This window comes from Streptomyces sp. NPDC057623 (assembly GCF_042800355.1).
Lineage (GTDB): Bacteria > Actinomycetota > Actinomycetes > Streptomycetales > Streptomycetaceae > Streptomyces.
The window spans coordinates 56,799-109,099 of record NZ_JBHVGZ010000030.1 but is presented as its reverse complement, the minus strand read 5'-3'; the positions used below and the strand labels follow the sequence as shown (position 1 = coordinate 109,099).

Below are 52,301 nucleotides of genomic sequence, written 5' to 3'. Positions count from 1 at the left end.
ACCAGCGAGACCGACCTACCCACCGAACTCACCGCATAGCCTCAAAACGAGATCACCGAGTGGCCGTCAATACACCACTCCCGCGGACGTGACCCCAAGATCATGGAACTCGCGGTACAGAAACCGCGCCCCTTCGATCTGGTCTGTGTCTACGAGACCCGCGCCATCGGCCGACAGAACCGTGTGTTCTGGGAATGGGTCTGGCGGCTTCAGGATCTCGGAATCTTCGTGGCGATTGTCGATGAGGACATTGACAACACCACCGAAGAGGGTGAGTCGCGCATGCGCGACAAGGCGAACGAAGCGTTCAAGGAACTCGCCAAGATCCGAAAGCGAACTCAGGGCGGAATCCAGGAGAAGGCGGAGCTGGGGGGCTTCCCTGGCGGGCAGGCCCGGTATGGCTACCGCATCGCCAACAAGGGGATCAAGGGCGAGCAAGAGCTTGTGCTTGACGTCTGCGACGGGGGAGAGGCATGCACCCGCACTGACCCTTGCGAGACCGTGCATGAGGCTGACGTACTCCGCTTTGCTCGTCGTGTCGCCGTTCGCGTCAAGAAGAACTGGGACCGGGTCGCTCTGCTCCTGAACGCAGAGGGGTTCTTCACTCGCTCAGGTACGCCGTGGACCGGCCCCAACATCAGGGGGCGCCTCACGGACGAAAATCTCCTGAACGCTCAGTTCGTCTTCCGTAACGAGAAAAACGGCGCACAGATCGGTCCGGACGGTAACCCGGTCTGGGGCGAGTCGATCACGATGGCGCTGCCGCCCATGTTCACTCCGGATGAGGCGGCTGAGTTCCGGGCTACCAAGCCAGCTCGTACCTATACGTATCCCGTCAACACTCGGGTCTACCCGATGTCTGGGGTGCTGATCAGCCCTTGCGGCAAGCACTACGTAGGCTCCACCCCGGTGGAGAGCGAGAGTTCCCACTACGTGTGCAGCGGCAAGCAGCCGGATTACGCCGGGGCTGGGCGGTGTTCCTGCTCGCAGGTCTGGGCTGAAGGCGTTGAAGAGTGGGCATGGGGCAATGTCTGTGCACTGCTTGGTAACCGTGATCGGCTGTTGGCCCTGGCCCATGAATGGGTTGGTACAGCCGCTAATCAGCAGGTTGACTACTCCACTCGTCTTGCGTCCCTGGACCAGAAGATTGCCGAGCAGAACGACACCATCGACCTCATGACGGGCGTCACTGCGAAGCAGGTAACCCGAAAAGGCCTCACTGGGAAGGCCGCTGAGGCTGCTGTGGAAAGGAAGCTTCTGCCTTTCTACTCAGAGCTTGAGCAACTTCAGAGTGAAAGGGCTGATGTCCAACTGTGGCAGTCGGAGGCTCAGGAAACCGATCAGCGGGCGAAGGATCTACACGCGCTCGCGCAGTCTGCGCGTGGACGCCTGGAGAAGTTCACCAAAGACCAGCAAGCAGAGTGGCTTGCCCTGCTCGACATCAAGGTGAAGGTGTTGGAGAACCCGCCCGCCATGCGGCGCGGACTGGCGTGCCCGGTCGGTGATTGGTTCCGGGAGCACGACCGGTGGGTGCCGACTCTGTCTGAGGAAGTCTGGCTACAGATCGTTGAAGCTGAGGGCTTCCCTGATGGGGGGCTCGTGCCTCGCCAGGCGGGCGGCGTAGCCCCGAGGACCGTTCTTGAGGTCTTCCTCAAGAAGGCGCTGACCGGAGTGTCTTGGCCCGCTCTGGAGGCTGAGACCGGCTCTAAGGGCCTGATCGGTCATTGGAAGCGGTGGGGCAAGCAAGGTCGCTGGGAGCGCGTCATGGAGGCCATGAAGCACTGTGACGGGGCACCTGTGGCACCCCGTCACCAGCTTCCCAATATGGAGATGACAGGCAAGGTACGACCTGGGGTCATCCTTGCCGCGACTAGCGACCGCGAGGCGGGCGGCCAGGAAGGCCACGCCCGGGAACCGGGCCCTTGGGCAACGGCATGTTGCTCATCAGGTCGCCCATGGCCTTCAGCCGGTCGTTGGTGGCGGTCACCTGGGGGCCGGTCAGCACGCGGGGCAGCTTCAGCATGGTGGTGCGCAGCTTCTTCAGCCCGACCTGGCCGTCGCCCGTGCCCACGATCAGGTCGTGCACCGGTACGTCCGCGACGATGCGGTTCATCTTCTTCTTCTCCGCGGCCAGCAGGCTCTTCACCCGGTTCGGGTTGCCCTCGGCGACCAGCACGATGCCGGCCTTGCCGACGGCCCGGTGCACCACGTCCTGGCTGCGGTTCATCGCCACCGCGGGCGTCGTCGTCCAGCCCCGGCCGATGTTGTCCAGTACGGCCGCTGCGGCGCCCGGCTGGCCCTCCATCTGCCCGAAGGCCGCTCGCTCGGCCCGGCGCCCGAACACGATCGCCGACGCGAGGAAGGCGAGCAGCAGGCCCAGGATGCCGAGATAGATGGGGTGACCGATCAAGAAACCGATCGCGAGGAAGACACCGAAGGTGACGATTCCGACAGCCGCGAGTACAAGACCGATCTTCTTGTCGGCCTTGCGGGTCATCTTGTAGGTCAGAGCGATCTGCTTGAGTCGCCCCGGGTTCGCAGCGTCCGCTGCCGTGTCCTTCCTCGCCATGCCACGCAGTCTACGTGGCCCGGGAAGTGCCGACGACGGCAGTGCCGTCGCGGGACGGGGAGGGGTCAGGAGCGGACGACGGTGACCTGGTCCAGGACGCGCTGTGCCTCGACGCGGTCCTTGGCGCGACGGCGGTCCTCCAGCACGGACGTCCAGGCGTTGCGGCGGGCGGTGCGCTGGCCGCTGCTCAAGAGCAGCGACTCGACGGCACGCAGTGCAGTGGCGAACGACGGGATGGCGGTGGCGCGAACGGGCGCGGCCTGCATGGTGGAGGTCCCCCCTCGGGATCGGCGGCTTTGGTGAGCGGTGTACGGGGTGTGCAACCAGCGTCACTGATTGGTGTTACCAGGGCGTGACCGACCGGTCAAACACCAATGAAGCCTTGATGTGTGGCCCGAAATGCTTGACGCGGCCCTGATGGCCCCCCTATCTGCGGGGACGTCCAGGACCGCGTCAATCGGCGGCTACCAAGGGGTAGTTGCTTGTGCGCAGATTCACACGCGCTTGGTGGCACTCCGTGCCATCAGACGGCCTGCGAGGCGACGTAGGAACCCCGCTTCTCGATGGCCATCTGGTACAGCCGTCCGGCGCGGTACGAGGAGCGCACCAGGGGACCGGACATCACGCCGGAGAAGCCGATCTGGTCGGCCTCGTCCTTCAGTTCCACGAACTCCTGCGGCTTCACCCAGCGCTCCACGGGGTGGTGGCGCACGGACGGGCGCAGGTACTGCGTGATGGTCACCAGCTCGCAGCCCGCGTCGTGCAGCTGGCGGAGCGCCTCGCTGATCTCCTCGCGGGTCTCGCCCATGCCGAGGATGAGGTTGGACTTGGTGACCAGGCCGTAGTCGCGGGCCTCGGTGATGACCTTCAGGGAGCGCTCGTAGCGGAAGCCGGGGCGGATGCGCTTGAAGATCCGGGGCACCGTCTCGACGTTGTGCGCGAAGACCTCGGGGCGGGAGGCGAAGACCTCCTGGAGCAGCTCCGGTACGGCGTTGAAGTCCGGGGCGAGGAGCTCGACCTTGGTGCGGCCGGCCTCGCGCTGTGCCGTCTGCTGGTGGATCTGGCGCACCGTCTCGGCGTACAGCCAGGCGCCGCCGTCGGGGAGGTCGTCGCGGGCGACGCCGGTGATGGTGGCGTAGTTCAGGTCCATGGTGACCACGGACTCGCCGACGCGGCGCGGCTCGTCGCGGTCGAGCGCCTCGGGCTTGCCGGTGTCGATCTGGCAGAAGTCGCAGCGCCGGGTGCACTGGTCGCCGCCGATGAGGAAGGTCGCCTCGCGGTCCTCCCAGCACTCGTAGATGTTCGGGCAGCCGGCTTCCTGGCAGACCGTGTGCAGGCCCTCGCTCTTCACGAGGCTCTGCATCTTCGTGTACTCGGGGCCCATTTTCGCCCGGGTCTTGATCCACTCGGGCTTGCGCTCGATGGGGGTCTGGGCGTTCCTGACCTCCAGGCGCAGCATCTTGCGTCCGTCGGGTGAGACTGCGGACACGTCGGCTCCCTGTAGCTTCGATTCTTCGGCGTACACCAGGGTACGCCCGTGCGTTTTGCGACTCCGGGCTGGGCAACCTTGCGGAACGTCGGTGCATTCCTGCGGGACCCGCGGTTCCCCGCCCCCGCCGCCCCTACCCGTCCCGTCCTTCTGGGGCTCCGCCCCGGACCCCGCTCCTCAAACGCCGGAGGGGCTGGATGAGCCGGCCCAGCGTTCGAGGACAAGGCCCGGAAAGCCGACAGTGGGCGAGGAACCGCGGGCGCCGAGTCACGCGGCCGGGGTCTTCTCGATCTCCCGGGGCTTCAGGTCCGCGTGTTCCAGTACGTCCTTCAGGTGCCGCTCGACGACCGGCAGCACCTCGTCGATCGTGACGTCTCGGCCGAGCTCGCTCGCCAGGGAGGTGACGCCCGCGTCCCGGATCCCGCACGGGATGATCCGGTCGAACCACTTGTTGTCCGGGTTCACGTTCAGCGCGAAGCCGTGCATGGTCACGCCCTTGGCGACCCGGATCCCGATCGCCGCGATCTTGCGGTCCTCGCGCCGCTGGCCCGCGTTGGACGGGGCGTACTCGGGGCCGTTCAGCCGGGGGTCGAACTCCTCGTCGGTGAGGCGGGGGTCGAAGTCCAGGGCCAGTCCGCCGAGGGCCGGACGCTTCTCGACGGGGTCGCCGAGGACCCATACGCCACTGCGCCCCTCGACCCGGGAGGTCTCCAGGCCGAACTCCGCGCAGGTGCGGATCAGGGCCTCCTCCAGCCGCCGTACGTGCGCCACGACGTCCACGGGGCGGGGCAGCTTCTGGATCGGGTAGCCGACCAGCTGGCCCGGGCCGTGCCAGGTGATCTTGCCGCCGCGGTCCACGTCGACGACCGGCGTGCCGTCCAGGGGTCGCTCGTTGGCCGCCGTGCGCCGGCCCGCCGTGTAGACCGGGGGGTGTTCGAGCAGCAGGACCGTGTCGGGGAGCTCGTCCTCGAACCGCGCCGCGTGCACCCGGCGCTGCTCGTCCCACGCCTCCTGGTACTCGACGGCGTCCGCGCCGAACCCCATACGGACGAACCGCAACTCACTCACGGCAAGCGCCTCCCTAGAAGCACCGGAAAGTCGTAAGGCACAAAGCGTGCCTACGCCACTGTACGACCGGCTTGTTCGGGTGACGTCTCACGGTCCGCGTCAGCTCGGTGGGGCAATCCTCACACGATCGGATGAATGGGTGGCGAAATGTGCGATCGGCTGCTTACTCTCCGCTACATTCGCGCCGTTCGAGAGGCCAAAATGGCTGCTCACCGGCAATCCGGGCACTCAGCGGCCACAAGGGCACGCGCGAGGTCCGAAGGCAGGAGACCGCACCGCAGATGACGGAACGACCCGCGCAGCGCACTCCCAACCGCCAGCTCGCCGCGCTCATCGCAGAAGCGGGATTCTCCAACGCGGGTCTCGCCCGCCGGGTGGACCAGCTCGGCCTCGAACACGGGCTTGATCTCAGATACGACAAGACCTCGGTCACACGCTGGCTGCGCGGCCAGCAGCCACGCGGTACGACGCCCGCCCTCATCGCCGAGGTCTTCACCCGTCGCCTCGGCCGCCGGCTCTCCGCCCAGGACCTCGGCCTCGACGCCTGCGCCCCCGTGTACGCGGGCCTGGAGTTCGCCGCCACCCCCGAGGAGGCCGTCGACATCGTCAGCGGCCTGTGGCGCAAGGACTCCGGCAGCCACGCCGAGCTGCGCAAGATCGCCTTCACCCCGGCCGGTCTCGTCGTGCCCAGCCGGGACTGGCTGATCGGCCGCGCCGACGAGAAGGTCGCCCGGGGCGAGCCGATCGCCCGCATCCCGGTCCAGGGCCGCCCCACGGCCGTACCCCGCCAGCGCAGCCAGGGCGAGCGCGGCCCCGGCCAGAAGGTCACCGGCGGCGACATCGCGGCGCTGCGGTCGGTCGGCGAGCTGTTCCGCTCCCTCGACGACATGTACGGCGGCGGCCACGCCCGCCAGGCCCTCGTGCGCTACCTGGAGCACGAGTGCGAGCCGATGCTGCGCGGCACCTACGGCGAGCAGACCGGCCGGCGCCTGTTCGCGGCCGCCGCGGACCTCACCCGGCTCGCGGGCTGGACGTCGTACGACATCGCGGCGCACGGGCTCGCCCAGCGCTACTTCGTGCAGTCGCTGCGGCTCGCGCAAGCGGCCGGGGACCGGGCGTTCGGCTCCTATGTCCTGGTCACGATGAGCCGCCAGGCCGTCTACCTCGCGCACGGCCGCGAGGCCGTCCAGCTCGCGCGCGTGGCCCAGCAGGGCGTGGGCACCAGCGCGCCGCCGGTCGTGCAGGCCCTGCTGCACGCGTGCGAGGCGCGCGGGCACGGCGTACTGGGCGAGGTGCGCGCCTGTACGGCCTCCCTGGTCCGGGCCGAACGCGCCCTCGAAGCGGCTCGCTCCGGCGACGACGTGCCGCACTGGGCACGGTTCTTCGACGAGGGGCAGCTCGCCGACGAGTTCGGGCACTGCCACCGGGACCTGCAACAGTTCCGTGCGGCGGCCCAGCACGCCGAGCGGTCGCTGCAACTGCGCGCGCCCGCGTACGCCCGCAGCAGGCTGTTCTGCCGCGTCGTCCTCGCCTCCGCCCGGCTGGGGCTCGGTGAGCTCGACCAGGCATGTGCGCTGGGGGCGGAGGCCGCGGGTGCTGCCGCGGAGATGCGGTCGGTGCGGGCCATCGAGTATGTCCGGGACTTCGAGCGCCGGTTGGAGCCGTATCGGGACGCGGCGCCGGTGCGGGGGTATCGCGACAAGGTCGCGGCGTACGGGTAGGGGCTCGCCGTAACTCCGACCGGTCGTGTGCCTGCTCGCGGCCCCGTTGTGGCTGGTCGCGCCCACGCGGCGGAGCCGCATGTCGACACAGCCCCGCGCCCCTGAAGGGGCGCGGGTGCTCTGCGTCCTTCAGTAGCCGCCTTAGGCCGCCGCCCTCAACGGCTCCGCCCGGTGCAGCGAGCCCGCCGCTCCCAGGTCCGTAAGGATCGCCGCCGCGGCCCGGTGGGCCGAGTGCAGGGCGCCCTGGACCGTGCTGGTGTCCCGGTGGTCGCCGCACACGTACAGGCCCGCCAGCAGGCGCACCGGGCGGCGCAGGTCATGGGGCGGGCGCATCGCGGGGACGGCCTCCGGGGTGTGGTGCACGGCGAGGGTCTCCCAGCGTGCCGTGGAGATGCCGTAGAGCCGGGACAGGTGCATCCGTACGGCCGTGTCGAGGTCGGGCGGCGCCGTGCCGAGCACCGTCGACGAGACGAGTGCCCGGCCCGCCGGCGCGCGGCTGGGGTCGACCTGGCTCATCACCGCCGTGTGCGCGACCGGGCCGCCCCGGTCGGCGTCCAGCAGCAGCGAGGCGCCGGTCGTCGGCGGCTCGTCGGTCGTGTGGTGGACGACGGTGACCGGGTGGAAGTCCGGTACGCGCAGGCCCGGCAGCAGCTCGGCGGCGGTCCGTGCGTCCGTCGCCAGCAGGACGGCCCGGCACGGTATTTCGCCGTGCTCCGCGGTGGTCACCGAGGTCGTGGCGACCGAGGTGACCCGCACGCCGGTGTGTACGGTGCCCGGCGGCAACGTCCGGGCGAGCAGCTCCGGCAGCGCCTCGGCGCCGCCCTCGGGCACGCACAGGCGCCCGCTCGCGAAGGCGCGCAGCGCGAGATCCGCGCACCGGCTGGACGTCGTCAGCTCCGGGTCGCACAACAGCGCGGCGAGCAGCGGGCGCAGGAAGCCGTCGATCGTCCGCGCGGGGACGCCCCGCTCCGCGAGGGCCTGCGCGGCCGGCGACTCCGGGCGGGCCAGCAGCCGTTCGACGGGCGCGGTGGCCAGGCGGGCGAGCGCGGCGCCGAGCCGGGCCTGGTCGACGGCGGTACCCAGCGGGGCGCTCGCGCGCACCCTCGGCAGGGTCGTCTGCCCGGGGAGGCCGCGCACGGACGCAGCCCGCGGGGCGCTCGCCAGGGCGCGCACCGCGTGGAGTGCGCCCCTCGCGCTCCGTGGCTTGACGAACGCGCCCGCGCGCTGTCGGCGCCCGTCGCTGTGCAGCAGTACACCCGGCGCGAAGGGGCGCAGGGCCAGCGCGTCGAGGCCGGGTGTCAGACGTAGTTCCGGATACGACGTCGACAGCAGCTGTCCGATCCGGTCGAGCCGGAACCCGTCGATCTTCTCGGTCGACATGCGGCCGCCCGTGCAAGGGGCGGCCTCCAGGACTGCGGTCCTCACTCCTGCGCTGGTCAGTCGATGCGCCGCGGAGAGTCCGGCGACCCCGGCTCCCACGATGACGACGTCCGCCTGGTACGCGGGCTCAAGCACGTGCCCCTCCTCGAGGTTGCGCGGCCGGTGGAGACGTCATGCCCCCAACAGGCTTAGGGGATACCCGAGTTCGGGACGAGGTTAGGGCTGTGATCGGTCAGAAACAGTCGCGCATGGGCAGAGCACGGTCGCACGGTGGTCGCATACGGACGCCGCGTCTGCTCGACCGTGCTGTGCCCGGACTACTCGACCGCCGCTCGGATCGCCCCCTCGATCTCCGGGAACGCGAAGGTGAACCCCGACTCCAGCAGCCGCTTCGGCAGCACCCGTTGGCTGCCCAGCACATCCCCGGCCATCTCGCCGAGCACGGTCCGCAGCACGGGCGCCGGGACCGCGAAGAGCGTCGGCCGGTGCAGCACGCGCCCCATGACCTCGGTGATCTCACGGTTCGTCAGCGGCTGGGGCGCCGTCACATTGAACGGCCCCGACAGGCCGTCGGTGTCGATGAGATGCCGGATGGCGGCCACCTCGTCGTGCAGCGAGACGAACGACCAGTACTGCCGCCCGTCGCCCATCCGCCCGCCCAGCCCGGCCTTGAACAGCGGGAACAGCCGTCCCCAGGCCCCGCCCTGCCGGGCCACCACCAGCCCCGTGCGCGGGAACACCGTCCGGATGCCCGCCTCCCGCGCGGGCGCCGCCGCACCTTCCCACTCCACGACCAGCGAGGGCAGGAAGCCCTCCCCGGGCGGGGCGCTCTCGTCGACGGTCCGCTCGCCGGTCTCGCCGTAGTAGCCGATCGCGCTGCCGTTCACGAAGACCCGCGGCGGCTCGTCCAGCGTGGCGATCGCCTCCGCCAGTGCCGCCGTACCCAGCACCCGGCCGCTGCGGAGCTTCGCCTTGTACGCCTCCGTCCAGCGCCGCGAGCCCACGTTGGCCCCGGCCAGGTTGATCACGACGTCGCACCCCGCGAGCCCGGCCGCGTCCACGTACTCACGCTCGGGATCCCATCGGACCTCGTCCGCCGAGCGGGGCGCGCGCCGCACCAGTCGCACCACCTCGTGCCCGTCCGCGACCAGGGACCGCACCAGCGCGCCGCCGATCAGTCCGGAGGAGCCGGCCACCGCGATTCTTGAAAGTTCCATAACCTCATCCTGCCTGTGCCCGGACAAAACCCCGGTCGGCTCCCCGGGGGCGGGTCGTAGGGTGACGCCCATGTCCGAGTCGTACGTACCCCGTATACGCGCTGCCCTGCCCGACGACGAGGAGGAGTTGTCCCTCCTCGACCGTGTCACCTGGTCACCGCTGCACGCGGTCATGCCGAAACCGCAGCCGCCCTACCGGCCGTTCTTCGACGACCGCCACGTCCCCGAGGACTATCTGGTGGCCGAGCTGGACCGGCGCATCGTCGGCTATGTCCGCCTGGCGCTGCCCACCCCGCTGGCCTGCAACGCGCACGTCCGGCAGATCCAGGGGCTGGCCGTCGCCGACGAGGCCCGCGGCCATGGCGTCGGCCGGGCGCTGATCCGCGCGGCCGTCGAGGAGACCCGCCGCCGGGGCGCCCGCCGGCTCACCCTGCGCGTCCTCGGCCACAACACACCGGCCCGCAAGCTGTACGAGTCCGAGGGGTTCGTGGTGGAGGGGGTGCTGTCCGAGGAGTTCTTCCTGGACGGGGCGTATGTGGACGACGTGTTCATGGGGCGAGCCGTCTGACCTGGTAGGCCGGATTCCGGCTCGCCTCAGGACGTGACGAGGCTCCCCGTGTCCACCGGCGCCGTGGCGTTCGCCGCGCGCTTCGCGTCGGAGGCGACCTCCGCCGCCGTCAGGACGTAGCCCGTCTCGGCGTCGGACGTGGAGCGGGCGAAGACGACGCCGAACACCTTGCCGTCGGTGGTCAGCAGGGGGCCGCCGGAGTTGCCGGGGCGGACGGTGGAGCGGATCGAGTAGATCTCGCGGGTGACGGTCGCGTCGTTGTAGATGTTCTGCCCGGTCGCCCGCACCCGGTTCGCGACCGTCGCCGCCTGGAGGTTGAGATCGCCGTCCTCCGGATATCCGGCCACGACCGCCGAGTCGCCGCGCGTGGCGTCGTCGTCGAACCGGAGGACGGGGGCGCGCAGATCGGGGACGTAGAGCACGGCCACGTCCCGCTCCGGGTCGAAGAGCACCACCCGTGCCTCGTACGACGGCCCGACGCCGCCGACCCGGACGCCGGGGTCGTCGATGCCGGCCACGACGTGGGCGTTGGTCATCACATGCCGGGGGGAGTAGACGAAGCCGCTGCCCTCGCGGCCCTGGGTGCCCGAGACGCCCTCGATCTTGACGGTGCTGAGCTTGGCGGCGTTCGTCGCGGCGGCCGTGACGCTGTCGCCGGTGGGCTTGGCGACCTCGGCGGTCGACTCGTTCTCGAACGGGTTGAAGACCTGGGGGAAGCCCGCCTCGGTGAGTGCGGTGGTGGCCCGCGAGAACCAGGCCGGTGTCGTGTCCGGCATGGCGTCCTGCACGGTCCCGAGCAGCCGGGAGTCCCGGATCGCGGAGGTCAGCATGGGCGAGGAGGACGCGGCGAGGACACTCGCGGCCACCCAGGCCACGATCAGCACGGCCACCGAGTTGGCCACGGCCCCGCCGACCCCGTCGGCCACCCTGAGCGGGCCCCGGTCCAGCTCCCGGCGCAGCCGCAGGGCGAGCCGCCCCGCCAGCTCGTGGACCACCACGGCCGGGACCAGCACCGTGAGCACCGCGGTCACGGTCGCCGACGTCGTCCCCGGCGTGACCAGGTCCATCATCCACGGCAGGATCCATACGCCGATCACCGCGCCGCCCACGAAGCCGGCCAGCGAGACACAGCCGGCCACCAGCCCGCGCCGGTAGCCGGACGCCGCGTAGGCCAGGATGACCAGCAACAGCAGGATGTCGAGCAGGTCCACAGAGCCGCCTTTCTCTCGGACCCCTTAGTACGCGCGGAAGCCGCCTGTTGATCAGCGCGCGCACACGCGCCGCCGGGAACCGGCCACGCTGCGTTCACCTGGAGAAACGCCCCGGACCGGGACGATGGTTCCACTGCGTGTCACACCACACATCGCGGGCGGACAGGATCCGTCGGACAGTAGGACCATGCGTGCCTTCCGACGGGTCACCCGAAGGGTCTTCCGGCGAACGCGGGGCAGACGAAGACCTTGTGCCGTACGAATACCGTGGGCTGCGGGGACGGCGTGGGATGCGCGCAGGGGGGACGAGGCCGCGCGTCCGGTGGACGCGTCCGCGGGGCGGGGGGCGGACGGGGGGTCGGATGGGGCCGATGAGCCCGTCCTGCCAGGTGAGCCGGGTGTGGGTGATCGGCCTGAGCGGTCGGCTGGGTCGGATGAGCCGGCCGCCCTTCGGGAGCACTCGGCCGAGGGCGGGCAGTCGGCGCACCTGGAGGAGTCGGCCCGGCGGGAGGAACCGGGCGGGCAAGCGTGGCAGGCCGGGGTGGATCCGTGGGCCAGGGGGGTGCCCGGTGCTGGGCAGCGGCCTCGGAACCGGCATCGGCGACGCCGGACCCGCCGTCGGCAGCTGCCTCGGGCCCGGTGGCACGCTCGGGCCCGGCTGTCGTCCCGCGCGCAGGTGCCGGCCGGGGAGCGGCCTCCCGCGGGGTGGCGCGTTCCGCCCGTACTGCTCGTGCTGCTCGGCTGTCTGCCCGGCCTCGCCGCCGTCCTCGCGCTGGCGTTGTGCGCGAGCGGGGTCGAACGCGTCGTCGCGGCGGCCGCGCGGCCGGTCGCGGCGCGGCCCGCAGACTCGCACCAGGTGGCCCGACCGCCCATTGTCCCCAGGTCGGCCTGGCTGGACGACGACACCCGCCGTGCCCAGCCGCCACCGCGCTACGACGACCGGGTCGTCGCCGTCTTCGTCCACCACACCGACTCGCCCAACGGCTACGACTGTGCCGACGTGCCCCGCATCATCCGGTACGTGTACGCGGGCCAGACCGGCTCCCGCGACTGGGACGACATCGGCTACAACTTCCTCGTCGACCGCTGCGGCACCATCTACGAGGGCCGCGCGGGCGGCATCGAGCGTCCTGTCACCGGCGCCCACACCCAGGGCTTCAACCACCGCACCACCGGCATCGCCGCCATCGGCACCTTCACGGCCGGGGTACCGGTGCCCGAGGCGATGGCCGACTCGATCGCCGCGCTGGCCGCGTGGAAGCTGGGGAAGACCGACACGGACCCGCGTGCGAAGGTCCGGCTGACCTCCAGCAACAGCGAGAGCCGCTACTCCTCCGGCACCACCACCACGCTTCCGGCCGTCGCCGGTCACAACGAGGGCTACATGACGAGCTGCCCGGGTGCGGCCCTGACCGCCCGCCTCCCCGAGATCAGGGCCACGGCGGCCCTCCTCCAGGGCAGACGCTGACGCGGCGGGCACGCCCCGTGTGCGGCGAGCGCGACGGCGGACGCGTCGACCCCGGCCGTGGCGAAGGCCGGATCGGGCACCGGTGGCTCACGTGAGCCCAGGCGCGTCCTGCCCGGATCCGTCGCGCCGAAGACCGGCGAACACCGCCGGCGTCGCCCAGCCGCGCAGCGTGGCGCGGATCGCCGACCGGAACGCGTCCTCTGCCGTGGCGGCGTCGAAGGCCCCGGCGAGTTCGAGCGTCACCAGACCGTGCAGGGTCACCCAGAGTGAGACGGCGATCGACGTCGCCGGGCCGTCGAGGACGGACCCTGTCACGGCCCGGTCGATCGCCGCGAGGAGCGGGCGAACGGGGTCACTCGTACCGACCGTTCCCGACGGCCTGAAGGACTGCACCCCACCGAACAGCACCGAGTACAGGTGGCTGTGTTCGCGCCCCCATCGCCGGTACGCGGCGCACAGCGCGTAGACGTCGGCGAGGGGGTCCTCGGAGGTCGGCACCGCCGTCACGGTCTGGAACAGGCTGGCGACGGCCTTGTCACGGACCGCCGCGATCAGTCCGTCCTTGCCGCCGAACAGCGAGTACACCGCCGCCGTGGAGGTCGCGGCGGCCGTGGCCACGGCCCGGACCGTGACCGACTCCTGCGGACGGGTGGCGAGCAACTCGGTCGCGCACTCCACGAGCCGCTCTTTGACGGTCTCGTCGTTCGTCCTCGGCCTACCCATGACGAGAAGCCTACCGTCTTTGATAACGTCGTTTTGAAACGCCGTTACAGAACGGCGTTCAGAAACAGGTTCCGAAGTGCTGGAGGTCCTCCACCGTGCCCACGTTCGCCATCCGCCTCGCCCGCCTCACCGGCCGCTTACTCCTGGCCCTGGCGGCCGTCACGACGCTGGTCGTCGTCTTTCTCGGGTCGATCGTCCTCACGGACGGGGCGGGCTCGGGAATCGCCGCATGGTTCACGGCCGCCGGGGTCGGGACGCTCGCCGCGCTGTGGCGGGCCCGGCGCCGTACCCGGGCGGCACGGCTGGTGCCGTTCCTGCCGGTGGCCGTCGCGGCGGCGCTGACGGCCTCGGTCTGCATACCGACCGTGCCCACGGCCCGGCAGCACCCGCCCGCCCTGCCCTTCGTGGCCACGCAGCACTGGAGCCTGGTCACCGGCAGCCGGGTCGCGGTGTACCACTACCCGCCCGCGAAGCACAGCACCAGGCAGCCCGTGCCGTTCGTCTACATCAACGGCGGACCGGTCCGGGGCATTTCTTTGCTCGACCACCGCTTCCTGCGACTCCTGGCGCGGCAGGGCTACGACGTCTACACCTACGAGCAGGCGGGCGGAGGCCGCAGCGACCTGCTCGCCATGGACCAGTACACGATCTCCAGGTCGGTCCGCGACCTCGCCGCCTTCATCGACCGTCTGGACCGGGGCAGGGTCGACGTCCTCGGCTTCTCGGCAGGCGGGGTGACCCTGACGCGGGCCCTGGCCGACCCCGGCGTCGCCGCCCGCGTGCACCGGGCGGTCATCGCCGAGCCCGGCCCGATGGACGGCCCCACGGCGCGGATCACCGGACACAAGGGCCAGGAGTCCGCGCGTGACCTCGCACCGGCCATGACCGGACCGCGATCCACGCACGTCCCCCGGTACGCCGTGGCGTTCGGCCTCATGCGACTGGGCCTGCTCACCCCCGAGAGCGGGCTGGTCGGACAGGCCGAGGGCGACAACGCGTTCACCGCCGCCGACCTCGGCAGCGACACCGCGTCCGCCTACTGCGCGCGTGACGCCCACCGCATCCCGACCGAGGACACCGCCGAGAACTTCTCCTTCAGCCCTGCCGCCAGCCTCCGCGTCCAGGAGACGGTGAAGGACTCCCCGTCCATCGCCTCGCGCCTGAGGCGCTCCCGGACTCCCGCGATGCTGATGATCGCCGAGTGCTCTTCCCAGACACGTCAGTGGGCGACCTCCGTCCTCGCCAACGACCCCGCCGTCGAGCGCACGCAGTACATGCCCGGAGTCGGGCACCGCCTCTGGAACGGCCTCGACGACAACGACGACCGAGCCGCCGCCGTCATCACCGCGTTCCTCCAGGACAGGCCGGCCCCCCTGCCGGACTACCCGACCCGCGACGGGATCCCGGCCTTCCTGCGCGACCACAGGTGACCGCGTCGATGACGAGCAAGGCGCATGACGGGCAAGCGGATATCGGGAGGACGCCCGGCGGGGTGGCCGGACACAATGCGGCCATGGCTGATCACGTGCGAAGCGCCCCGCGCCCGGACTTCCTCGACAAGCCCACCCTGACCGGGGAACGGGTGCTGCTCCGGGCGGTCACCGTGGACGACGTGCCCGCGCTGCTGCCGATGTTCCGGGACGCGGAGGCATCGCGGCTGACCGGCAGCCATGACGACGGCGAGCCCGACGAGGAGCGGATCCGCACCTGGTACGACACCCGTCGGGACCAGGACGACCGGCTGGACCTCGCCGTGGTGGAGCGGGCGACGGGGAACGTCGTCGGCGAGGCGGTTCTCAACGAGTGGGATCCGGACAACGAGAGCTGCGGGTTCCGCATCTCCCTCGTACCGGGGACCTTCGGGCGCGGCCTGGGCACGGAGGCGACCCGGCTGACGGTCGGACACGGCTTCGAGAAGCTGGGTCTGCACCGCGTCTCGCTGGAGGTCTACGCCTTCAACCCGCGGGCGCGCCGCGTCTACGAGAAGGTGGGGTTCGTCGCCGAGGGCGTACTGCGCGCTGCGCTGCTCTGGGAGGGTGAGCGGGTCGACGCCACCGTGATGTCGATCCTGGCGCCGGAGTGGTTCCGGCACCGCGGCCGGCCGGAAGCTGCCGGCCACCCCATGCCGGTCTGACCCTCCCCGGCCCTCACCGCCGCCCGAGATAGACCCCCAACGCCCGCTGGAGCACCTTCCCCTGGCTCCCCACCGGCAGCTCCCACTCCCCGAGGTGCTCCACCGTCCGGCCGCCCGCCCCCGTCTTGAACAGGAGCCGGCCGCGCAGACGGTCCCCGTTCAGGGCGGGGGTGACGGAGCGCAGGTCGTAGGTCTGGGCGCCCGCGGCTCGCGCGTCGCCCAGCATCCGCCACAACAGCGCGCTGCTGGGCCGCAGTTCACGCCCCCGGCGGCCGGACGCGGCATACGAGTGCCAGACCCGGGAGCCGACGCTGATCATGAGGGCCGCGGAGAGCACCTCGCCGTCGTACTCGGCGACGTAGAGGCGCAGCCGGTCGTCGTCCTCGGCGTTCAGGGCCGCCCACATGCGCCGGAAGTAGTCCAGCGGGCGGGCCTTGAAGCCGTCGTGGGCGGCGGTCGCGGCGTACAGGCGGTGGAACTCGGGCAGGTCGGCGGCCGAGCCCCAGGAGACCCGGACGCCGGCCGCCTCCGCCGTGCGCAGGGACTGTTCCCAGTGCGGTGCGAGGGCACCGCGCAGCTCGTCCACCGAGCGCCCCGCCAACGGGATCTCACAGCCGTAGCGCGGCTGCCCCAGGCCGAAACCGCGCCCCTCGTCCTCCGCGCACCGCCGCCACCCGAGCCGCCGCAGCCGCTCCGCAGCGTCGAGCGCGTACCCGTCGATGCCGTCCGGGGGCAGCTCGCGCAGATGACGTACGTCGGGGTCGGCGATGCCCGCCGCCACGGTGGCCGCGTCCCAGTGGCGTACGACGAGGGGCGGGCCGATCCGGACCGAGAACGCACCGATCCGCTTCAGGTGGGCGACGAGCGGATCCAGCCACCGCTCCAGCCGCGGAGCACGCCAGTCGATCGCCGGACCGTCCGGCAGGTAGGCCAGAAAGCGCCTGGTCCCGGGCAGCGGCCGGTACAGGACGAGCGCCGTCGCGACCAACTCCCCGTCGTCGAACCAGCCCACGCTCTCCGGCAGCCAGTCGGGCTTCACGTCGCCCCACTCGGGGATCTGGAGATGGCTCGCGTCGGGATGCCGCCGCAGCTGGGCGAGGTGCTCCGCGCGCGGTATCTCCCGCACGAACAGGCTGGTCATGGGCAGGGTGCTCCTGGTCGGGGGCGGCCACCCTAAGCCGGAGCTCACGGAACGGGTCAAGAGACGGGGTGTGAACGTTGTGAACGTTCCCGGCCCACCTCACAGGTTTCTCGTAGCCGACTCAAGGATCACCCCGAGGCAGCCTCCCTATCGTCCTTCCTGTCGTCGTGCACACGCACTGACCGGAGGTGGGGATCATGAGCAGCCGCAACAGCGACAGCAGCAAGCGTGTCTGGACCGTCGTCTGCGCGGTCGTGACCGTCGTCCTGGGACCGGCCGCCGTCACGGCGTCCGCGCTCGACCAGGCCAACAAGGCGCCGATGCACCACGCCGTCAAGGCCGAGCAGACGCAGGGCTACATCCAGTCGGACCTGAGCCGCAGGAGGGCCGCCGCCTGAGACCGGCGATTCAGCCCTTGAACCGTTCCCACAGCTTGGGATACCGCTCCGCCAGCGCCCGTTCGTTCTCGAAGTCGACCGGGGTGCCCTCCGGTTCCGCGGGCGCGGGCGGGATGCCGAGGTCGGGGGCCACGGTGCCGGTGAGCTGTTCGTACGCCTCGTCCGCGGCATAGCCGAGTTCCTCGGCGTCGCCGTCGAACTCCTCGTCGAAGTCGTCCAGCAGGTCGGCGAGCGAGTCGGGGTCGTGCACCCCGCCCTCGTACACCTCGCGGCCCTGGCCGATCAGCCAGCACCGGAAGAAGTCGAACGCGTCGTCACTGGCGCCGTCGAGCAGAACCCACGCGGCGCCCCACAGGTCCCAGGTGTACGCGCGGTTGTAGCGGGCCTCGAAATGACGGGCGAAGTCGAGGACCGCGTCCGGGTCCTGCTGGAGCAGCCGGTCCACGAGCAGGTCGGCCTGCTCCTCGGGGTCGCCCTCGGCGGCCTCACGGGCACCGTCCACCAGCTCCCAGAACTGCGTCTCGTCCATCACGGGTCAAGCATCGGCCCTGCGCGGGTGCGACGCACGTGGAGTGCGGCGGATTGTTATGGGCATGCGGCCCTTGGGCGGCACGGCACCTCGCAGACTCACGGCCCCCGGCCGCCGTACCGCTCATGCCCCGTACAGCGCGGCCAGCCGTATCGCGTCCGCCGCGAAACGCTCCCGCAGCTCCGCCGGGGCCAGCACCTCGACCTCCGGGCCGAGCGCCGCGAGCTGGCTGTGGGCGACCTCCTCGGACTCCACCGGGAGCGTCAGCGTCACCCAGCCGTCCCCGTCCGGGGCGGCCGCCGTCCGGAGCGCCTCCCGGGCGGACCCCGGCTCGACCGTGTACGGCAACCGCCGCACCCCGCCCGGCGACACCCGCACCACGACCTCGGCCCGCAGCAGGGACCGCGCGAACTGCTCGGCCCGCTCGTCCCAGAAGCCCGGCAGATCGAACTCCTCGTCCCGCTCGAACCGGCCGTCCCGCTCGTCACCGGGCTCCACCGCGGTGAAGCGGTCGATGCGGTACACCCGGTACGAGCCGTGGCCCGCGACCCGGGCGCACAGGTACCAGACCCCCGCCTTCAGCACGAGCCCGTACGGCTCCAGCTCCCGCTCGACCTCGCGCTCCCCGCGCCGGTACCGGGCCACGATCCGCCGGTCGTCCCACACCGCGTCCGCGACGGCCGGCAGCAGCTCGGGGGCCTTGGGCTCGTTGAACCAGTTCGGCGCGTCCAGATGGAACCGCTGGGCGGCGGAACGGGAGGCGTCGCGCACGGAGGGCACGAGGGCCGCCGACACCTTCAGCCGGGCGGCGGAGGCGACGTCCTCCAGCCCCATCTCCCGCAGCGCTCCCGGCACCCCGGACAGGAACAGCGCCTCGGCCTCGCTGCGCGCGAGCCCCGTCAGCCGGGTCCGGTACCCCCCGACGAGCCGGTACCCCCCGGCCCGTCCCCGGTCGGCGTACACCGGAACCCCCGCCTCCGACAACGCCTGCGCGTCCCGCGTGACCGTCCGCTCGGACACCTCCAGCTCGCGCGCCAGCTCGGCCGCGGTCATGGAGGGCCGGGACTGGAGCAACAGCACCATCTTGATCAGCCGGGCAGCACGCATACGGCCATCATGCCGGGGCCCACTGACAACGCCGTCGACGAACGGGGACAACGAGAACGGAGGGGCACGGCAGTCGCCGTACCCCTCCGCCGAGGACCAGGAGGATCAGCCCTTACAGGCCGTACTTCTCCCGGGCTTCCTTCACCGCCGTCGCCTTGACCTCGCCCCGCTTCGCGAGCTGGGCCAGGGCCGCCACGACGATCGACTCGGCGTCGACGCCGAAGTGGCGGCGGGCCGCCTCGCGGGTGTCGGAGAGGCCGAAACCGTCCGCGCCCAGGGAGGAGTAGTCCTGCTCCACCCACTGCGCGATCTGGTCGGGGACCTGGCGCATGTAGTCGGAGACCGCCAGCACCGGGCCCTCGGCGCCGTGCAGCGCCTGCTGGACGTACGGCACGCGCTCCTCGCCGCGGAGCAGGGCCGCGTCCGCCTCCAGGGCGTCCCGGCGCAGCTCCGTCCAGGACGTCGCCGACCAGACGTCGGCCGCCACGCCCCACTCCTGCGCGAGCAGCTTCTGCGCCTGAAGAGCCCAGTGGATCGCCGTGCCGGAGCTCAGCAGCTGGATGCGCGGGGCGTTCGCGGCCGGGGACAGGTCCGCCGACTCCGCCGTGTTGAAGCGGTACAGGCCCTTGACGATGCCCTCGTCGATGCCGAGGCCCTGCGGCTTCGCGGGCTGGGGCATCGGCTCGTTGTAGACGGTGAGGTAGTAGAAGACGTTCGGGTCCTCACCCGGCGCCGCCTCGCCGTACATCCGGCGCAGACCGTCCTTGACGATCGCCGCGACCTCGTACGCGAACGCCGGGTCGTACGTCAGCGACGCGGGGTTCGTCGCCGCGATCACCGGCGAGTGCCCGTCGGCGTGCTGCAGGCCCTCGCCCGTCAGCGTCGTACGGCCCGCCGTCGCGCCGACCAGGAAGCCGCGGCCGAGCTGGTCGCCGAGCTGCCACATCTGGTCGGCCGTGCGCTGCCAGCCGAACATCGAGTAGAAGATGTAGAACGGGATCATCGCCTCACCGTGCGTGGAGTACGCGGTGGACGCGGCGATGAAGTCGGCCATCGAACCGGCCTCGGTGATCCCCTCGTTGAGGATCTGGCCGTTCTTGGCCTCCTTGTAGTACATCAGCTGGTCGCGGTCGACCGGCTCGTACGTCTGGCCCTTGGGGGAGTAGATCCCGAGGGACGGGAAGAGGCTCTCCATGCCGAAGGTGCGCGCCTCGTCGGGGACGATCGGCACCCAGCGCTTGCCGGTCTCCTTGTCGCGGACCAGGTCCTTGATCAGACGGACGAAGGCCATCGTGGTCGCCACGTTCTGCGAACCCGAGCCCTTGTCGAAGGACGCGAAGACCTTCTCGGCGGGGGCCGGCAGCGGGGCCACCGGGTGCACGCGGCGGGCCGGGGCCGGGCCGCCGAGGGCCGCGCGGCGCTCCTGGAGGTAGCGGACCTCGGGGGAGTCGGCGCCGGGGTGGCCGTAGGGGACGACCCCGTCGACGAACTGGCTGTCGGAGATCGGCAGCTCCAGCAGGTCACGCATGTTCTTGAACTCGTCCACCGTCAGCTTCTTCATCTGGTGGTTGGCGTTCTTCGACGCGAAGCCCTCGCCCAGGGTGTAGCCCTTGACCGTCTGGGCCAGGACCACGGTCGGCGCGCCCTTGAACTCGAGAGCGGCCTTGTACGCGGCGAAGACCTTGCGGGCCTCGTGGCCACCGCGGGAGAGGTGGAAGCACTCCAGGATCTTGTCGTCGCTCAGCAGCTTCGCCAGCTCGACGAGCGCCGGGTCCTTGCCGAAGAAGTCCTGGCGGATGTAGGCCGCGTCGCGGGTCTGGTACGTCTGCACCTGCGCGTCGGGTACCTCGCGCAGGCGGCGTACGAGCGCGCCGGTGGTGTCGAGCTGGAACAGCTCGTCCCACGCGGTGCCCCACAGCGACTTCACGACGTTCCAGCCGGCGCCGCGGAACTGGGCCTCCAGCTCCTGCACGATCTTGAAGTTGGCGCGGACCGGGCCGTCGAGGCGCTGCAGGTTGCAGTTGATGACGAAGGTCAGGTTGTCCAGACCCTCACGGGAGGCCAGGGCGAGTGCCGCCGTGGACTCCGGCTCGTCCATCTCGCCGTCGCCGAGGAACGCCCAGACATGGGAGTTCGAGACGTCCTTGATGCCGCGCGCCGTCAGATAGCGGTTGAAGCGGGCCTGGTAGATCGCCGACAGCGGGCCGAGGCCCATGGAGACGGTCGGGAACTCCCACAGCCAGGGCAGCCGGCGGGGGTGCGGGTAGGACGGCAGGCCGTTGCCGCCGGCCTCCTGACGGAACCTGTCGAGGTGGTCCTCGTTCAGCCGGCCGTCGAGGAAGGCGCGGGCGTAGATGCCGGGGGAGGCGTGGCCCTGGATGTAGAGCTGGTCACCCGAGCCGTCGGCCTCCTTGCCCTGGAAGAAGTGGTTGAAGCCGGTCTCGTAGAGCCAGGCCGCGGAGGCGAAGGTGGCGATGTGGCCGCCGACGCCGTGTTTGCTGCCCCGGGTCACCATGGCGGCCGCGTTCCAGCGGTTCCACGCGGTGATACGGGACTCCATCGCCTCGTCACCGGGCACGGCCGGCTCGGCGGAGGTCGGGATGGAGTTGACGTAGTCGGTCTCGAGGAGCTTGGGCAGCGCGATGCCGGTGCCCTCGGCCCTCTCCAGCGTGCGGCGCATCAGGTACGCCGCGCGGTGCGGACCGGCAGCCTTGGCGACCGCGTCCAGCGAGGCCTGCCATTCGGCGGTCTCCTCCGGATCACGGTCGGGGAGCTGGTCGAGCGCGCTCGGCTGGATGGCGTTGGGGTCGGTCATGTCGCCGCCTTCCTCAGTCGAAGGGGTTCCCTCATCTGTAAGGGTTCGGGGGTGCCCTTTGTCTTTGGCAGGACAGGGCGAAGGGCCTCGGTGCGGTGACACCTTGCGGCACTGCCGCGTGGCCCGTCGGCGACTGTAACTCGCTGATCGATGATCGATCAAAGGGTTGAGGGCGAAAAACTCTTGATCACGAGAAAGTAGGCACGCGGTGCCTTTCGGGCAGGCACCGCGTGCCGCGATATGGGAGGGTTTTCGCAGGTGGGGACGCGTATGAGCGGGGCGCCGCTCAAGGGGTTCGAGCGGCTAGCTCAGGGCTCGTGACGGGGGGCGCAGCCCAGGACGTGGGCCTTGACGATCTCCGCGATCCGCGCATCGCGGCGCTGGAACGCCGCCACCAGCTCCTCGTGCTCCTCCGCGTACGACTGCTGCACCGTGCCCAGCCACCGGATGGACAGGGCCGTGAAGACCTCGATACCGAGGCCCTCCCAGGTATGCAGCAGCACGGAGTTGCCCGCCGCGCGGACCAGCTCACGGTGGAAGGCGACGGTGTGCCGCACCTGGGCCGTGCCGTCGGCCTCGCGGTCGGCCGCGTACAGGGCGGTGACGTGCGACTCCAGGGCGGAGCAGTCCCCCGCGAGGCGGTTCGCGGCGAGTTCCGCGGCGATGGCCTCCAGGCCGGCCCGGACCGGGTAGCTCTCCTCCAGGTCGGCCGCGGTGAGGCTCCGTACGCGCACGCCCTTGTTGGGCGCGGACTCGATCAGCCGTAGCGACTCCAGCTCGCGCAGCGCCTCGCGCACCGGCGTCTGGCTGACCTCCAGCTCGGTGGCGATACGGCGCTCCACGATCCGCTCGCCCGGCTGCCAGCGCCCACTGATGATCCCCTCCAGGATGTGCTCGCGGATCTGTTCGCGCAGCGAGTGGATGACGGGGGCGGTCATGAGGGCTCCTTAGGGCGCGTTGACGTTTAGACAATACGGCCGTAGCGCTCCGCTGGGAGGGCGGACGGGGGTGCTTTGGTGCAGGTGAGACGAGACTTACACGGCGTGACAGACGCTGGGTGCCTGAGAGCTCGGTGCGCGGGGCTGTTGGGCGGGTGCGAGTGGTTCGTGGTTGCTCGCGCAGTTCCCCGCGCGACCAGCCAACGACCATCCGCACCCGCCCACCGACGAACCGCACCGAGCTCGCAGGCGCCCCAAAACGCGGCGCCCCGCCCGGAGAAGCTCCGGACGGGGCGCCGTACAGGCTCGAAGCCCTGGTGGCTTACAGGCCGAGCTCGACCTCGAACTCGCCCGCCTCCAGGATCGCCTTGACCGCCGTCAGGTAACGGGCCGCGTCGGCGCCGTCCACCAGGCGGTGGTCGTAGGACAGGGTCAGGTACGTCATGTCGCGGACGCCGATGACCGTGCCCTCCTCCGTCTCGATGACGGCGGGGCGCTTGACCGTGGCGCCGATGCCAAGGATCGCGACCTGGCCCGGCGGCACGATGATCGTGTCGAAGAGCGCACCGCGCGAACCGGTGTTGGAGATGGTGAAGGTCGCGCCGGACAGCTCGTCGGGCGTGATCTTGTTGGCGCGGACCTTGCCCGCCAGGTCGGCCGTGGCCTTGGCGATGCCGGCGATGTTGAGGTCGCCCGCGTGCTTGATGACCGGGGTCATCAGGCCCTTCTCCGAGTCCACTGCGATACCGATGTTCTCGGTGTCGAAGTAGGTGATCGTGCCTTCGCCCTCGTTGATCCTGGCGTTGACCGGCGCGTGCGCCTTCAGCGCCTGGGCCGCGGCCTTGACGAAGAACGGCATCGGGGAGAGCTTGACGCCCTCACGGGCGGCGAAGGAGTCCTTCGCGCGGCCGCGGAGCTTCATCAGGCGGGTGACGTCGACCTCGACGACCGACGACAGCTGTGCCTGCTCGTGCAGCGCCTTGACCATGTTGTCGCCGATGACCTTGCGGATGCGGGGCATCTTGACGGTCTGGCCACGGAGGGGAGAGGCCTCCAGGGCCGGCGCCTTCTTGGCAGCGGCGGCGGCATGGCCTCCGGCACTCACAGCAGCGGCGGGAGCCGGAGCAGCGGCGGCGGCCTTCGCGGCCTCGGCGGCGGCGATGACGTCCTGCTTGCGGATACGGCCGCCGACGCCGGTGCCCTTGACGGTGGCCAGGTCGACGCCGTTCTCGGCGGCGAGCTTGCGCACCAGCGGGGTGACGTAGGCGCCCTCGTCGGTCGCCTTGGCGGCGGCCGGAGCGGCCGGAGCCGGGGTGACCGGGGCCGGAGCGGCGGGCGCGGGAGCCGGAGCCGCAGGGGCGACCGGAGCCGGAGCGGCAGCGGCGGGCGCGGCCGGAGCGGCGGGGGCGGGAGCCGGAGCCGCGGGGGCGGCCGGAGCCGGGGCAGCGGCGGCGGGGGCCGGGGCAGCCGCCGGAGCGGCACCCGCGACGCCGATGAAGGCCAGCTTGGCGCCGACCTCGGCCGTCTCGTCCTCGCCGACCACGATCTCCAGCAGCGTGCCGGAGGTCGGGGCGGGGATCTCGGTGTCGACCTTGTCGGTGGACACCTCCAGCAGCGGCTCGTCGGCCTCGACGCTGTCACCGACCGACTTCAGCCAGCGGGTGACGGTGCCCTCGGTGACGGACTCGCCGAGCGCCGGCAGGACGACGTCCGTGCCCTCGGCGGAACCGCCACCGGCGGTGGCCTCCGCGGTGGGAGCGGGGGCCGGGGCCGCCTGCTCGGTGGAGGGGGCGGCAGCGGCCGGCTCGGGAGCCGCGGCGGGCTCGGGCTCGGCGGCGGGGGCCGGGGCGGCAGCGGGGGCGCCCGTGCCGTCGTCGATCACGGCCAGCTCGGCACCGACCTCGACCGTCTCGTCCTCGGCGACCTTGATGGAGGCCAGGACGCCGGCGGCGGGGGAGGGGATCTCGGTGTCGACCTTGTCGGTGGAGACCTCGAGCAGCGGCTCGTCGGCCTCGACGCGCTCACCCTCGGCCTTCAGCCAGCGGGTGACAGTGCCCTCGGTGACGCTCTCGCCGAGCGCCGGAAGGGTTACGGAAACCGCCATGGTTTCGGTTGCTCCTTAACGAATTGCGGAAGTCTGAGTCGTCGCTTCTCGACCGAGGGATCAGTCGTGCGCGTGCAGCGGCTTGCCGGCCAGGGCCAGGTGGGCCTCGCCGAGCGCCTCGTTCTGCGTCGGGTGGGCGTGGATGAGCTGGGCGACCTCGGCCGGCAGCGCCTCCCAGTTGTAGATCAACTGGGCCTCGCCGACCTGCTCGCCCATGCGGTCGCCGACCATGTGGACGCCGACCACGGCGCCGTCCTTCACCTGGACGAGCTTGATCTCGCCCGCGGTGTTCAGGATCTTGCTCTTGCCGTTGCCCGCCAGGTTGTACTTCAGAGCGACGACCTTGTCCGCGCCGTAGATCTCCTTGGCCTTGGCCTCGGTGATACCGACGGAGGCGACCTCCGGGTGGCAGTACGTCACCTTCGGAACACCGTCGTAGTCGATCGGAACGGTCTTGAGACCGGCCAGACGCTCCGCCACCAGGATGCCCTCGGCGAAGCCGACGTGCGCGAGCTGGAGGGTCGGGACGAGGTCACCGACGGCGGAGACGGTCGGCACGTTGGTGCGCATGTACTCGTCGACGAGGACGTAGCCGCGGTCCATGGCGACGCCCTGCTCCTCGTAGCCGAGACCGGCGGAGACCGGGCCGCGGCCGACGGCGACCAGCAGGACCTCGGCCTCGAACTCCTTGCCGTCGGCGAGGGTGACCTTGACACCGTCCGCGGTGTACTCGGCCTTCTGGAAGAAGGTGCCCAGGTTGAACTTGATGCCGCGCTTGCGGAAGGCGCGCTCAAGAAGCTTCGAGGAGTTCTCGTCCTCGACCGGGACGAGGTGCTTCAGGCCCTCGATGACGGTGACGTCCGAGCCGAAGGACTTCCAGGCGGAGGCGAACTCGACGCCGATGACACCGCCGCCCAGGATGATCGCGGACTTCGGTACGCGGTCCAGGACGAGGGCGTGGTCCGAGGAGATGATGCGGTTGCCGTCGATCTCCAGGCCCGGCAGCGACTTCGGCACGGAGCCGGTCGCGAGGAGCACGTGGCGGCCCTGGACGCGCCGGCCGTTCACGTCGACGGAGGTCGGGGAGGACAGGCGGCCCTCACCCTCGATGTACGTCACCTTCCGGGAGGCGACGAGACCCTGGAGGCCCTTGTACAGGCCGGCGATCACGCCGTCCTTGTACTTGTGGACCCCGGCGATGTCGATGCCCTCGAAGGTGGCCTTCACGCCGAACTGCTCGCTCTCGCGAGCCTGGTCGGCGATCTCGCCCGCGTGCAGCAGGGCCTTGGTGGGGATGCAACCCCGGTGCAGGCAGGTGCCGCCGACCTTGTCCTTCTCGATCAGGGCGACGTCCAGGCCCAGCTGCGCTCCGCGCAGGGCCGCGGCGTAACCGCCACTACCACCGCCGAGGATCACTAGGTCGAAAACGGTGCTGGCGTCGTTCGCCACGTCACGTCCTCCATGCATGTGCGCCGTACGCCGGTCGTCCGTGACCGGGCGGCGGCTGGTGTCCGGCCGCTCTTTCTTCGGCCCTGTGGTGGGGGCCCTGTCCTGCCGAGCCCCATCTTCGCACTTGTCCACACCGAACGAGACGCCGGGCCGGTGTGTGAGACGTCCCACGTTCAGTTGAGCGGACGGGTGAGGCGCATGAATGAGGGGGCTCCGCCCTACCCGCGCGCGGAGCCCCCTCAGGTTCAGAGCAACCTCACCCCAGGTCGCCGGCCGCGGTGAGTTCGGCGAGCCGGACCAGGGTCCGCACCGCGCTCCCCGTGCCGCCCTTCGGCGTGTACCCGAAGGGCCCGCCCTCGTTGAACGCGGGTCCCGCGATGTCGAGGTGCGCCCACGTGATGCCCTCGCCCACGAACTCGCGCAGGAAGAGACCCGCGACCAGGCCCCCGCCCATGCGCTCACCCATGTTGGCGATGTCGGCGGTCGGCGAGTCCATGCCCTTGCGCAGGTGCTCCGGCAGCGGCATCGGCCAGGACGCCTCACCGACCTCCTCGGCCGCCTCCACGATCGCGGAGCGGAACGCGTCGTCGTTGCCCATCACGGCGAACGTGCGGTTGCCGAGCGCCAGCACCATGGCACCCGTCAGCGTCGCCACGTCCACGATCGCGTCCGGCTTCTCCTGCGACGCCGCCCAGAGGGCGTCCGCCAGCACCAGCCGCCCCTCGGCGTCCGTGTTGAGGACCTCGACGGACTTGCCGCTGTACATGCGCAGCACGTCACCGGGACGCACGGCGGACCCCGACGGCATGTTCTCGGCCAGCGCCAGCCAGCCGGTGATGTTCACCTGGAGGCCGAGCCGCGCGGCCGCGACCACGGCGGCGAACACGGCGGCCGCGCCGCTCATGTCGCACTTCATCGTCTCGTTGTGCCCGGCCGGCTTCAGCGAGATGCCGCCGGAGTCGTAGGTGATGCCCTTGCCGACGAGCGCGAGGTGCTTGTCCGCCTTGGAGTGCGTGTACGACAGCTTCACCAGCCGCGGAGCGGCCGCGGACCCGGAGCCGACGCCGAGGATGCCGCCGTAGCCGCCCTTGGTCAGCGCCTTCTCGTCGAGCACCTGCACCTTGATGCCGTGCTCCTTGCCCGCCGCCGTGGCGATCGCGGCGAAGGACTCGGGGGTGAGGTCGTTGGGCGGGGTGTTGACCAGGTCGCGGGCGCGGTTGAGCTCCTCGACGACGGCGGACGCGCGCTCGACGGCGGCCTTGTGCTCCTTGTCGCGCGGCTTGCCGCCGAGCAGCGCGGCCTCGGCGAGGGGGGCCTTGCCGTTCTTCTTGGCCTGAACGTTCTTTCCGTTGTCCTTGTAGGTGTCGAAGGAGTACGCCCCGAGCAGCACGCCCTCGGCGACGGCACCGATGTCACCGGCGTCGCCCAGCGGCAGCGCGAACGCGGCCTTCTTCGAACCGGCGAGGGCGCGGGCGGCGACCCCGGCGGCCTTGCGCAGCACCTCGCCGTCGTACTCGGCGTCCTTCTCCGGCGCGGTACCCAGGCCCACCGCCACCACGAGCGGGGCCTTGAAACCGGCGGGTGCGGGGAGCTTCGTCACCTCGCCCTCGGCACCCGAGGCACCGAGGGTCTCCAGGACACCGGCGAGCTTGCCGTCGTACGCCTTGTCCACGGCCTCGGCGCCCGGTGCGACGACCGGACCCGTGGGCTTGGGACCAGAGCCCTTGGCGACACCGATCACGATCGCGTCGGCGCGCAGGCCGGGCGCCGCGGCGGTGCTGAGAGTGAGAGCAGTCACGGTGGTGAAATCTCGCTTCCGATGTGAAGTTTGCGATGGCCGAATCGTGTGGGTCGACCGGGCCCGACCGCCGACCCTAGTTCCGACCTGAGGGTGCGGTTTCAACGGGTGCGGTATCAGCGGGGCCTTCCCCGGTACGGCGAACACTCGGGACGAGCCTACGCTCGTGTGAGCGTTCGCTCATTCCTGCGGGCGTTCACCTGTCGGTGGCGTCGTGGTCATTTCTTGATCCTCCACCCCAGTGAGCTGAGTCACACTCGTCTGGTTCTGGTGAGCCGTCAGCTTGCTGCTTTGCATGATTTCCACGGATCCTCCGCCGATTCACCGCAAGCGGCCACAAGGGGATCTTCTGGGGGGAAGGGGCGATCAATGGCGCAGAGTGCGCACAGATGGAGAAACGCGGCCGCCGTCGTGGCGGCCACCGGTCTGCTGGCGCTGGGGCTGGGAGCGCCCGGCGCCGCGGCCGCCGCGCAGCCGCGCATCGATCTCAGGGTGCTGGTCGTGGACAACGGCGACAGCCCTGTTCGGGCCATCACCGCCCAGCTCAAGAGCACCGGCATCCCGTACACCACCGTCGACCTGAACGACGCGAGCCGCCCGACCATCACCGGCGCGTTCCTCAGTGACACGGTGAACGGCACGGCCCGCGCCAGGTACCAGGGCGTCGTCCTGCCCAACGAGGCGCCGTTCGGCGAGGGTTCGGCCGAGCAGACCGCGCTGGAGAGCTACGAGCGGACCTACGGCATCCCGCAGGTCGACGCCTACACCTGGGCCCACCCGGGCGTCGGCCTCGACTACACCAGTGAGGGCGGCTGGGCCGGGTCCCTCGACGGGCGCGAGGCGGCCGTCACGACCGAGGGCAGGGCGGGGTACTTCGGCTATCTCGACGGCGCCTTCACGTTCGAGGACAACGACGCGGCCGTACTGGAGAGCTACGGCTTCGTCGCACGGCCCCGGACCGGCTTCACCAGCTACGTCGACGTTCCCGTGCCCGCGGGCTCCGGGCGCGGCAGCCTGATCGGCGAGTACAGCCACGACGGGCGCCGCGAGCTGGTGGTGACCTTCGCGTACAACGAGTACCAGCAGCAGTTCCGGGTCCTCGCCCGGGGCATCGTCGAATGGCTGACCCAGGGCGTGCACCTCGGCCAGGCACGCAACTACTTCGCGGTGCACGTCGACGACGTCTTCGCGCCCGACGCCCGCTGGGACACCGAACGCAACTGCACACCCGGTGACATCGACTGCGTGGGCGGCGGTGGCGAGGAGGCCCCGCCGATCCGGATGACCGCCGAGGACGCGGTCCACGCCGCGCAGTGGCAGCGGCAGCGCGGCTTCAAGCTCGACATGGTCTACAACGCCGGCTCCGGCGAGGAGTGGAAGAGCGAGAACGGCGGCACCGACGCGCTCACCGACCGGCTGCTCGCCGACAGGGCGCAGTACCGCTGGATCAACCACACCTACACGCACCCGTTCCTCGGCTGTGTGCAGGACACCTCGACCGTGCCGTGGAGCTGCGCCAAGAACGCGGGCGGCTCGACCCGGTACGTGAGCCGCGCGGACATCTCGGCGCAGATCCGCGACAACTACAACTGGGGTGTCGGCAAGGGTCTCCCGCTCGACCGCACGGAACTCGTGACCGGCGAGCACTCGGGTCTGAGGACCCTGCCGCAGCAGCCCGACGACAACCCCAACCTGGCCGGCGCCCTCGCCGACAACGGCGTCAAGTGGATCGCCTCGGACAACTCCCGTGATCCCGGCCAGCGTTCGGTCGGCGCGGCCCGGACCGTGCCCCGGCACCCGATGAACGTCTACTACAACGTGGGCACCGAGGAGGAGATGGTCGACGAGTACAACTGGATCTACACCTCCACGGCCGACGGCGGCAGCGGCATCTGCGAGAACAACCCCGCCTCCACCTGCATGGACGGCCCGCTGGACCCGGCCACCGGGTACGCCGGGTACATCGTCCCGCTGGAGGCCCGCACCGCCCTCGGACACGCGATCAGCAACGACCCGCGCCCGCACTACGCCCACCAGTCCAACCTGGCCGAGGACCGGACGCTGTACCCGGTCATGGACAAGGTGCTCACCGACTACCAGTCGCTCTTCGCCGACAACACCCCGGTGGAGAACCTCGCGCAGAGCGCCATCGGCACCGAACTCCAGCGCCGCGCCGCCTGGCGGACCGCTCTCACCAACGGCTCCGTCACGGCGTACCGGATCGGCAACGCCGTCACCGTCACCGCCCCGTCGGGGACCCAGATCCCGGTGACCGCGCCGGAGGGGACCACCAAGCAACTGCTGCTCAGCACGACCGCGTTCGGGACGCCGTATGCGGGGGAGCGCTCGGCCTGGACCACGCCGGGGCTGCTGCAGACCGCTCTCAAGCTGAAGCTGCCCTAGCGCGGCTCAGCCGGACCTGAGGCGCACCCCGGCACATCTCACGACCGACCCGCCGGGGTGCGCTTCGGAGCCGAGCACCAACTTGTTCCACAGGGGGGAACTCGCGTGATGCGTACTGGCCGTCATGTCACCATGCTCACCGAAGGCACCTATCCGCACGTCCACGGCGGCGTCAGCACCTGGTGCGACCAGCTCGTCAAGGGCATGCCGGAGGTCGACTTCCACATCGTGTCGCTCACCGGCACGGGCCGCGAACCCGTCAGCTGGGAGCTGCCGCCCAACGTCTGCCGGCACACCTCCGTACCGACCTGGGGCCCGCGTCCGGGGCGCGAGCGAGCGCCGTACGGCAGGGCCCGGCGCCGTTTCACCGACTCCTACGAGCGGTTCCTGCTCTCCTTCCTCGACCCCGAGGCGCACTGCGACTTCGGTGAGGCCCTGGACGAGCTGGCCGGACTCGCCCGCGACGGACACCTGTCGGCGGCCCTGCGCACCGAGTCGGCGCTGCGGTCGCTGATGTGGATATGGACGATGCCGCATCTGCCGACCGCGGCCGCCCGCCCGACCGTCCATGACGCCCTGACCGCGACCGACCTGCTGGAACACGCCCTGCGCCCGCTCGGGATCCGTATCCCCGAGGACTCCGTGGCCCACGCGGTGAGCAGCGGCCTCGCCACCCTCCCCGCCCTCGCCGCCCGCAGGCTGGACGGCGTGCCCTTCCTCCTCACCGAGCACGGCATCTATCTGCGCGAGCGCTACCTCGGATACCGCAGCGACGCCCAGCGCTGGCCCGTGAAGGCGTTCATGCTCGGCTTCTACCGTGAACTGAATTCACACGGCTACCGCACGGCCGACCTGATCACGCCCTGCAACCAGTACAACCGCCGCTGGGAGGAACGCGGCGGCGCCGACGCCGAAAAGATCCGCACGGTCTACAACGGTGTCGACCCGCACGCCTTCCCGCACGCCGGTCCCGAGCCCGAGGTCCCCACCCTCACCTGGTGCGGCCGCGTCGACCCCATCAAGGACCTGGAGACCCTGCTGCGGGCCTACGCCATGGTCCGCGCCGAACTCCCTCAGACCCGCCTGCGGATGTTCGGCCCCGTCCCGCCCGGCGGCGAGGCCTACCGCACCAAGCTGGAGAAACTCGCCGCCGAGCTCGGCGTCACGGACGGCCTGACCTTCGAGGGCCGCATCAGCGAGGTCTGGCGCGCCTACGCCGCCGGCCACGTCGTCATGCTGTCGTCGATCTCCGAGGGCTTCCCCTTCTCCATCATCGAGGCCATGTCCTGCGGCCGTACGACCGTCTCGACGGACGTCGGGGGAGTGCGCGAGGCCGTCGGCGACACCGGCCTGGTGGTCCCGCCGCGCGAACCGGAGAAGATGGCGGCGGCCGCGCTGACCCTGCTCCGCGACGACGAACGGCGCCTGGAACTGGGCGAGTTGTCCCGCCAGCGCGTCATCGACCGCTTCACGCTCCGCCGTTCCGTGGACAACTTCCGGACGATCTACCAGGAGCTCGCGGGCAGCACCGAGGTCTACGAGCCCACGCTGGAGACGGTCGCCGACTGGACCCTCGAACTGCGCGACCCCTGGTACGAGAAGGTCGCGACGGACGGAACCGGCTGGTGAGCGGCAGCATCTGGATGCCGCCCGGCTCCCGCCCCGACACCCTGCCCGCCATCCCGCGCCAGCGCACCACACCCAGCTGGGCGCGGCCCGACCCCCTCGACGAACTCGCCGAACGCCTCGACGACTTCATAGCCGCCGCCGTCCACCCGGACGAGATCGCCGCGCTGCTGGAGTCCGACGGCCTGTCCGACGACCAGATACGCGAGCGCTACGGCGTCAAGAACTCCTTCGCCCTGGCCGAGGAGCTCTACGAGCGGGTCGAGCGCCGCTACCCGGAGCCCGACGAGCCGGTCCACGACCCGTGGCAGGTGGGTCTGCTGGGCTGTCTGCTGCGCGGCGTGGTCTTCGCGCTCCCGGGCTTCGGCTACGTCCTCGGCGCCCCCTTCCTCGCAGGCCCGCAGGACTTCGGCCTCCCGGCGGGCACGGTCCCGCTGTTGGCCGGCGCTCTGGTCGGCTGGACCTGGAACCAGGGGCTCGCGCATCGGGCCTACTCCTGGCTGGGACTGGGCGACCGGGCGGCCGCCCGCCGCACCCTCCTGTGGGGCGCGTCGGCGGGGGCGTTGCTGGGCGCCCTGGTGGCCCTGGCCGTGGCGTGGCCCGCCCACCCGGCCGCCGTGGCTTTCGCGGCCGGCCAGTCGGTCTACCTCGGTGCGGCGACGGTACTGCTGGTGCTGGGCCGCGAACGAGCTTTGCTGGCGGCGCTGTTGCCGATGGCGGCGGGTGCGGTGATGGGGCTGGTCCACCCGATGCCGAACGCCGCGCGTGTCACCCTGCTCCTGGGTTCGCTGGCCGTGGTGGCACTTCTGGGCCTGCGCGAGGGGGCACCCTCCAAGAGGCGCGAGGCTGTATCTGATGTGCGGCTACCGCCGCGTGGGCGCGACAAGCCACGACGAAGCCGCAGCCGCCGAACGACAAGGGGCCCCCGTCTCTCCGCGTCCTACCCCTACGCCCTCTTCGGCCTGGCCACCGGCGCCCTGGTCCTCTACGCGGCCCTGGGAGACGTCCTCACCGGTGCGGAGCACAGTGCGATGGCGGCCCCCTCCGCCGTCGCCCTCACCCTCAGCATGGGCCCCGCCGAATGGCTCCTGTACCGCTTCCGCAGCGGCGGCCTCGCGGGCCTGCGCGCCAGCAGCACACCGAGGGCGTTCCGCCGGACGACGGTCCGCACGGTCGTCGCATGTCTCGCCGCCTACCTGGTCACCCTGCTCGCGCTCAGCCTCGCCACCTCGGCCCTGTGGCCGCACGCCCCCGGCATCACGGGCGTCCGCCTCGCCGGTCTGCTCCTGCTGGGCGTCGTGCTGTGGACGGGCCTGCTGCTCCAGTCCTTCGGCGCGGTGCTCGGCGCGACGACGATCTGCTGTCTGGCTGCCCTCGCCGAGACGCTGGCCCTGCTGACGCACACGGGCAGCCCGCACTGGACCGGCCTGATCGCGCACGCCTCGGCGGCGGTGGCCCAAGCCGCGCTGGTCTGCGCCTTGTTGGGGAGGGCGACCGCGCACCGATGAACGATCTGCTGGTCCCGTACTACGAGCACCCGTCCGTCCGCCCCGCCGAATGGGACGCGATCATCGCGGCAGCGCCCCGCCTCTACGGGGTCGTCCTCAACCCGGCCAGCGGCCCCGGGGAGACGCCCGACCCGGCGTTCGCCGAGGTCGCGGCCCGGTTGCTGGCGGCGGACGTCCGGGTGCTCGGCTACGCCGACACCGACTACGGCCGCAGACCCCACGCCGACGTCGTACGCGACCTCGCCAGGCACCACGACTGGTACGGCGCGAACGGCGTCTTCCTCGACCAAGTCGCCGCGGGGCGCGAGGAGTTCGCGTACTACCAGGGGCTCGCCAGGGCGGCCTGGGGCGCCGGCCGCGGCACGCTCGCGCTGAACCACGGCACGGCACCGCACCCGTCGTACGCCAGGATCGCGGACCTCCTCGTCACCTTCGAGGGCACCTGGGCGTCGTACACCCGGCTCGGCCCGCAGCAGTGGCGGGGCGGCGGGGGAGTGCGCCTGTGCCATCTCGTGTACGGGGTCCCGGCGGACGTCGAGCAGGGGGAACCGGGGGATCTGGCCCGTGCCCGCGGAGCCTCCGTGTACTGCGCCGTGCCGGGGATGGGCGATCATCCTTGGGGTACGTTGCCGCACGCTCTGGAGTCCGCTCGGTGAGACGCCTCATTCCGCTGGTCGTTCTGCTTCTCCTCGTCACGGGCTGTACGTCGGCCCCCGACGGCGACGAGAACCCCGAGGGCGGCGGCCCGAGCGGCTCGCGCTGGCAGCCGCGGCCCGGCGTGGCCTGGCAGTGGCAGCTCCGCGGCCGCGTCGACACCACCGTCGACGTCCCGGTCTACGACATCGACGGCTTCGACCAGTCCGAGAAGACCGTCGCCGCACTGCACGACGAGGGCCGCAAGGTCATCTGCTACCTCTCCACGGGAGCCTGGGAGGACTGGCGCCCCGACGCCGAAGAGTTCCCCAGGTCGGTGCTCGGCAAGGGCAACGGCTGGGAGGGCGAGCGCTGGCTCGACATCCGCCGCACGGACGTGCTGGAGCCCCTGATGGCGGCCCGTGTCGACATGTGCCGCGACAAGGGCTTCGACGCGGTGGAGCCGGACAACATGGACGGCTACCGCAACAGCACCGGCTTCCCGCTGAAGGCCGCCGACCAGCTCCGCTACAACCGTCTGATCGCGAAGCTGGCCCACGACCGGGGCATGGCGGTGGGCCTGAAGAACGACCTGGACCAGATCCCCGAGCTGGTCGGTGACTTCGACTTCGCGGTCAACGAACAGTGCGCCCAGTACGGGGAGTGCGCGGCCCTGAGCCCCTTCGTGAAGGCGGGCAAGGCGGTGTTCCACGTCGAGTACGAGGTCCCGACGCGCAGCTTCTGCGCTCAGTCGCGTCGCCTGAAGCTGAGTTCGATGCTGAAGAAGTACGAGCTGGGGGTGTGGCGCCGGGCCTGCTGAGGGGCGGTCCGGGGGCCCGGCCCCGCGCCGGTCCGGGTCAGCCCAGGGTCAGCACGACGAGCGCGGTGGTCGCCGCCGTCTCCGCGAGCCCGCCGAAGACGTCACCCGTGACGCCCCCGAAGCGGCGGACGCAGTGCCGCAGGAGCAGCTCGGCGGCGGCGAGCGCGGCGAGGACCGCGAGGGCGGCGCGGGCGATGTCGTACGGCACTCCGAATGCCGTGTCGTACGTCCCGAGCAGCGCTCCCGCCGCGGCGGCGACGCCGGTCACGGCCAGGGCGACGGCCACCGCACCTCGTACCGGAACCACGCCGGCCACCGCGGCCCCGAGCCCCTCCGGCCGGGCGGCGGGTACGCCGGTCCGCGCGGCGAGGGTGAGGGCGAGCCGGGCGGCGACGGCCGACACGACGGTGGCGAGGGCGCCCCGGGCCCATGAGCCGTCGTACAGCTGGGAGAGCGCGGCCACCTGCGCGACCAGCACGAACACGAGCGTGATGACCCCGAACGGCCCGATGTCCGACTGCTTCATGATCCGCAGCGCGTCCTCGGCGGGCCTGCCGCTGCCGAGCCCGTCGGCGGTGTCCGCGAGGCCGTCGAGATGCAGCCCACGGGTCAGTACGGCGGGGACGGCGGCGCCGGCGACGGCGGCGAGGAGGGGAGCGGCGCCGAGGAACAGCAGCACCAGCGCGACGAAGGCGGCACCGCAGCCCAGGACCACCCCGACCAGCGGGGCGCACAGCATCCCGCCGCGCGCCGCCTCGCGGTCCCAGCGGCTCACCTTGACGGGGAGCACGCTCAGGGTGGCGAAGGAGAAGCGGAGGCCGTGCAGGGGCGGCGGGGTCATGGACACGTCGGCAGAGTAGCCCGGACGTCGTCTCCGCCAGGCGGCCCACCCCCTTCACCGACACACTGAAACCATGGGTGACTGGTGGCAGCGCAACATCATCGAACCGGGGAAGCTCCCGCTGCTCCTGGCCCTGACCGCCTTCGTGGTCACCTTCCTGGTCACCCGGATCATCACCCGCCTCATCCGCGCGGGCAAAGGGCCCTTCCGCAACATCGAGACCGGTGCCGTCCACATCCACCATGTCGTCCCCGGTGTCGTCCTCACCGTCATCGGCGGGTTCTGCGCGGTGGCCGGCGGGCAGCGCGGCTTCGGCTCGGCCGCCGCCGCGGTGGTCTTCGGGGTCGGCGCGGGACTGGTGATGGACGAGTTCGCCCTGATCCTGCATCTGGACGACGTCTACTGGACCGAGGCGGGCCGCAAGAGCGTCGAGGTGGTCGTGCTCACCGCGGCGGTGGTCGGTCTGTTCCTCCTCGGCTACGCGCCCTTCGGGGTCAACGACCTCAACGACGACGAGCTGCAGAACCGCGGGACGGTACTCAGCACGATCGCCGGGAACTTCCTGGTCGCCCTGATCGCCCTCGCCAAGGGCAAGGCCCGCATCGCGATCTTCGGGGTGGTCATCCCCTTCATCGCGTTGTTCGGCGCCGTCCGCCTGGCCCGTCCCGTGTCCCCCTGGGCGAGACGCTTCTACCGCCGTCGCCCGCGCGCCCGCGCCAAGGCCCTGCTGCGCGCCTACCACCACGACAAGCGGTGGGCGGGGCCCAGCCGCAAGCTTCAGGACTGGATCGGCGGCGCGCCCGACGTCGACCCGGCCCGCGCCCTGGAGCGCCGCTGACGCACCGCCGCCACCGCGCACAGCACCAGCACCGCCACGACGGCCGCCAGGTGCTCCTTCCCGGCGAGGTTCTCCTTCAGCACGACCTCGACGACCATCGCCGCGATCACCACACCGGCCGTGACGTACGCGCCGTAGCGCCACCCGAGGAAGACCGCCAGCCCCACCACGGCCGCCGACGGTCCCGTGTCCACGACCCGCGCGTCCGAGGCGGGCAGCCCGATCGGGTTGTCCGGGCCGAGCGCGATGCCCACGCGCGCGTACACGGTTCCGGCGAGGGTGGCGACGTAGGCGACGACGAGCGTCCGCCACCAGCCCAGACAGAGTTCGGCGAGCCCGAACACGAGCAGGATCTGTGCGAGCGCCCCCCACACGGGGAGGTCGAGGGCGGGCACGAACAGGGACAGCGGCGTGCGCAGGAGCGCCAGCCACAGCGGATCCTCGGCCTTCACGGCCCCGAGGTCCTGGACGACCCCGTAGCCCCAGGGCCGGTTCTGCACGACCTGTACGAGCCCCGTCAGAAGGACGGCCCCCACGGTCATCGGCACGGCCGCCCACCACCGCCGTCCGGCCGACGCCCCCCGCACGGCGAGGTACAGCGCTCCCCACTCGGCGCGGGCCCAGCGGCCGAGGGTGTCAGCTCTCACGAATGGGGATCATATGCCCATGTTTGGTGTGAATCACCCTTTGCTGGGGTCGCTGTCCGGCGCCGACGGCCTCTCGGCCGGCTGACCTGTCGGCCGTCGGCGACCTTGCCCGCGGCCGTTACGCGGTCTCCGGCGATTCCTTCTCCGGCCCCGACCCCGGCGCCGCCTCCGCGGACGTCTCAGAGTCCTGCGTACCCTCCGAGACCTCCGAGACCTCCGTGCCCTCCGAGTCCTCCGTGTCCTCGGGCTTCTCCGGCCTCTCGGGCAGCTCCGCGGCCAGTGCGGCGGCGGCCTGGACCATCGGCAGGGCCAGCAGGCCGCCGGCGCCCTCCCCGACCTTCACGCCCGGGTCGAGCAGGGGCTCCAGTGCCATGCGGTCCAGCGCCTTCGCCTGCCCGGGCTCCCCGCTGCTGTGCGCGGCCAGCCACCAGTCCGGCGCCCGGAAGGCGATCCGCTGGCCCACCAGCGCACAGGCGGCCACGACCACCCCGTCCAGCACGACCGGCATCTTCCGCACCGCGCTCTGTAGCAGGAACCCGGTGATCGCGGCGAGGTCCGCCCCGCCCACCGTCGCGAGCAGCTGGAGCTGATCCCCGAGCACGGGCCGCGCCCGGCGCAGCGCGTCCCGGATCGCCGCGCACTTGCGCATCCACGCCAGGTCGTCGACGGCGAGTCCGCCCCGCCCGGTGACGACCGACGCGTCGGTCCCGCACAGTGCGGCGACCAGCACTCCCGCCGCCGTGGTCCCGCCGACGCTCACATCGCCGAGCACCACCAGATCGGTACCGGAGTCGGCCTCTTCGTCGGCCACCGCGACCCCGGCCCGGAATGCCGCCTCCGCCTCCTCGGGTGTCAACGCGTCCTCGACGTCGATACGGCCGCTGCCGCGCCGCACCCGATGCCGTACGACGGCCGCCGGCAGCGACTCCGGGTCGCAGTCCAGCGCCATGTCGACCACCCGCACGGGAACCCCGAGCCGCCGCGCGAGCACGGACACGGGCCGGCCGCCGTCCAGGATCTCCCGCACCAACTCGGCGGCGCTGCCCGCCTCCCGCGCCGACACTCCCAGCTCGGCGACGCCGTGGTCACCGGCGAACAGGACGACCCGCGGCTGTTCGATCGGCCGCACCGGCACGGCGGACTGCGCGGCCGCCAGCCACTCACCCAGGTCGTCGAGGCGGCCCAGGGCCCCGGGCGGCACGATCTGACGCTCACGGCGCGCCTCTGCGTCACGGCGTACCCCTCCGTCGGGGCGCTCGATCAGATCAGTGAAGTCGTCGAGATTAAGCGAGCTCATTCGCCGAACAGTACCGGCACCGGTCGAACAGAACGGCGCCACATGGCCACCAGGGGCCCCGCCACATCACCGCCACATCCGCGCGACGTCGTTGCACCCAAGATCGCCATCCCATACGTTCCGTTTTGCAGTGGATTGTCGGGGCATTGTCCGGGCATGCTCGCACCACCCGCCGTACCCCCCGGTCGTACGCCCCCGCCGTACGCCCTCGCGCCCGGGAGCCGCTCATGACCGCGACCGCACCCTCCGAACGAAGCCGCGCCGACTGCGCGTTCACCCTCGCCAGATGCCGGAACCAGCGCTTCGTCCCCCGGCACCTACGGCTCAGCCGGCTGCCGTACAGCCGGCTGAGAGCCGCGGCCTGCGCGCTGCTCCCGTTCCCCGAGCCGGAGAGCTGGCTGGACGTGGGCACGGGCTTCGCCCGCTTCCCCGAGGCGGCGAAGGAACTCTTCCCGTACACGGCGTTCGACGGCCTGGACCTGACCCACCGCGTTCTGGACGCCCGCGTGGCCGAGCGGGTGGAGGAAGCCCACGTCGGTCACCTCACCGACCCCCGCATCACGGCCCGCCTGCGCGCCCGCTACGACGTGGTCAGCATGTTCCGCCATCTGGAACACGCCCCGAACCCCTGCGCGGAACTGCGCGCCGCCCTCGCGGTGCTGCGACCGGGCGGCCACCTCCTCATCGAACTCCCCAACCCGCGCTGCGTGTTCGCCGTGCTGCTCCGCAGGCTGTGGATCCCGCACAGCCGCCCGGGACATCTGCACCTGATGCCCGTGCACACCCTCTGCGCGGAACTGGAGCGCCAAGGCTGCACGGTCGTCTCGACGGACCACCGCGCCCCGCACATCCCGTACGACATCGCGGCCACCACCTCACTGGCGCTGACCCGCCTGCTCCCCCCGCTGCTGTCCCGGGCGTGCGCGCCCCTGGTGGCCGTGGCCTGGGCCGTGGACCACCTCCTGGCCCCCGCACTGAGCCGAACCCGCTTCTCGAACGCCTACCGGGTCATCGCACGCAAGGAGCCGACCTGAAGCCCTGAACGCCAGTGACCGCAGCGCCCCCAGGGGCGCGGGGAACTGCGCGACCAGCCACGACGACGGCCGCAGACGCACGACAACCAGAGCGGCGATCTCAGCGGCACGCTCAGCCGCGCAGCACCAGCGCCTGCCCCGCCACCACCAGCACCACCTGCTCGCACTCCCCGGCGAACGCGGCGTTCAGCCGCCCGAGTTCATCCCGGTACCGCCGCCCCGACGCCGTCGCCGGCACGATCCCCGACCCCACCTCGTTGGACACGGCGACCACGGTCCGCCGCGTGGCCCGCACCGCCTCCGTCAACTCCCGCACCCGCTCCCGCAGCGCCTTCTCCCCGCCGTTCGCCCACACCGCGTCGTCCCACGCCCCGACGGAGTCCATCGCATCCGTCAGCCACAGCGACAGACAGTCGATGAGCAGCGGTGCCCCCTGCTCGGCCAGCAGCGGCACCAGGTCGCACGTCTCGGTCGTACGCCACGACCCCGGCCGCCGCTCCCGGTGCAGGGCGACCCGCACCGCCCACTCGTCGTCCCCGCCCCGGGTGCCGCCGGTCGCCACGTACAGCACGTCCGGAAACGCCTCCAGCCGCCGCTCCGCCTCCACCGACTTCCCGGACCGGGCCCCGCCCAGCACCAGCGTCCGGCGCGGCACGTCCGGCACGTCCTCGTACGCCCCCACCGTCAGCGTCGTCCCGTCCGGCACCGCCCGCGCCCCCGCCGCGGCCAGCCGCCGCAGCAGCTCGGCGCCCGGCGGAGCGTCATGATCCAGATGTACGGCGACGACGTCCGTGGTCGGCCCGAGCGCCCCCACCGCCCGCAGTCTGGCCAGAGCGTCCGGCCGCCCCACGACATCGGCGACCACCATGTCGTACATCCCGCCGAACCCGTTCTCCAGCCCGGCCGGCGCACCCCCCGGCGGCAGATACAGCAGCCGCTGCCCGTCCGGCCCGGTCACCGCGTACCCCGTGCCCGGCGAGTCCATCGCCACCGCCCGCACCCGATGTCCCGTCAGCAGCGCCAACTCCCGCCCGTCCGGCACCCGGCCGGGCTGCGGCACCCCGGCCGGCACCTCGACGGCGGGTCCGTTGTGCGGATGCGACAGCAACACCTGCCGTACGTTGCCCAGCGAACGCCCCGCCCGAGCCGCCGCGAACGCCGCCCCGGGCGTCAGATCCAGCAGCAGCGCCCCGTCCACGAGCAACGCGGTCGCCGCCCGCGCGTCACCCCCGAGCGCACTCGCACAGGCCGCGCACGGACAGTCGGGGCGGGGGAGTCCCGCGGGGGCACCGGTGCCGAGGAGAGTCAGTTCCACACATCCGATTTTCGCCGGTCCCCGAGGGACCTGCGCGCGGGGTACGCCCCGACAGGGCGCGGACGACCCGTACCGGCCCGCTTTTGACCAGTCACCCAGCCGAACGAATAGGCTCAGCGAGGGAGCCGGACCTTGATCCGGCTCGCAGTCTGCACGTGCTGACACCTTGGAGGCGTACATGGCGGCATGGACGTGGCGGTTCGAGAAGGCCGACGGGGCGGAGGTCCAGCCCGCGGTGCAGCCCGAGGAGTTCACTACCCAGGGCGACGCCGAGTCATGGATCGGGGAGCACTGGAAGGCACTTCAGGAGGGCGGCGCGGACCAGGTGCGGCTGTTCGAGGACGCCGGCGAGATCTACGGGCCGATGAGCCTGCACGCCGAAGCGTGAGCCGACGGGGCGAGGGCCGTCCGCCCTCGCCCCACGTCGCCGCCCACCACGTCACTGCTCACCCAGCGTCACCTCCACCTTCTTCTCCCTGCCGTCGCGGGTGAACGTCACCGTCGTCCGTTCCCCCGGCTTGTCGGCGGCCAGCGCCTCGGACAGGGATGTGAGGGTGGTGATGTCCTCATCACCCAGCCGGGTGATGACGTCCCCGGGCTCCAGACCGGCCTTGTCGGCCGCCCCGCCCGCCAGCACTTCGACGACGGCCACGCCCGCCGCCTGGTAGTCGTCGTTCACGACCGTACGGGCCGTGATGCCGAGCGCCGCCCGGCCCGAGTCGGTGACCCTGCCGTTCTCGATGATCTGGTCCGTGACCGACTTCACCGTCGACGCCGGGATCGCGAATCCGATGCCGGGTGCCGCGCTGTCCCCGAGGCCGGGGTCGGTGGCGGCGAGGGCCGGGATGCCGATGACCCTGCCGTCGAGGTTCACCAGGGCCCCGCCGCTGTTGCCGGGGTTGATGGCAGCCGACGTCTGCACCATGTCGGCGATCGTCGCGCCCGTACCGCCGTTGCCGCTGCCCTCGGTGACGGTCCGTCCGGTCGCCGAGACGATGCCCTGCGTCACGCTGGACGCCAGCCCGAGCGGCGAGCCCATGGCCAGCACGATCTGGCCGACCTCCACCTTCGAGGAGTCCCCGAGCGTCGCCGCCTTCAGCCCCTGCGGCACCCGCTCCAGCTTCACGACGGCGAGGTCCTGTTCCGGGTACGAGAAGACGAGCCGCGCGGTGAGCTGGTCCTCGCTGTTGGCGGTCGTCACCCGGAACGTCCGCTCGTCCCCGACGACATGCGCGTTGGTCACGATGTGCCCTTGTTCGTCGTAGACCACGCCCGATCCCAGGTCGTTCCTGGCCTGGATCTGCACGACCGAGGGCAGGACGTCCTTGATCACCCGCAGATAACCGTCCTCCAGATCGTCGACGGCCCCGACCGCCTCCGGAACGGCGGCCTGCCTGGTCGAGTCCCCCCGCCCCCGCGAGGACGAGGAACCGGAACACCCGGCCAGGAGCCCGAGGCAGGAGAGGAGGACGACGACCGAAGGGCCGGGCCGCGGTCCACGGGAACGGCGAGCATCCATGCCCCGAGTCTCACCGCGCCTCCGGCATCCGGCTTGCGCTACGCACCCGAACGAGCTGAGCCTGCCCACTCCACCACTCCACCCAGGAGCCGGCCTCGCCCCGGCGCGCTCCGGTTGGGCGTCGGTCCGGGGCCGTGTGCTTGGGCCGGGCTCGGGCTTGCGCACTCTGTGCGGGCTGTACGGGCGTCGGCCTCGGCCTGGGGTGCTCTCGGACGGGCGTCGGGCTCGGTATCGGCCCGGCCCGCGCGGACCACGGCCTCAGCCGCGTACCCCGCACAGATGCAGCAACGCCGCGACGCTCCGGTAGGGATCCGTCTTCCCGGCCCGTTCCTCGACCGCCAGCAACGCGCCCACGTCGGCCGGGAGCTCCGCCCCGTCGGCCGCCGTGTCGGTGAACACCCGTACCCCGTACCAGGCGTGCAGCGGTGCCGCGATCCCGGCGAGTGTCGCGGTCAGGTCCGACAGCCGGTCGGCCCGTACGTCGAGCCCCAGCCGATTCCGGTACGCGGTGGTGTCGAAGGCGGCCAGCGTCCCGGCCCAGTCCCCGGACAGTCCCGGCCGCATGGCCAGCGCGTCGCCGTTGCGCACGAGCAGCGACAGCAGTCCGCCCGGGGCGAGCATCCGGGCCAGCCCGGCCAGCAGCGGGTCGGGCTCCTCGATGTACATCAGCACGCCGTGGCACAGCACGACATCGAAGCTGCCCGGCAGGAAATGGACGCCGGTGTCGCGCCCGTCGCCCTGGACGATGCGCACCCGCTCCCGGATGCCCTCCGGTTCGCCGGCGAGCTCCTCGCGGGCCGTCGCGATCATCGTCGGGTCCTGCTCGACGCCGGTCACCTGATGCCCGGCCCTGGCCAGGCGCAGCGCCTGGGTGCCCTGGCCCATCCCCACGTCGAGCACGCGCAGCCGTTGCCCGACGGGAAACCGCCCGGCTATCTGCTCGTCGAGCTGCCGGCCCACCAGCTCCTGCCGTACGACATCACGCAACCCACCCAGCTTGCTGAGCCACGCATCTGCCGCACCCCCGGAAAACGCAGCTGCGCTCAGGGCCGCTCTCCGCGCTTGACCTGCGGCTTCGGCAGCCGGAGCCGGCGCATCTGGAGCGAGCGCATCAGCGCGTAGGCGACAGCGCCGCGCCGGTTGTCGTCCGGGAAGCGCTCGGCGAGCCGCTTCTTCAGACGGAAGCCGGTGACGAACGAGTCGAGCACGATCAGCACGATCACGACCAGCCACAGCAGCAGCGCGATGTTCTGAAGGGCACCCACGCGCACCATGCTCAGCACGAGGATGACCACGGCCATCGGGAGGAAGAACTCCGCGACGTTGAAGCGCGAGTCGATGAAGTCACGCGCGAACTTGCGGACCGGACCCTTGTCACGGGCCGGCAGATACCGCTCGTCGCCCCCGGCCAGCGCCTGGCGCTGCTTCTCCAGGGCGGCCCGGCGGTCCTCGCGCTGGCGCTTGGCGGCCTCCTTGCGCGTCGACGGCGTGTTGGCGACGCTACGGCGCTGGGTCTGGGCCTCACTGCGCTTGGGCGTGGGGCGGCCCTTGGGGGCCTCGGGGTGGCGGGTCTGAGTGGAGTCGGTCACCAGGGCCTTGTCGGCGGCCTGGGCCTTCTCTTCCTTCGCACGGCTACGGAACACAAAACCCAAGGGTACGGGGTGGCGGGGCATGGACGGCAGCCCGGCGGGGAACGATCCGGCAACACCAGTCGTCGTAGGGGGACAGAGGGGACGTTGCAGACGGTTCGTCCGGCGGCCATCGGGGAGGCACTCGGGCGGCACCGGGCGGACACTCATGAGCTCACCCATGAGTCCACCCGTGCGGCACCCGGGAGTCACCTACTCCCTACGCCGGAGCGGGAGCGTCAGCAGTCGTCCTTGGGGATGAGCGCATCCGTCCCCGAACAGTGCGTCAATGGATGCAGGGCCCGTACTGTGGGTTCTGTCGCAGAGCTGGAGCTGGACGTCAGAAGGGGGCGCGCGAAGCCCATGAGCGGTGTCATGAAGCGTATGGGGATGATCTTCCGCGCGAAGGCGAACAAGGCCCTTGACCGGGCCGAGGACCCGCGCGAGACCCTCGATTACTCGTACCAGAAGCAGCTGGAGCTGCTCCAGAAGGTCCGCCGGGGCGTCGCCGACGTGGCCACCTCGCGCAAGCGCCTGGAACTCCAGCTCAACCAACTCCAGCAGCAGTCGTCGAAGCTGGAGGACCAGGGCCGCAAGGCGCTCGCGCTCGGCCGCGAGGACCTGGCCCGCGAGGCGCTGTCGCGCCGCGCCGCGCTCCAGCAGCAGGTGACGGACCTGGAGACGCAGCACGCGACCCTCCAGGGCGAGGAGGAGAAGCTCACCCTCGCGGCCCAGCGCCTCCAGGCGAAGGTCGACGCCTTCCGCACCAAGAAGGAGACGATCAAGGCCACGTACACGGCCGCCCAGGCGCAGACCCGGATCGGCGAGGCGTTCTCCGGCATCTCGGAGGAGATGGGCGACGTCGGCCTGGCGATCCAGCGTGCCGAGGACAAGACGGCCCAGCTCCAGGCGAGGGCGGGAGCCATCGACGAACTGCTCGCCTCGGGTGCCCTGGACGACCAGTCCGGCATGCACAAGGACGACATCCAGGCCGAGCTGGACCGGCTCTCCGGTGGTACGGATGTAGAGCTGGAACTACAGCGCATGAAGGCGGAGCTGGCGGGAGGCTCGTCGTCGCAGCAGGCGATCGAGGGCGGCAACGGCCAGTCGCAGTCCCAGCAGCAGCCGCAGGACACCCCGCGCTTCGACAAGCAGTAGCCGACGGCCGGGGCCCACGCCGAGGAGGGCGAGATGGGCGACATGATCGTCCGGATCATGGGTGAGGGGCAGGTGAAGCTGTCCGACAGTCACCTGCCCGAGTTGAACAAGCTCGACGACGAACTCCTGACGGAAATGGAGAACGGCGACGGCCCCGGCTTCCGCCGCACCCTCGGCGCCCTCCTCGCCAAGGTCCGGGAACTGGGCGACCCCCTGCCCGACGACTCCCTGGAACCGTCGGAACTGATCCTGCCGTCGCCGGACGCGACGCTGGAGGAGGTCCGGGAGCTGTTGAGCGACGACGGTTTGATCCCGGGCTGAGCCACATCAGCCCGTCTGGGGGCACCCGCGGGGGTCTGGGGGCGGCAGCCCCCGGCGACGCGCACCGCAAGGCCCGGCACACGACACGAGGAACCTCCAGTTGGCCCCCGTCCCAAGCCCCGCAGGGAATCGCGCCCGGCGGCACCTCCAGGCGCATCCCATGGCGCTGGACGCGGCATTGGCGGTCGGCGTACTCGCCTGCATGGTCGCCGGCTCGTTCGTGGACCCGCACGGGAAGAACGAGGTCACCTGGGCCCTGCGCACCCCGGACGCGCTCAGCCTCGTCCTCATCACCCTCGGCGCCGCCGCCCTGGTCTTCCGCCGCCGCGCACCCATGACGGTCCTCGCCCTCACCGGCACCGCCTCCGTCGTCGAGTCCGTCACCGGCGACCCCCGCGCCCCCGTCGCCATGTCCGCGGTCATCGCCCTCTACACCGTCGCCTCGACCACCGACCGCCCCACCACCTGGCGCGTCGGCCTGCTCACCATGACCGTGCTGACCGGCTCCGCCATGCTCGCCGGGCCCCTGCCCTGGTACGCCCAGGAGAACCTCGCGATCTTCGCCTGGACCGGCATCGGCGCCACCGCCGGCGACGCCGTCCGCAGCCGCCGCGCCTTCGTCGCCGCCATCCGCGAGCGCGCCGAACGCGCGGAACGCACCCGTGAGGAGGAGGCCCGCCGTCGCGTCGCCGAGGAACGCCTCCGGATCGCCCGGGACCTGCACGACGTCGTCGCCCACCACATCGCCCTCGTCAACGTCCAGGCCGGCGTCGCCTCCCACGTCATGGACAAGCGGCCCGACCAGGCCAAGGAGGCCCTGGCGCACGTACGCGAGGCCAGCCGGTCCGCGCTCAACGAACTCCGGGCGACCGTGGGCCTGCTCCGGCAGTCCGGTGACCCCGAGGCCCCCACCGAACCCGCCCCGGGCCTCGACCGCCTCGACGAACTCGCGGGCACCTTCCGCAGCGCGGGCCTCCAGGTGGAGGTGGCGCGCGCGTACCAGGGCGCCACGCTCCCCGCCGCCGTGGACCTGGCCGCCTACCGGGTCATCCAGGAAGCCCTCACCAATGTGCAGAAGCACGCGGGCCCGGAGGCGAAAGCCGAGGTCAGCGTCGTCCGCGTGGGCCCGAACGTCGAGATCACCGTGCTCGACGACGGAGCCGGCGACGACGCGACCGGCGAGGGCGGCGGCCACGGCCTGCTCGGCATGCGCGAGCGGGTCACCGCCCTGCGCGGCACCCTCACCACCGGCCCCCGCTACGGAGGCGGCTTCCGCGTCCATGCGATCCTGCCGCTCAAGAGCCGTACGCGCGCGGCGGAGGACGCCGTATGACGACGCCGCGGGGAACTCACACCCACCCCGCGGCAGTTCTCGTATGACGAAGCCGTCCACCTCGTGCCCCGCAGAGGACTCCGCATGACCATCCGCGTCCTGCTCGCCGACGACCAGGCCCTTCTCCGCAGCGCCTTCCGCGTGCTGGTCGACTCCGAGCCCGACATGGAGGTCGTCGGCGAGGCCTCCGACGGGGCCGAGGCGGTGCGGCTGGCCAAGGAGGAGCGGGCGGACGTCGTGCTGATGGACATCCGGATGTCCGGCACCGACGGCCTCGCCGCCACCCGCATGATCAGTGCCGACCCGGCCCTGGCACATGTCCGCGTCGTCATCCTGACCACGTTCGAGGTCGACGACTACGTCGTGCAGTCGCTGCGCGCCGGCGCCTCCGGCTTCCTCGGCAAGGGGTCCGAACCCGACGAGCTCCTCAGCGCCATCCGCGTCGCGGCCGGCGGTGAGGCCCTGCTCTCCCCGGCCGCCACCAAGGGCCTGATCGCCCGCTTCCTCGCCCAGGGCTACGGCGCGGACGACGACCGCGACCCCGCCCGCGCCGACCGGCTCGGCGCCCTCACCGTCCGGGAGCGCGAGGTCCTGGTCCAGGTCGCCGGCGGACACTCCAACGACGAGATCGCCGAGCGGCTGGAGGTCAGCCCGCTGACCGTGAAGACGCACGTCAACCGGGCCATGTCCAAGCTGGGTGCCCGCGACCGGGCCCAGCTCGTGGTGATCGCGTACGAATCCGGGCTGGTACGTCCAAGGGTGGAGTGACCCGGAGCGGGCGTACTGCGCCCGGAGTATGCGCCGCATAAGGAAATGGACCTGGGGTCTACGAAAACGGGCTCCCCGATGGCTCAGGGTGTTAGGGCGGGCGCTCACATGAGTGGAGTGCTGCGTGTGTGGCGTGCCGTGGTGTGCCACGGACGCCCTGCGCTGTCCGCTGCCCACTTCTGCCGCTCACAGAAGAGAGACCCTGACCCATGTCCTGGCTGTCGAAATTCAGCCTCGCGCAACGTGCCCTGATCGGCCTGATGTCGATCATCGCCATCGCCTTCGGCGCGATCGCGATACCTCAGCTCAAGCAGCAGCTGCTGCCCTCCATCGAACTGCCCATGGTGTCCGTGCTGGCGCCGTACCAGGGCGCGTCACCGGACGTGGTCGAGAAGCAGGTCGTCGAGCCGATCGAGGACAGCCTCGAAGCCGTCGACGGCATCACCGGCGTCACCTCCACGGCCAGCGAGGGCAACGCCGTGATCATGGCGTCCTTCGACTACGGCCCCGACACCCAGCAGCTGGTCGCCGACGTCCAGCAGGCCGTCAACCGCGCCCGCGTCCAGCTCCCGGACGATGTGGACCCGCAGGTCATCGCCGGTTCCACGGACGACATCCCGACCGTCGTGCTCTCCGTGACCTCCGACAAGGACCAGCAGGCCCTGGCCGACGAGCTCGACCGGACGGTCGTGGCGGACCTGAAGGAGATCGACGGCGTCGGCCAGGTCACCGTCGACGGCGTGCGCGACCTCCAGGTCACCGTGACGCCGAACGACGCGAAGCTGGCGAAGGCGGGCCTGACCCCGGCCGCCCTCTCCCAGGCCCTCCAGGCCGGCGGCGCCACCGTCCCGGCCGGCTCCTTCGACGAGGACGGCAGCAACCGCACGGTCCAGGTGGGCGGTGGCTTCACCTCGCTGGAGCAGATCAAGGACCTGATGGTCACCGGCGAGGGCGCGGCCGCCTCCGCGAAGAAGCCGGTCCGCCTGGGTGACGTCGCCACCGTCGAGCAGGAGCAGGCCGCGGCCGACTCCATCACGCGCACGGACGGCAAGCCGTCCCTCGCGGTCGCGGTCACCATGGACCGTGACGGCAGCGCCGTCGCGATCTCGGACGCGGTGCGGGACAAGCTCGCGGAGATGCGCGAGGACCTCGGTACGGGCGCCACGGTCACGGTCGTCAGCGACCAGGGGCCGGCGGTCAAGAAGTCCATCGACGGCCTGACCACGGAAGGCGCCCTCGGCCTGCTCTTCGCGGTCCTCATCATCCTGGTCTTCCTGGCGTCGATCCGCTCGACGCTGGTGACCGCCGTCTCCATCCCGCTGTCGGTGGTCCTGGCCCTGATCGTGCTGTGGACCAGGGACCTCTCCCTGAACATGCTGACGCTCGGCGCGCTCACCATCGCCATCGGCCGCGTCGTCGACGACTCGATCGTGGTCCTGGAGAACATCAAGCGGCACCTCGGCTACGGCGAGGAGCGCGAGGAGGCCATCCTCAAGGCGGTCCGCGAGGTCGCCGGAGCGGTCACCTCCTCCACGCTCACCACGGTGGCCGTCTTCCTGCCGATCGGCCTGGTCGGCGGCATGGTGGGCGAGCTGTTCGGCTCGTTCAGCCTGACGGTGACGGCGGCCCTGCTGGCGTCGCTGCTGGTCTCGCTGACGGTCGTACCGGTCCTGTCGTACTGGTTCCTGCGCGCCCCGAAGGGCACCCCGGAGGATGCCGACGAGGCCCGCCGCAAGGCCGAGGAGAAGGAGGCGAAGAGCAGGCTCCAGCGCTTCTACGTCCCCGTCCTGCGCTTCGCGACCCGCCGCCGTCTGACCAGCGTGCTGCTCGCGGGCGTCGTCCTCATCGGCACGTTCGGCATGGCGCCGCTGCTGAAGACGAACTTCTTCGACCAGGGCGAGCAGGAAGTCCTCACCGTCAAGCAGGAGTTGAAGCCGGGCACCAGCCTGGCGGCGACCGACGAGCAGGCGACGAAGGTCGAGAAGCTGCTCGCCGGTACCAAGGGCGTGAAGGACTACCAGGTCACGATCGGCTCGTCCGGCTTCATGGCGGCCTTCGGCGGCGGCACGGACACCAACCAGGCGTCGTACCAGGTGATGCTGGAGGACTCGGCGTCGTACGAGGACGTGCAGGACCGCATCGAGGCGGGCCTGAAGAAGCTCGACGGCGTCGGTACGACCACCATCGCGGCCGGTGACGGCTTCGGCGCCCAGGACCTCAGCGTCGTCGTGAAGGCGGCCGACGGGAACGTCCTGCGCACGGCGGCCGAGCAGGTCCGCAAGGCGGTCGCCGGCCTGGACGACGTCACGGACGTGACCAGCGACCTGGCGCAGAGCGTGCCGCGCATCTCGGTGAAGGCCAACGACAAGGCGGCCGCGGCGGGCTTCGACGACCAGACCCTCGGGATGGCCGTCGCCCAGGCGGTGCGCGGCAACACGGCCGCCCAGGCGACCCTCGACGACACCGAGCGGGACATCGTCATCAAGTCGGCCAAGCCGGCGAAGACGCTGAAGCAGCTTCAGGACCTGCCCCTGGGCCCGGTGAAGCTGGGCGACATCGCCGACGTGAAGCTGGTGGACGGGCCGGTCTCGATGACCCGCATCGACGGCCAGCGCGCCGCCACGATCACCGCGAAGCCGACCGGCGACAACACCGGCGCGGTGAGTACGAAGCTCCAGTCCGAGATCGACGGGCTGACCCTCCCGGCCGGCGCCAAAGCCGAGATCGGCGGTGTCTCCGAGGACCAGGACGAGGCGTTCGTCAACCTGGGCCTGGCGATGCTGGCGGCGATCGCGATCGTCTTCATGCTGCTGGTCGCGACCTTCCGCTCGCTGATCCAGCCGCTGATCCTGCTCGTGTCGATCCCGTTCGCGGCGACCGGCGCGATCGGCCTCCTGGTGGCGACCGGCACCCCGATGGGCGTCCCCGCGATGATCGGCATGCTGATGCTGATCGGCATCGTGGTGACGAACGCGATCGTGCTGATCGACCTGATCAACCAGTACAGGCGGCAGGGATACGGCGTGGTGGAGGCGGTGATCGAGGGTGGCCGGCACCGTCTGCGGCCCATCCTGATGACCGCGCTGGCGACGATCTTCGCGCTGCTGCCCATGGCCCTGGGCGTCACCGGCGAGGGCGGCTTCATCGCCCAGCCGCTGGCCGTGGTCGTCATCGGCGGACTGATCACCTCGACCATGCTGACCCTGCTCCTCGTCCCCACGCTGTACGCGATGGTGGAGCTCCGCAAGGAGCGCCGGGCGAAGAAGCGGGCGGCGAAGAGGGCGAGGAAGGCGGGCGTCCCGACCGGGCCGACGCCGGGTTCGGACTCGACTTCGGACGAGCCGGAACCCGCCGAGGTCTGATGTCCGGTCCGACCGCGCGGACCGTCTGAGCAGAGGCAGCCCGCCTCAGGAGAGATCCTGGGGCGGGCTGAGCCGTTCCCGGACCGGTCGGTCAGGGACGCCTGCGGGCGTTGAGCCGGGCGGCCTGGCGGGTCAGGTAGTCGCGTTCGGCGAGGTTGGACGCCTTCTCGGCCGCCTCGGCGTACAGCCGTGCCGCCGTCGCCAGGTCGCCGTCCCGCTCGTGGAGGTACGCCGACACCGCGGCGTGGCGGGGCAGCGTGTCGTCCAGCGCCGCGAGCGCGGCCAGCCCGGCGCGCGGTCCGTCCGCCTCGCCCACCGCCACGGCCCGGTTGAGCCGGACGACCGGGTTGTCGGTGAGGAGCGCGAGCTCGTCGTACCACTCGACGATCTGCACCCAGTCGGTCTCCCCGGCGGTGGGCGCGTCGGCGTGCAGCGCCGCGATGGCGGCCTGGGCCTGGAACTCACCCAGCCGGTCGCGCGCGAGCGCCGCCTGGAGGATCCCGACCCCCTCGGCGATCGTCGCGGTGTCCCACCGGCCGCGGTCCTGCTCCGCGAGCGGCACCAGGCTCCCGTCGGGCGCGGTCCGCGACGCGCGCCGGGCGTGGTGGAGCAGCATGAGGGCGAGCAGCCCCGCCACCTCGGGGTGGTCGATGGCGGCCGCGAGCTGCCGGGTGAGCCGGATGGCCTCGGCGGCGAGGTCGACGTCGCCGGAGTAGCCCTCGTTGAAGACCAGGTAGAGGACGCGCAGCACGGTGGCGACATCGCCCGGCTGGTCGAACCGTATGCCGGAGACGGTGCGCTTGGCGCGGCTGATGCGCTGCGCCATGGTCGCCTCGGGCACCAGGTAGGCCTGGGCGATCTGGCGGGTGGTGAGACCGCCGACGGCGCGCAGCGTGAGGGCGACCGCGGAGGACGGGGTCAGCGACGGGTGGGCGCACAGGAAGTAGACCCGCAGGGTGTCGTCCACCCCGGTCGCGGGCCCGGGTGCCGGTTCCTCGTCGACGAGGTCCTCACGCCGGCGCCGGGCGGTGTCCGCCCGTCTCGCGTCGAGGAACTTGCGCCAGGCCACGGTGACCAGCCAGCCCTTCGCGTCCCGCGGCGGGTCGGCCGGCCACACGCGGACCGCCTCGACGAGCGCGTCCTGCACGGCGTCCTCGGCCGCCGCGAAGTCGGCTCCGCGGCGGACGAGGACGCCGAGCACGCTCGGCGTGAGGCTCCTGAGCAGGGCCTCGTTCAGCTGTGTCACTTGAAGGTGCACTCCGTGACGCTGGGCTTGGCGCTCAGGAACGGACGGACCTCCAGCCACTCGTGGATCGGCTTCCCGCCCGCACCCGGGGCGGCGGACAGTTCGCCGGCCAGCTCGACCGCCCGCTCGTGGCTGTCGACGTCGATCACCATCCAGCCGGCGATGAGGTCCTTGGTC

Annotated in this window: 44 protein-coding genes and 1 pseudogene (1 of these 45 only partly in view); 20 read left to right on the top strand and 25 right to left on the bottom strand. The window is 71.5% G+C overall.

What is annotated here, in order from left to right; genetic code table 11:
• Positions 1-102: 102 nt before the first annotated feature.
• Positions 103-312, top strand: a pseudogene (locus tag ACFU95_RS27685) (recombinase); the annotation flags it as partial.
• Between the two features lie 1,558 nt (positions 313-1,870).
• On the opposite strand, the gene ACFU95_RS27680 reads toward ACFU95_RS27685, so the two are convergent.
• The 4 genes from ACFU95_RS27680 to lipB all read right to left on the bottom strand — a co-directional run bounded on the left by ACFU95_RS27680 (position 1,871) and on the right by lipB (position 5,126).
• Positions 1,871-2,569, bottom strand: coding sequence for a DUF4191 domain-containing protein (locus tag ACFU95_RS27680; RefSeq protein WP_383832471.1), 699 nt, complete (start codon positions 2,567-2,569; stop codon positions 1,871-1,873).
• Between the two features lie 65 nt (positions 2,570-2,634).
• The gene (locus ACFU95_RS27675; protein ID WP_383832469.1) at positions 2,635-2,835 is read right to left on the bottom strand and encodes a hypothetical protein; all 201 of its coding nucleotides are present in this window, start codon (positions 2,833-2,835) and stop codon (positions 2,635-2,637) included.
• Positions 2,836-3,092: 257 nt separating this feature from the next.
• Positions 3,093-4,058, bottom strand: a complete 966-nt coding sequence (gene lipA / locus ACFU95_RS27670; protein ID WP_383832467.1) for a lipoyl synthase — start codon at positions 4,056-4,058, stop codon at positions 3,093-3,095.
• Positions 4,059-4,325: 267 nt separating this feature from the next.
• The gene (lipB, locus tag ACFU95_RS27665; RefSeq protein WP_383832465.1) at positions 4,326-5,126 is read right to left on the bottom strand and encodes a lipoyl(octanoyl) transferase LipB; all 801 of its coding nucleotides are present in this window, start codon (positions 5,124-5,126) and stop codon (positions 4,326-4,328) included.
• Between the two features lie 281 nt (positions 5,127-5,407).
• Here lipB and ACFU95_RS27660 point away from each other — a divergent pair, with 281 nt between their 5' ends.
• A complete protein-coding gene (locus ACFU95_RS27660; RefSeq protein ID WP_383832463.1) occupies positions 5,408-6,847 on the top strand; it encodes a regulator in 1,440 nt (479 codons plus the stop codon).
• A gap of 141 nt (positions 6,848-6,988) precedes the next feature.
• Here ACFU95_RS27660 and ACFU95_RS27655 read toward each other — a convergent pair whose 3' ends face one another.
• Positions 6,989-8,362, bottom strand: coding sequence for an NAD(P)/FAD-dependent oxidoreductase (locus ACFU95_RS27655; RefSeq protein ID WP_383832461.1), 1,374 nt, complete (start codon positions 8,360-8,362; stop codon positions 6,989-6,991).
• Between the two features lie 182 nt (positions 8,363-8,544).
• Complete coding sequence (locus ACFU95_RS27650; RefSeq protein WP_383832459.1) at positions 8,545-9,444, bottom strand: TIGR01777 family oxidoreductase; 900 nt, start codon at positions 9,442-9,444, stop codon at positions 8,545-8,547.
• Between the two features lie 70 nt (positions 9,445-9,514).
• Between ACFU95_RS27650 and ACFU95_RS27645 the strand changes: the two genes are divergently transcribed.
• Positions 9,515-10,012: a GNAT family N-acetyltransferase gene (locus ACFU95_RS27645; protein WP_383832457.1), complete on the top strand. Its 498-nt coding sequence runs from the start codon at positions 9,515-9,517 to the stop codon at positions 10,010-10,012.
• Positions 10,013-10,038: 26 nt separating this feature from the next.
• On the opposite strand, the gene ACFU95_RS27640 is transcribed toward ACFU95_RS27645, so the two are convergent.
• Entirely contained in the window at positions 10,039-11,223 is a 1,185-nt protein-coding gene (locus ACFU95_RS27640) for a MarP family serine protease (RefSeq protein ID WP_383832455.1), read from the bottom strand.
• A 676-nt stretch (positions 11,224-11,899) separates the two neighbouring features.
• Here ACFU95_RS27640 and ACFU95_RS27635 point away from each other — a divergent pair.
• A complete protein-coding gene (locus ACFU95_RS27635) occupies positions 11,900-12,691 on the top strand; it encodes a peptidoglycan recognition protein (RefSeq protein ID WP_383832454.1) in 792 nt (263 codons plus the stop codon).
• Positions 12,692-12,778: 87 nt separating this feature from the next.
• On the opposite strand, the gene ACFU95_RS27630 is transcribed toward ACFU95_RS27635, so the two are convergent.
• Positions 12,779-13,414 carry a TetR/AcrR family transcriptional regulator gene (locus ACFU95_RS27630; protein ID WP_383832452.1) on the bottom strand — a complete coding sequence of 212 codons (636 nt, stop codon included), beginning with the start codon at positions 13,412-13,414 and terminating at the stop codon, positions 12,779-12,781.
• Positions 13,415-13,509: 95 nt separating this feature from the next.
• Between ACFU95_RS27630 and ACFU95_RS27625 the strand changes: the two genes are divergently transcribed.
• On the top strand, positions 13,510-14,844 hold the full coding sequence (locus ACFU95_RS27625) for an alpha/beta hydrolase (protein ID WP_383832450.1): 1,335 nt from the start codon (positions 13,510-13,512) through the stop codon (positions 14,842-14,844).
• A gap of 83 nt (positions 14,845-14,927) precedes the next feature.
• Positions 14,928-15,548, top strand: a complete 621-nt coding sequence (locus tag ACFU95_RS27620) for a GNAT family N-acetyltransferase (RefSeq protein WP_383832448.1) — start codon at positions 14,928-14,930, stop codon at positions 15,546-15,548.
• 13 nt (positions 15,549-15,561) lie between these two features.
• On the opposite strand, the gene ACFU95_RS27615 is transcribed toward ACFU95_RS27620, so the two are convergent.
• Complete coding sequence (locus ACFU95_RS27615) at positions 15,562-16,689, bottom strand: lipid II:glycine glycyltransferase FemX (protein ID WP_383832446.1); 1,128 nt, start codon at positions 16,687-16,689, stop codon at positions 15,562-15,564.
• A gap of 197 nt (positions 16,690-16,886) precedes the next feature.
• On the opposite strand from ACFU95_RS27615, the gene ACFU95_RS27610 reads away from it, so the two are divergent.
• Positions 16,887-17,087 carry a hypothetical protein gene (locus ACFU95_RS27610; protein WP_383832444.1) on the top strand — a complete coding sequence of 67 codons (201 nt, stop codon included), beginning with the start codon at positions 16,887-16,889 and terminating at the stop codon, positions 17,085-17,087.
• A gap of 10 nt (positions 17,088-17,097) precedes the next feature.
• Here ACFU95_RS27610 and ACFU95_RS27605 read toward each other — a convergent pair whose 3' ends face one another.
• From ACFU95_RS27605 to ACFU95_RS27575, 7 genes are all read right to left on the bottom strand, one after another.
• Positions 17,098-17,616 (bottom strand): DUF4240 domain-containing protein, encoded by a 519-nt coding sequence (locus ACFU95_RS27605; protein WP_383832483.1) that lies wholly within the window; start codon positions 17,614-17,616, stop codon positions 17,098-17,100.
• Between the two features lie 123 nt (positions 17,617-17,739).
• On the bottom strand, positions 17,740-18,723 hold the full coding sequence (locus ACFU95_RS27600; protein WP_383832443.1) for a helix-turn-helix transcriptional regulator: 984 nt from the start codon (positions 18,721-18,723) through the stop codon (positions 17,740-17,742).
• A 112-nt stretch (positions 18,724-18,835) separates the two neighbouring features.
• Entirely contained in the window at positions 18,836-21,538 is a 2,703-nt protein-coding gene (gene aceE / locus ACFU95_RS27595) for a pyruvate dehydrogenase (acetyl-transferring), homodimeric type (RefSeq protein WP_383832441.1), read from the bottom strand.
• 308 nt (positions 21,539-21,846) lie between these two features.
• Complete coding sequence (locus ACFU95_RS27590) at positions 21,847-22,476, bottom strand: GntR family transcriptional regulator (protein WP_383832439.1); 630 nt, start codon at positions 22,474-22,476, stop codon at positions 21,847-21,849.
• Positions 22,477-22,798: 322 nt separating this feature from the next.
• Positions 22,799-24,580 carry a 2-oxoglutarate dehydrogenase, E2 component, dihydrolipoamide succinyltransferase gene (gene sucB, locus ACFU95_RS27585; RefSeq protein ID WP_383832437.1) on the bottom strand — a complete coding sequence of 594 codons (1,782 nt, stop codon included), beginning with the start codon at positions 24,578-24,580 and terminating at the stop codon, positions 22,799-22,801.
• 60 nt (positions 24,581-24,640) lie between these two features.
• A complete protein-coding gene (lpdA, locus tag ACFU95_RS27580; protein WP_383832435.1) occupies positions 24,641-26,029 on the bottom strand; it encodes a dihydrolipoyl dehydrogenase in 1,389 nt (462 codons plus the stop codon).
• Between the two features lie 256 nt (positions 26,030-26,285).
• Entirely contained in the window at positions 26,286-27,827 is a 1,542-nt protein-coding gene (locus tag ACFU95_RS27575) for a leucyl aminopeptidase (protein ID WP_383832433.1), read from the bottom strand.
• A gap of 369 nt (positions 27,828-28,196) precedes the next feature.
• On the opposite strand from ACFU95_RS27575, the gene ACFU95_RS27570 reads away from it, so the two are divergent.
• The 5 genes from ACFU95_RS27570 to ACFU95_RS27550 all read left to right on the top strand — a co-directional run bounded on the left by ACFU95_RS27570 (position 28,197) and on the right by ACFU95_RS27550 (position 34,817).
• Positions 28,197-30,230: a hypothetical protein gene (locus ACFU95_RS27570; protein ID WP_383832431.1), complete on the top strand. Its 2,034-nt coding sequence runs from the start codon at positions 28,197-28,199 to the stop codon at positions 30,228-30,230.
• Between the two features lie 108 nt (positions 30,231-30,338).
• A complete protein-coding gene (gene pelF / locus ACFU95_RS27565) occupies positions 30,339-31,859 on the top strand; it encodes a GT4 family glycosyltransferase PelF (protein WP_383832429.1) in 1,521 nt (506 codons plus the stop codon).
• Positions 31,856-33,364: a hypothetical protein gene (locus tag ACFU95_RS27560; RefSeq protein WP_383832427.1), complete on the top strand. Its 1,509-nt coding sequence runs from the start codon at positions 31,856-31,858 to the stop codon at positions 33,362-33,364. Before pelF ends, ACFU95_RS27560 begins: the two co-directional genes overlap by 4 nt.
• On the top strand, positions 33,361-34,020 hold the full coding sequence (locus tag ACFU95_RS27555) for a spherulation-specific family 4 protein (protein WP_383832425.1): 660 nt from the start codon (positions 33,361-33,363) through the stop codon (positions 34,018-34,020). The genes ACFU95_RS27560 and ACFU95_RS27555 overlap by 4 nt, the downstream gene beginning before the upstream one ends.
• Complete coding sequence (locus ACFU95_RS27550; protein WP_383832423.1) at positions 34,017-34,817, top strand: endo alpha-1,4 polygalactosaminidase; 801 nt, start codon at positions 34,017-34,019, stop codon at positions 34,815-34,817. The genes ACFU95_RS27555 and ACFU95_RS27550 overlap by 4 nt, the downstream gene beginning before the upstream one ends.
• Positions 34,818-34,854: 37 nt before the next feature.
• Here ACFU95_RS27550 and ACFU95_RS27545 read toward each other — a convergent pair whose 3' ends face one another.
• Positions 34,855-35,658 (bottom strand): adenosylcobinamide-GDP ribazoletransferase, encoded by an 804-nt coding sequence (locus ACFU95_RS27545; protein ID WP_383832481.1) that lies wholly within the window; start codon positions 35,656-35,658, stop codon positions 34,855-34,857.
• Positions 35,659-35,731: 73 nt separating this feature from the next.
• Between ACFU95_RS27545 and ACFU95_RS27540 the strand changes: the two genes are divergently transcribed.
• Positions 35,732-36,496 (top strand): hypothetical protein, encoded by a 765-nt coding sequence (locus tag ACFU95_RS27540; protein WP_383832421.1) that lies wholly within the window; start codon positions 35,732-35,734, stop codon positions 36,494-36,496.
• On the opposite strand, the gene ACFU95_RS27535 is transcribed toward ACFU95_RS27540, so the two are convergent.
• Together ACFU95_RS27535 and cobT are read right to left on the bottom strand one after the other, a co-directional pair.
• Positions 36,436-37,143, bottom strand: coding sequence for a hypothetical protein (locus ACFU95_RS27535; RefSeq protein WP_383832419.1), 708 nt, complete (start codon positions 37,141-37,143; stop codon positions 36,436-36,438). The genes ACFU95_RS27540 and ACFU95_RS27535 overlap by 61 nt on opposite strands.
• A 118-nt stretch (positions 37,144-37,261) precedes the next feature.
• Positions 37,262-38,440 (bottom strand): nicotinate-nucleotide--dimethylbenzimidazole phosphoribosyltransferase, encoded by a 1,179-nt coding sequence (gene cobT, locus ACFU95_RS27530; RefSeq protein WP_383832417.1) that lies wholly within the window; start codon positions 38,438-38,440, stop codon positions 37,262-37,264.
• A 227-nt stretch (positions 38,441-38,667) separates the two neighbouring features.
• Here cobT and ACFU95_RS27525 point away from each other — a divergent pair, with 227 nt between their 5' ends.
• Entirely contained in the window at positions 38,668-39,474 is an 807-nt protein-coding gene (locus tag ACFU95_RS27525; protein ID WP_383832415.1) for a class I SAM-dependent methyltransferase, read from the top strand.
• Positions 39,475-39,586: 112 nt separating this feature from the next.
• On the opposite strand, the gene ACFU95_RS27520 is transcribed toward ACFU95_RS27525, so the two are convergent.
• Complete coding sequence (locus ACFU95_RS27520) at positions 39,587-40,789, bottom strand: bifunctional adenosylcobinamide kinase/adenosylcobinamide-phosphate guanylyltransferase (protein WP_383832413.1); 1,203 nt, start codon at positions 40,787-40,789, stop codon at positions 39,587-39,589.
• 178 nt (positions 40,790-40,967) lie between these two features.
• On the opposite strand from ACFU95_RS27520, the gene ACFU95_RS27515 reads away from it, so the two are divergent.
• A complete protein-coding gene (locus ACFU95_RS27515; protein WP_383832411.1) occupies positions 40,968-41,177 on the top strand; it encodes a hypothetical protein in 210 nt (69 codons plus the stop codon).
• Between the two features lie 51 nt (positions 41,178-41,228).
• Here ACFU95_RS27515 and ACFU95_RS27510 read toward each other — a convergent pair whose 3' ends face one another.
• The 3 genes from ACFU95_RS27510 to ACFU95_RS27500 form a co-directional block, all read right to left on the bottom strand.
• Entirely contained in the window at positions 41,229-42,308 is a 1,080-nt protein-coding gene (locus ACFU95_RS27510; RefSeq protein ID WP_383832409.1) for a S1C family serine protease, read from the bottom strand.
• 258 nt (positions 42,309-42,566) lie between these two features.
• Positions 42,567-43,268, bottom strand: coding sequence for a class I SAM-dependent methyltransferase (locus ACFU95_RS27505; protein WP_383832479.1), 702 nt, complete (start codon positions 43,266-43,268; stop codon positions 42,567-42,569).
• A gap of 83 nt (positions 43,269-43,351) precedes the next feature.
• Entirely contained in the window at positions 43,352-43,981 is a 630-nt protein-coding gene (locus tag ACFU95_RS27500; RefSeq protein WP_383832407.1) for a DUF3043 domain-containing protein, read from the bottom strand.
• Between the two features lie 318 nt (positions 43,982-44,299).
• Here ACFU95_RS27500 and ACFU95_RS27495 point away from each other — a divergent pair, with 318 nt between their 5' ends.
• The 5 genes from ACFU95_RS27495 to ACFU95_RS27475 all read left to right on the top strand — a co-directional run bounded on the left by ACFU95_RS27495 (position 44,300) and on the right by ACFU95_RS27475 (position 50,878).
• A complete protein-coding gene (locus tag ACFU95_RS27495; RefSeq protein ID WP_383832405.1) occupies positions 44,300-45,094 on the top strand; it encodes a PspA/IM30 family protein in 795 nt (264 codons plus the stop codon).
• A gap of 42 nt (positions 45,095-45,136) precedes the next feature.
• Positions 45,137-45,415 (top strand): hypothetical protein, encoded by a 279-nt coding sequence (locus ACFU95_RS27490; protein WP_383832477.1) that lies wholly within the window; start codon positions 45,137-45,139, stop codon positions 45,413-45,415.
• A 160-nt stretch (positions 45,416-45,575) separates the two neighbouring features.
• The gene (locus ACFU95_RS27485; RefSeq protein ID WP_383832403.1) at positions 45,576-46,748 is read left to right on the top strand and encodes a sensor histidine kinase; all 1,173 of its coding nucleotides are present in this window, start codon (positions 45,576-45,578) and stop codon (positions 46,746-46,748) included.
• Between the two features lie 84 nt (positions 46,749-46,832).
• Entirely contained in the window at positions 46,833-47,516 is a 684-nt protein-coding gene (locus ACFU95_RS27480) for a response regulator (protein WP_383832401.1), read from the top strand.
• A 209-nt stretch (positions 47,517-47,725) separates the two neighbouring features.
• The gene (locus ACFU95_RS27475; RefSeq protein ID WP_383832399.1) at positions 47,726-50,878 is read left to right on the top strand and encodes an efflux RND transporter permease subunit; all 3,153 of its coding nucleotides are present in this window, start codon (positions 47,726-47,728) and stop codon (positions 50,876-50,878) included.
• A gap of 91 nt (positions 50,879-50,969) precedes the next feature.
• Here ACFU95_RS27475 and ACFU95_RS27470 read toward each other — a convergent pair whose 3' ends face one another.
• Together ACFU95_RS27470 and ACFU95_RS27465 are read right to left on the bottom strand one after the other, a co-directional pair.
• Entirely contained in the window at positions 50,970-52,115 is a 1,146-nt protein-coding gene (locus ACFU95_RS27470) for an RNA polymerase sigma factor (RefSeq protein WP_383832475.1), read from the bottom strand.
• A gap of 5 nt (positions 52,116-52,120) precedes the next feature.
• A protein-coding gene (locus tag ACFU95_RS27465) for a YciI family protein (protein ID WP_383832397.1) crosses the window boundary here: on the bottom strand, positions 52,121-52,301 show its end. Its footprint extends 239 nt past the window's final position; the window shows 181 of its 420 coding nt (coding positions 240-420); its start codon lies beyond the right edge, outside the window; the stop codon is at positions 52,121-52,123.

Bases quoted from the DNA above. Each gene is read 5' to 3' on its own strand.
- ACFU95_RS27610 (WP_383832444.1), top strand. From the start codon at position 16,887: ATGAGCAGCCGCAACAGCGACAGCAGCAAGCGTGTCTGGACCGTCGTC.
- aceE (WP_383832441.1), bottom strand. From the start codon at position 21,538: ATGACCGACCCCAACGCCATCCAGCCGAGCGCGCTCGACCAGCTCCCC.
- ACFU95_RS27500 (WP_383832407.1), bottom strand. From the start codon at position 43,981: ATGCCCCGCCACCCCGTACCCTTGGGTTTTGTGTTCCGTAGCCGTGCG.
- ACFU95_RS27620 (WP_383832448.1), top strand. From the start codon at position 14,928: ATGGCTGATCACGTGCGAAGCGCCCCGCGCCCGGACTTCCTCGACAAG.
- ACFU95_RS27540 (WP_383832421.1), top strand. From the start codon at position 35,732: ATGGGTGACTGGTGGCAGCGCAACATCATCGAACCGGGGAAGCTCCCG.
- ACFU95_RS27675 (WP_383832469.1), bottom strand. From the start codon at position 2,835: ATGCAGGCCGCGCCCGTTCGCGCCACCGCCATCCCGTCGTTCGCCACT.
- ACFU95_RS27525 (WP_383832415.1), top strand. From the start codon at position 38,668: ATGACCGCGACCGCACCCTCCGAACGAAGCCGCGCCGACTGCGCGTTC.
- ACFU95_RS27630 (WP_383832452.1), bottom strand. From the start codon at position 13,414: ATGGGTAGGCCGAGGACGAACGACGAGACCGTCAAAGAGCGGCTCGTG.
- ACFU95_RS27555 (WP_383832425.1), top strand. From the start codon at position 33,361: ATGAACGATCTGCTGGTCCCGTACTACGAGCACCCGTCCGTCCGCCCC.
- pelF (WP_383832429.1), top strand. From the start codon at position 30,339: ATGCGTACTGGCCGTCATGTCACCATGCTCACCGAAGGCACCTATCCG.
- ACFU95_RS27615 (WP_383832446.1), bottom strand. From the start codon at position 16,689: ATGACCAGCCTGTTCGTGCGGGAGATACCGCGCGCGGAGCACCTCGCC.
- ACFU95_RS27475 (WP_383832399.1), top strand. From the start codon at position 47,726: ATGTCCTGGCTGTCGAAATTCAGCCTCGCGCAACGTGCCCTGATCGGC.
- sucB (WP_383832437.1), bottom strand. From the start codon at position 24,580: ATGGCGGTTTCCGTAACCCTTCCGGCGCTCGGCGAGAGCGTCACCGAG.
- ACFU95_RS27600 (WP_383832443.1), bottom strand. From the start codon at position 18,723: ATGCGTGCTGCCCGGCTGATCAAGATGGTGCTGTTGCTCCAGTCCCGG.
- ACFU95_RS27650 (WP_383832459.1), bottom strand. From the start codon at position 9,444: ATGGAACTTTCAAGAATCGCGGTGGCCGGCTCCTCCGGACTGATCGGC.
- ACFU95_RS27660 (WP_383832463.1), top strand. From the start codon at position 5,408: ATGACGGAACGACCCGCGCAGCGCACTCCCAACCGCCAGCTCGCCGCG.
- ACFU95_RS27570 (WP_383832431.1), top strand. From the start codon at position 28,197: ATGGCGCAGAGTGCGCACAGATGGAGAAACGCGGCCGCCGTCGTGGCG.
- ACFU95_RS27590 (WP_383832439.1), bottom strand. From the start codon at position 22,476: ATGACCGCCCCCGTCATCCACTCGCTGCGCGAACAGATCCGCGAGCAC.
- ACFU95_RS27490 (WP_383832477.1), top strand. From the start codon at position 45,137: ATGATCGTCCGGATCATGGGTGAGGGGCAGGTGAAGCTGTCCGACAGT.
- cobT (WP_383832417.1), bottom strand. From the start codon at position 38,440: ATGAGCTCGCTTAATCTCGACGACTTCACTGATCTGATCGAGCGCCCC.
- ACFU95_RS27495 (WP_383832405.1), top strand. From the start codon at position 44,300: ATGAGCGGTGTCATGAAGCGTATGGGGATGATCTTCCGCGCGAAGGCG.
- ACFU95_RS27515 (WP_383832411.1), top strand. From the start codon at position 40,968: ATGGCGGCATGGACGTGGCGGTTCGAGAAGGCCGACGGGGCGGAGGTC.
- ACFU95_RS27645 (WP_383832457.1), top strand. From the start codon at position 9,515: ATGTCCGAGTCGTACGTACCCCGTATACGCGCTGCCCTGCCCGACGAC.
- ACFU95_RS27510 (WP_383832409.1), bottom strand. From the start codon at position 42,308: ATGGATGCTCGCCGTTCCCGTGGACCGCGGCCCGGCCCTTCGGTCGTC.
- ACFU95_RS27605 (WP_383832483.1), bottom strand. From the start codon at position 17,616: ATGGACGAGACGCAGTTCTGGGAGCTGGTGGACGGTGCCCGTGAGGCC.
- ACFU95_RS27485 (WP_383832403.1), top strand. From the start codon at position 45,576: ATGGCGCTGGACGCGGCATTGGCGGTCGGCGTACTCGCCTGCATGGTC.
- ACFU95_RS27480 (WP_383832401.1), top strand. From the start codon at position 46,833: ATGACCATCCGCGTCCTGCTCGCCGACGACCAGGCCCTTCTCCGCAGC.
- ACFU95_RS27545 (WP_383832481.1), bottom strand. From the start codon at position 35,658: ATGACCCCGCCGCCCCTGCACGGCCTCCGCTTCTCCTTCGCCACCCTG.
- ACFU95_RS27680 (WP_383832471.1), bottom strand. From the start codon at position 2,569: ATGGCGAGGAAGGACACGGCAGCGGACGCTGCGAACCCGGGGCGACTC.